The sequence below is a fragment of the Neptunomonas marina genome (assembly GCF_004005935.1).
Lineage (GTDB): Bacteria > Pseudomonadota > Gammaproteobacteria > Pseudomonadales > Balneatricaceae > Neptunomonas > Neptunomonas marina.
In genome coordinates this window covers 1-57,671 of record NZ_SACQ01000006.1, presented here as the reverse complement: position 1 = coordinate 57,671, position 57,671 = coordinate 1, and the positions used below count along the sequence as shown (strand labels likewise).

The 57,671-nt window shown below is 49.9% G+C and carries 55 protein-coding genes, 4 tRNA genes and 1 rRNA gene (1 of these 60 running past the window's edge); 31 read left to right on the top strand and 29 right to left on the bottom strand.

Annotation, left to right across the window (positions count from 1 at the left end):
* The 4 genes from EOE65_RS12960 to EOE65_RS12945 form a co-directional block, all read left to right on the top strand.
* Positions 1–25, top strand: a tRNA-Gln gene (locus EOE65_RS12960) (it extends 50 nt beyond the left edge of the window).
* Between the two features lie 26 nt (positions 26–51).
* Positions 52–128: transfer RNA gene (locus EOE65_RS12955), tRNA-Met, on the top strand.
* A gap of 11 nt (positions 129–139) precedes the next feature.
* Positions 140–214, top strand: a tRNA-Gln gene (locus EOE65_RS12950).
* 128 nt (positions 215–342) lie between these two features.
* Positions 343–2,463, top strand: coding sequence for an EAL domain-containing protein (locus tag EOE65_RS12945; protein WP_127694751.1), 2,121 nt, complete (start codon positions 343–345; stop codon positions 2,461–2,463).
* A gap of 450 nt (positions 2,464–2,913) precedes the next feature.
* Here EOE65_RS12945 and EOE65_RS12940 read toward each other — a convergent pair whose 3' ends face one another.
* The 8 genes from EOE65_RS12940 to queA form a co-directional block, all read right to left on the bottom strand.
* Complete coding sequence (locus EOE65_RS12940) at positions 2,914–3,918, bottom strand: hypothetical protein (protein WP_127694750.1); 1,005 nt, start codon at positions 3,916–3,918, stop codon at positions 2,914–2,916.
* A gap of 424 nt (positions 3,919–4,342) precedes the next feature.
* Positions 4,343–5,563, bottom strand: coding sequence for a phosphoserine phosphatase SerB (serB, locus tag EOE65_RS12935; protein WP_127694749.1), 1,221 nt, complete (start codon positions 5,561–5,563; stop codon positions 4,343–4,345).
* Positions 5,564–5,655: 92 nt separating this feature from the next.
* A complete protein-coding gene (rnr, locus tag EOE65_RS12930; RefSeq protein WP_127694748.1) occupies positions 5,656–8,250 on the bottom strand; it encodes a ribonuclease R in 2,595 nt (864 codons plus the stop codon).
* Between the two features lie 101 nt (positions 8,251–8,351).
* The gene (gene secF, locus EOE65_RS12925) at positions 8,352–9,278 is read right to left on the bottom strand and encodes a protein translocase subunit SecF (protein WP_127694747.1); all 927 of its coding nucleotides are present in this window, start codon (positions 9,276–9,278) and stop codon (positions 8,352–8,354) included.
* Between the two features lie 12 nt (positions 9,279–9,290).
* Positions 9,291–11,144, bottom strand: coding sequence for a protein translocase subunit SecD (gene secD / locus EOE65_RS12920; RefSeq protein ID WP_127694746.1), 1,854 nt, complete (start codon positions 11,142–11,144; stop codon positions 9,291–9,293).
* Between the two features lie 63 nt (positions 11,145–11,207).
* Positions 11,208–11,543, bottom strand: a complete 336-nt coding sequence (gene yajC, locus EOE65_RS12915) for a preprotein translocase subunit YajC (protein ID WP_127694745.1) — start codon at positions 11,541–11,543, stop codon at positions 11,208–11,210.
* Between the two features lie 31 nt (positions 11,544–11,574).
* Positions 11,575–12,696 carry a tRNA guanosine(34) transglycosylase Tgt gene (tgt, locus tag EOE65_RS12910; RefSeq protein ID WP_127694937.1) on the bottom strand — a complete coding sequence of 374 codons (1,122 nt, stop codon included), beginning with the start codon at positions 12,694–12,696 and terminating at the stop codon, positions 11,575–11,577.
* Between the two features lie 14 nt (positions 12,697–12,710).
* Positions 12,711–13,757, bottom strand: coding sequence for a tRNA preQ1(34) S-adenosylmethionine ribosyltransferase-isomerase QueA (queA, locus tag EOE65_RS12905; protein ID WP_127694744.1), 1,047 nt, complete (start codon positions 13,755–13,757; stop codon positions 12,711–12,713).
* Positions 13,758–13,880: 123 nt separating this feature from the next.
* Between queA and EOE65_RS12900 the strand changes: the two genes are divergently transcribed.
* Positions 13,881–13,967, top strand: a tRNA-Leu gene (locus EOE65_RS12900).
* Positions 13,968–14,046: 79 nt separating this feature from the next.
* Here EOE65_RS12900 and EOE65_RS12895 read toward each other — a convergent pair.
* Positions 14,047–14,223 carry a tyrosine-type recombinase/integrase gene (locus EOE65_RS12895; protein WP_206052682.1) on the bottom strand — a complete coding sequence of 59 codons (177 nt, stop codon included), beginning with the start codon at positions 14,221–14,223 and terminating at the stop codon, positions 14,047–14,049.
* A 249-nt stretch (positions 14,224–14,472) separates the two neighbouring features.
* On the opposite strand from EOE65_RS12895, the gene EOE65_RS12890 reads away from it, so the two are divergent.
* The 11 genes from EOE65_RS12890 to EOE65_RS12840 all read left to right on the top strand — a co-directional run bounded on the left by EOE65_RS12890 (position 14,473) and on the right by EOE65_RS12840 (position 24,734).
* Positions 14,473–14,928, top strand: a complete 456-nt coding sequence (locus EOE65_RS12890) for a Panacea domain-containing protein (RefSeq protein WP_127694743.1) — start codon at positions 14,473–14,475, stop codon at positions 14,926–14,928.
* Positions 14,925–15,866 (top strand): hypothetical protein, encoded by a 942-nt coding sequence (locus tag EOE65_RS12885; RefSeq protein ID WP_127694742.1) that lies wholly within the window; start codon positions 14,925–14,927, stop codon positions 15,864–15,866. Before EOE65_RS12890 ends, EOE65_RS12885 begins: the two co-directional genes overlap by 4 nt.
* A 31-nt stretch (positions 15,867–15,897) precedes the next feature.
* Complete coding sequence (locus EOE65_RS12880; RefSeq protein ID WP_127694741.1) at positions 15,898–16,674, top strand: hypothetical protein; 777 nt, start codon at positions 15,898–15,900, stop codon at positions 16,672–16,674.
* Positions 16,675–17,225: 551 nt separating this feature from the next.
* Positions 17,226–19,475 carry an EAL domain-containing protein gene (locus tag EOE65_RS12875; RefSeq protein WP_127694740.1) on the top strand — a complete coding sequence of 750 codons (2,250 nt, stop codon included), beginning with the start codon at positions 17,226–17,228 and terminating at the stop codon, positions 19,473–19,475.
* Positions 19,472–21,379, top strand: a complete 1,908-nt coding sequence (locus tag EOE65_RS12870; protein ID WP_127694739.1) for a sensor histidine kinase — start codon at positions 19,472–19,474, stop codon at positions 21,377–21,379. The genes EOE65_RS12875 and EOE65_RS12870 overlap by 4 nt, the downstream gene beginning before the upstream one ends.
* A 210-nt stretch (positions 21,380–21,589) precedes the next feature.
* Positions 21,590–21,766 (top strand): DUF1328 domain-containing protein, encoded by a 177-nt coding sequence (locus tag EOE65_RS12865; RefSeq protein ID WP_127694738.1) that lies wholly within the window; start codon positions 21,590–21,592, stop codon positions 21,764–21,766.
* 42 nt (positions 21,767–21,808) lie between these two features.
* Positions 21,809–22,003, top strand: a complete 195-nt coding sequence (locus tag EOE65_RS12860) for a hypothetical protein (protein ID WP_127694737.1) — start codon at positions 21,809–21,811, stop codon at positions 22,001–22,003.
* 96 nt (positions 22,004–22,099) lie between these two features.
* Entirely contained in the window at positions 22,100–22,894 is a 795-nt protein-coding gene (locus tag EOE65_RS12855; RefSeq protein ID WP_127694736.1) for a substrate-binding periplasmic protein, read from the top strand.
* 296 nt (positions 22,895–23,190) lie between these two features.
* Positions 23,191–23,775, top strand: a complete 585-nt coding sequence (locus EOE65_RS12850) for a hypothetical protein (protein ID WP_127694735.1) — start codon at positions 23,191–23,193, stop codon at positions 23,773–23,775.
* A 245-nt stretch (positions 23,776–24,020) separates the two neighbouring features.
* Complete coding sequence (locus tag EOE65_RS12845; protein ID WP_127694734.1) at positions 24,021–24,224, top strand: hypothetical protein; 204 nt, start codon at positions 24,021–24,023, stop codon at positions 24,222–24,224.
* Positions 24,225–24,428: 204 nt separating this feature from the next.
* Positions 24,429–24,734 (top strand): c-type cytochrome, encoded by a 306-nt coding sequence (locus EOE65_RS12840; RefSeq protein ID WP_127694733.1) that lies wholly within the window; start codon positions 24,429–24,431, stop codon positions 24,732–24,734.
* 60 nt (positions 24,735–24,794) lie between these two features.
* Here the strand turns inward: EOE65_RS12840 and EOE65_RS12835 are convergent, their stop codons facing one another.
* Both EOE65_RS12835 and pomA read right to left on the bottom strand, forming a co-directional pair.
* On the bottom strand, positions 24,795–25,739 hold the full coding sequence (locus tag EOE65_RS12835) for a flagellar motor protein MotB (protein WP_127694732.1): 945 nt from the start codon (positions 25,737–25,739) through the stop codon (positions 24,795–24,797).
* Positions 25,740–25,755: 16 nt separating this feature from the next.
* The gene (pomA, locus tag EOE65_RS12830; RefSeq protein WP_127694731.1) at positions 25,756–26,514 is read right to left on the bottom strand and encodes a flagellar motor protein PomA; all 759 of its coding nucleotides are present in this window, start codon (positions 26,512–26,514) and stop codon (positions 25,756–25,758) included.
* Positions 26,515–26,692: 178 nt separating this feature from the next.
* Here pomA and EOE65_RS12825 point away from each other — a divergent pair, with 178 nt between their 5' ends.
* From EOE65_RS12825 to EOE65_RS12785, 9 genes are all read left to right on the top strand, one after another.
* Complete coding sequence (locus tag EOE65_RS12825) at positions 26,693–26,932, top strand: exodeoxyribonuclease VII small subunit (RefSeq protein ID WP_127694730.1); 240 nt, start codon at positions 26,693–26,695, stop codon at positions 26,930–26,932.
* Positions 26,933–26,936: 4 nt separating this feature from the next.
* On the top strand, positions 26,937–27,815 hold the full coding sequence (locus tag EOE65_RS12820) for a polyprenyl synthetase family protein (protein WP_127694729.1): 879 nt from the start codon (positions 26,937–26,939) through the stop codon (positions 27,813–27,815).
* Entirely contained in the window at positions 27,815–29,566 is a 1,752-nt protein-coding gene (gene dxs, locus EOE65_RS12815) for a 1-deoxy-D-xylulose-5-phosphate synthase (protein ID WP_127694728.1), read from the top strand. The genes EOE65_RS12820 and dxs overlap by 1 nt, the downstream gene beginning before the upstream one ends.
* A 258-nt stretch (positions 29,567–29,824) precedes the next feature.
* Positions 29,825–30,727, top strand: a complete 903-nt coding sequence (locus EOE65_RS12810) for a FlgT C-terminal domain-containing protein (RefSeq protein ID WP_164847107.1) — start codon at positions 29,825–29,827, stop codon at positions 30,725–30,727.
* A 27-nt stretch (positions 30,728–30,754) separates the two neighbouring features.
* Positions 30,755–33,439, top strand: coding sequence for a CsgG/HfaB family protein (locus EOE65_RS12805; RefSeq protein WP_127694726.1), 2,685 nt, complete (start codon positions 30,755–30,757; stop codon positions 33,437–33,439).
* Positions 33,440–33,497: 58 nt separating this feature from the next.
* Positions 33,498–35,042 carry a COG3014 family protein gene (locus tag EOE65_RS12800; protein ID WP_127694725.1) on the top strand — a complete coding sequence of 515 codons (1,545 nt, stop codon included), beginning with the start codon at positions 33,498–33,500 and terminating at the stop codon, positions 35,040–35,042.
* Positions 35,043–35,052: 10 nt separating this feature from the next.
* Positions 35,053–35,511, top strand: coding sequence for a DUF1425 domain-containing protein (locus EOE65_RS12795; protein WP_127694724.1), 459 nt, complete (start codon positions 35,053–35,055; stop codon positions 35,509–35,511).
* 21 nt (positions 35,512–35,532) lie between these two features.
* Entirely contained in the window at positions 35,533–36,063 is a 531-nt protein-coding gene (locus EOE65_RS12790) for a hypothetical protein (RefSeq protein WP_127694723.1), read from the top strand.
* 245 nt (positions 36,064–36,308) lie between these two features.
* Complete coding sequence (locus tag EOE65_RS12785) at positions 36,309–37,403, top strand: hypothetical protein (RefSeq protein WP_127694722.1); 1,095 nt, start codon at positions 36,309–36,311, stop codon at positions 37,401–37,403.
* 65 nt (positions 37,404–37,468) lie between these two features.
* On the opposite strand, the gene ribA is transcribed toward EOE65_RS12785, so the two are convergent.
* From ribA to glyA, 14 genes are all read right to left on the bottom strand, one after another.
* Positions 37,469–38,086 (bottom strand): GTP cyclohydrolase II, encoded by a 618-nt coding sequence (ribA, locus tag EOE65_RS12780; RefSeq protein ID WP_127694721.1) that lies wholly within the window; start codon positions 38,084–38,086, stop codon positions 37,469–37,471.
* 67 nt (positions 38,087–38,153) lie between these two features.
* The gene (locus tag EOE65_RS12775) at positions 38,154–39,497 is read right to left on the bottom strand and encodes an ATP-binding protein (RefSeq protein ID WP_127694720.1); all 1,344 of its coding nucleotides are present in this window, start codon (positions 39,495–39,497) and stop codon (positions 38,154–38,156) included.
* Positions 39,494–40,162 (bottom strand): response regulator transcription factor, encoded by a 669-nt coding sequence (locus EOE65_RS12770; protein WP_127694719.1) that lies wholly within the window; start codon positions 40,160–40,162, stop codon positions 39,494–39,496. Before EOE65_RS12770 ends, EOE65_RS12775 begins: the two co-directional genes overlap by 4 nt.
* A gap of 13 nt (positions 40,163–40,175) precedes the next feature.
* The gene (locus tag EOE65_RS12765; protein WP_127694718.1) at positions 40,176–40,511 is read right to left on the bottom strand and encodes a PepSY domain-containing protein; all 336 of its coding nucleotides are present in this window, start codon (positions 40,509–40,511) and stop codon (positions 40,176–40,178) included.
* A gap of 77 nt (positions 40,512–40,588) precedes the next feature.
* Positions 40,589–40,888, bottom strand: coding sequence for a hypothetical protein (locus EOE65_RS12760; protein WP_127694717.1), 300 nt, complete (start codon positions 40,886–40,888; stop codon positions 40,589–40,591).
* Between the two features lie 96 nt (positions 40,889–40,984).
* Positions 40,985–41,461, bottom strand: a complete 477-nt coding sequence (locus EOE65_RS12755) for a phosphatidylglycerophosphatase A family protein (RefSeq protein WP_127694716.1) — start codon at positions 41,459–41,461, stop codon at positions 40,985–40,987.
* Positions 41,458–42,441 carry a thiamine-phosphate kinase gene (thiL, locus tag EOE65_RS12750; RefSeq protein ID WP_127694715.1) on the bottom strand — a complete coding sequence of 328 codons (984 nt, stop codon included), beginning with the start codon at positions 42,439–42,441 and terminating at the stop codon, positions 41,458–41,460. Before thiL ends, EOE65_RS12755 begins: the two co-directional genes overlap by 4 nt.
* 8 nt (positions 42,442–42,449) lie before the next feature.
* Positions 42,450–42,929, bottom strand: coding sequence for a transcription antitermination factor NusB (nusB, locus tag EOE65_RS12745; RefSeq protein WP_127694714.1), 480 nt, complete (start codon positions 42,927–42,929; stop codon positions 42,450–42,452).
* Positions 42,926–43,408, bottom strand: coding sequence for a 6,7-dimethyl-8-ribityllumazine synthase (gene ribH, locus EOE65_RS12740; protein ID WP_127694713.1), 483 nt, complete (start codon positions 43,406–43,408; stop codon positions 42,926–42,928). Before ribH ends, nusB begins: the two co-directional genes overlap by 4 nt.
* Positions 43,409–43,422: 14 nt before the next feature.
* Complete coding sequence (ribBA, locus tag EOE65_RS12735; protein WP_127694712.1) at positions 43,423–44,544, bottom strand: bifunctional 3,4-dihydroxy-2-butanone-4-phosphate synthase/GTP cyclohydrolase II; 1,122 nt, start codon at positions 44,542–44,544, stop codon at positions 43,423–43,425.
* Between the two features lie 23 nt (positions 44,545–44,567).
* Positions 44,568–45,239, bottom strand: a complete 672-nt coding sequence (locus EOE65_RS12730; protein WP_127694711.1) for a riboflavin synthase — start codon at positions 45,237–45,239, stop codon at positions 44,568–44,570.
* 5 nt (positions 45,240–45,244) lie between these two features.
* Positions 45,245–46,348 (bottom strand): bifunctional diaminohydroxyphosphoribosylaminopyrimidine deaminase/5-amino-6-(5-phosphoribosylamino)uracil reductase RibD, encoded by a 1,104-nt coding sequence (ribD, locus tag EOE65_RS12725; protein ID WP_127694710.1) that lies wholly within the window; start codon positions 46,346–46,348, stop codon positions 45,245–45,247.
* Positions 46,349–46,828 (bottom strand): transcriptional regulator NrdR, encoded by a 480-nt coding sequence (gene nrdR / locus EOE65_RS12720; protein WP_127694709.1) that lies wholly within the window; start codon positions 46,826–46,828, stop codon positions 46,349–46,351.
* A 111-nt stretch (positions 46,829–46,939) separates the two neighbouring features.
* Positions 46,940–48,196: a serine hydroxymethyltransferase gene (glyA, locus tag EOE65_RS12715; protein ID WP_127694708.1), complete on the bottom strand. Its 1,257-nt coding sequence runs from the start codon at positions 48,194–48,196 to the stop codon at positions 46,940–46,942.
* Between the two features lie 210 nt (positions 48,197–48,406).
* On the opposite strand from glyA, the gene EOE65_RS12710 reads away from it, so the two are divergent.
* The 3 genes from EOE65_RS12710 (at position 48,407) to EOE65_RS18255 (ending at position 51,007) form a co-directional block, all read left to right on the top strand.
* Complete coding sequence (locus tag EOE65_RS12710; RefSeq protein WP_127694707.1) at positions 48,407–48,769, top strand: glutaredoxin domain-containing protein; 363 nt, start codon at positions 48,407–48,409, stop codon at positions 48,767–48,769.
* 86 nt (positions 48,770–48,855) lie between these two features.
* Positions 48,856–50,514, top strand: a complete 1,659-nt coding sequence (gene ettA, locus EOE65_RS12705; protein ID WP_127694706.1) for an energy-dependent translational throttle protein EttA — start codon at positions 48,856–48,858, stop codon at positions 50,512–50,514.
* A 118-nt stretch (positions 50,515–50,632) separates the two neighbouring features.
* Positions 50,633–51,007 (top strand): PilZ domain-containing protein, encoded by a 375-nt coding sequence (locus EOE65_RS18255; protein ID WP_240656991.1) that lies wholly within the window; start codon positions 50,633–50,635, stop codon positions 51,005–51,007.
* Between the two features lie 139 nt (positions 51,008–51,146).
* Here EOE65_RS18255 and radA read toward each other — a convergent pair whose 3' ends face one another.
* Positions 51,147–52,514: a DNA repair protein RadA gene (gene radA / locus EOE65_RS12695; RefSeq protein ID WP_127694704.1), complete on the bottom strand. Its 1,368-nt coding sequence runs from the start codon at positions 52,512–52,514 to the stop codon at positions 51,147–51,149.
* 140 nt (positions 52,515–52,654) lie between these two features.
* Between radA and EOE65_RS12690 the strand changes: the two genes are divergently transcribed.
* Positions 52,655–53,929, top strand: coding sequence for an O-acetylhomoserine aminocarboxypropyltransferase/cysteine synthase family protein (locus EOE65_RS12690; protein ID WP_127694703.1), 1,275 nt, complete (start codon positions 52,655–52,657; stop codon positions 53,927–53,929).
* 82 nt (positions 53,930–54,011) lie between these two features.
* On the opposite strand, the gene EOE65_RS12685 is transcribed toward EOE65_RS12690, so the two are convergent.
* Positions 54,012–54,461 (bottom strand): acyl-CoA thioesterase, encoded by a 450-nt coding sequence (locus EOE65_RS12685; protein WP_127694702.1) that lies wholly within the window; start codon positions 54,459–54,461, stop codon positions 54,012–54,014.
* A gap of 104 nt (positions 54,462–54,565) precedes the next feature.
* Here EOE65_RS12685 and EOE65_RS12680 point away from each other — a divergent pair, with 104 nt between their 5' ends.
* Positions 54,566–55,444, top strand: coding sequence for a LysR family transcriptional regulator (locus EOE65_RS12680; RefSeq protein WP_127694701.1), 879 nt, complete (start codon positions 54,566–54,568; stop codon positions 55,442–55,444).
* Between the two features lie 53 nt (positions 55,445–55,497).
* On the opposite strand, the gene hemE is transcribed toward EOE65_RS12680, so the two are convergent.
* Entirely contained in the window at positions 55,498–56,565 is a 1,068-nt protein-coding gene (hemE, locus tag EOE65_RS12675; RefSeq protein ID WP_127694700.1) for a uroporphyrinogen decarboxylase, read from the bottom strand.
* Between the two features lie 176 nt (positions 56,566–56,741).
* On the opposite strand from hemE, the gene EOE65_RS12670 reads away from it, so the two are divergent.
* Positions 56,742–57,470: a helix-turn-helix transcriptional regulator gene (locus EOE65_RS12670; protein ID WP_127694699.1), complete on the top strand. Its 729-nt coding sequence runs from the start codon at positions 56,742–56,744 to the stop codon at positions 57,468–57,470.
* A 106-nt stretch (positions 57,471–57,576) separates the two neighbouring features.
* On the opposite strand, the gene rrf is transcribed toward EOE65_RS12670, so the two are convergent.
* Positions 57,577–57,671, bottom strand: a 5S ribosomal RNA gene (gene rrf, locus EOE65_RS12665); the annotation flags it as partial.

Below are 57,671 nucleotides of genomic sequence, written 5' to 3'. Positions count from 1 at the left end.
GGTTCGAATCCAGCTACCCCTGCCATCTCTCAAACGCTTGCACACTATGTTGGCAATGTAGCTCAGTTGGTTAGAGCAACGCATTCATAATGCGTGGGTCGCAGGTTCGAGTCCCGCCATTGCCACCATTTACAGATACAGGGGTATAGCCAAGCGGTAAGGCAACGGGTTTTGATCCCGTCATGCGTTGGTTCGAATCCAGCTACCCCTGCCATCTTTGTGCTTACCATTGTCGCCTAAAACGACCGTTTATTTTCCCTGTAACTTTTCCCTAAACCCGTTACACTTATAGTGTTTTACTGACGTTCGTTTGAGCGGTGGATTGGCTTAAGGGGAAGCTTGATGGAAGAAGCAATAACGACATCTGACGCGCTACTACAGCGCTTATCAAATCGCAGAAAACAACGTCTCCGTAAAAATGTCCACCTTCTGTTCTTAGGGCTAAATCCTGAAGAAACAGACCCGATTATCTCACTGCTTCGCGGTGCTTTACTGGCACCTAGAGGACGCCAGATAAACTCTGAAGCTGAGTTTATCAACGCCCTTACCGAACGCTCGTGGGACCTGATCGTTTGCTCGTCCGAGCGCCAAACATTTACCGCTAAGCAAGCGATGCACCAGCTCAAACGTCTGGATAAAGACATTCCTGTTATTCAGCTAGTACCGCATGCCGATAGCCTATCTCTTCTTCAAGGACTTAAAGGGCAAATGCAGGCCGTTGTGCCTTTAGAAGAAAAGGAACTGCTGTTAATTACGATTCGTCGCGAGCTAGAGCACTTAGAAAATCGCCGCCGAATGCGTCAAGCAGAGTCACTTCTCGTTGAAATGGAAAAACGAGTCCAGCTGTTGATGGAACGCTCCACGCTCGCGATAGCTTACTTTGACTCCAAACAGCTGCTACTTGCCAATACGGCATTTGCAAACCTCTACGGCTACGATAATGCCGAGCGTATACAAGGGCGCGGTCTGGAGCACTTTTTTGTTCAAGAAGATAAGGAGGAGCTGCGCGAACAGGTACAAACTTTCGCGACGGAAAACCTCAAAGATCTAATGTTTCAACTGACCGGTCGCCGTGCTGATAACTCAAACTTCACTGCCAATATCGAGATCCAAGAGAGTGTCTACCAAGGCAACCCTTGTATCCAATTTACAGTGCGGGCGGAGAGTTCACAGGCGAGCTTGAAAGGCTTTACAGAGCACGACCCCATTACCGGTCTATATAACACTGCATTTTTAACACGCCGTTTAGATGAAACAACACAGCTCGCTCTTAGCGGCGGGAACGATTGTAACTTCTTCCTTATTAGTATCGATAATTACGATGCTATTCGCGCAACACATGGTGCAGATACCTGTGACCACATGGCTCGCGACATCGCTGATATCCTCAAGGCGAAGCTCAACCCAGTACACATCAAAGGCCGTATCAGCGACTCAACCTTTGGCGTCATTTTCCATGACCCAAGCCCTGATAAAGCGGTCGCCTTTGCCGAAACACTGCGCGCGGCGATTGAAAGTACAGAGTTTGCCGACAATGCCATTAAAACCACCTGCTCTATTGGTGTCGCTAGCATTAACGACGCTACGCCAGGCTCATCGGAATTAATTGAACGAGCACAGTCCGCGGCAGAAAATGCAGGCTCGAAGCAGGGCCCTGGCAACGCGGTTTTACTCTTCGTGCCAGAGAAAGAGCCTAGCGACGAAGATCACGCCAAAGCGGTAGAAGCTCTGCGCTTAGCCGTTGAGAACGACCAGCTTAAGCTGCTCTTCCAGCCCATTGTACCGCTGTCATATAACAGTAAAGTCTGCCACTACGAAGCCCTCGTACGAATGCTGGATGATGATCAGAAAGAGATCACCCCAGATACCTTCATGAGTACCATGGAGATTGGCGACCTCACCTCAACACTCGACCGCTGGGTGATTAAGAAGAGTATTCGCAATCTGCGCAATGAAATTAAGAAAGGCGCGAAGCACCGCTTGTTCTTAAATATCTCCAGCCAAACATGGCGCGATGAAAGCATATTGCCTTGGTTGTCTGATACGTTGCGAGAGTACCGTATTCCAGCCGATCACTTAGTCTTCCAAATGAGTGAAAGCGAATGCTCAAGTAACATGCTTAATGCCCAAGCCTTCGCTGACGGCTTAAAAGAGCTGCATTGCTTGGTTTGCGTCAAACACCATGGCGCCTCCAGCAATGCCCGCCAAGTGCTGCGCCAGATCCCAACAGACTACGTAAAAATAGACGGCTCTTATGTACAAGACCTGGCCAACCATACCAGCGACGAGAGCTTCATTGAGATGGTAGAAGACCTAAAGGCACAGGGCAAAATCACCATCGCTCCACATGTTGAGAGCCCTAAAGTGATGAGCAGTTTGTGGAAAACAGGGGTCGGCCTCATTCAAGGCTACTACTTACAGCCCCCTGCTGAAGAGATGAACTACGACTTCTTCGACCAATAAAAGTGCGCCAGAGCAAATGAACTTACGCTTTTAATTTTAATCCTGTGCATTAGTAGTAGCTAAAGATGCTCACGCAAATAGCTCTACTAACCTGCACACTACTAGAGTTGTGCTCCCAAGACATCAGCAACACCTCACTACAGCCGTGAAGCACGGGTTAATCCAAGCCTATTACTTTTAAATAAACACGTTTTTAGTCAAATCGCCGTTCTTTAATCTGACAAGAGCCTATTTGCATGGTAAATAGGCTCCAGAGAGAGATCCTTTAGTTGACAACTATTATCAAAACATGACGGTCACTAAGCTTGACTTTGCCTCTACGATAAAAAATCTGCAGGATACTTTTCTTACACTAAGAGCTTCGATTTTTTACGAAACTCGCCTGTAGCTATATACAACCATTATAAATAGTAGTGTTTTTAAAAACATTGCTGAGACTAACACTATTTATCAATAGTTATGAGTCCATTTGCAAGTATATGACTGGTCACTTTCTACATTTAAGAGCAACCCTCGACTGCTAGCTTGATCTCTAAACTTCCACCTATTGTTTTCATATACAGTTTCTATCAAGCTCCAATCATTATATTCCGCGACAGGGAGCCAACCCGTGCCATTTATTTGAATGAAATCTTTATCGTCAATATGGCGAAGCATAATCGAATACCCTGATTTACATGTATAGTTCTCGATAAAGTTAACTCTGGACTCTCCGTTACCTCTATCACCCTCTTTAACTAACTGCTTCGCTTCCTTTTCAGCTCGCTTACTACGATAAAAATCTCTCTTTTTTAGAAAAAAAGTATTATCTGGAAAGAGGTTCACCAACTCATTGTACTTTTTCTCATTCTGAGCATACTGCGAAGCAGGAATGCCTCTAAGCTCAAGTAGAAGCTGATTTTTTCTCTTTTCTATTTCTTCAGCTTCGGTAGCTTCGGTAGCGGGATAGTCTTTCATTTCAGGTGATGGAGAGTTATTTTCACTAGTTAATAGCTCAGGATCCTCAGGATTAGCATACTCTGTTGGTGTACCCTGCCCGATCATGAAAAAAATAACACCAATAAAAAGAAACAATATAGCCGAAAGCCTTAGAACAGGCTTTATCGTAATATTAGTTCGGTTGTAAAACTTATTCCTAATTGGGGGCAACAACAACGCTGCTGCGAGAAAGCTTAATAGCGCGCCCTGTAAAGATACCACAAGACAAAGCAAACCAAGTAAGAAAAAAAGTACCCCAAAAATCCAGCAAAAAACAGTCGAAGCTACTTCAAACCAGCTTGCTCTTTGCTTTCTTGTAAGATTAGATTGAGTACTTTCAAAACTTTCACTATCTGGACGTCCTTGAATACGTACATCCTCAGTGTTAATACTAGGCTCGGACACTCCACAATGAGAGCAAAACTTTGCTTTCGTATCTACACTTCCATGACACTCTTTACACTTTACATCCATCATCCACTAATCGTCCTTCTAGTAAACATTAAATATTTTCAATACCTCGCTCGGTATAAGTGAGCGCAATAACACTGCAAACAGACTGATCGAAGTTGAAGAGGTATTTTCATAACCATGCTCCACGTAGGCAGGAAGCTAAAGCTCTTAAATGGCATCGGATGCCAGAGTAAAATTACTATTCAAGCTATTATCTGCCAACGCTCAAAGCACTCTCCCTACCGCACCCAAATATAAATATTTGAAAACGAAAATAGATTCTGAGCTTTATGTCCGAACTCTACTTAGATAAAGCAAATGCACCTTATTCAAAAAACCTTGGAGCACACAGAGCCTTCACTCTATGTTAATAAAAAAGCTTGCCTGAAGCAGACATTCTTTATGCTACACAACTAAAGCACAGCTTCTTTAGTTTCCTAATCTCCAATTAATTGAGCGCATCGCGATCTCTAAAACCGATAAGGTACAAGATGCCGTCTAAGCCTAGCGTTGATATCGCTTGCTTTGCGCTCTGGCGTACCAGCGGCTTCGCACGGAACGCGATGCCTAAACCTGCAATAGAAAGCATAGGGAGATCGTTCGCACCATCCCCGACCGCAATCGTTTGTTCCAATGCGATCCCCTCTTTCGCTGCAATCTCGCGTAGCAATTCAGCTTTACGTTCGCCATTCACGACGGTGCCTTTAACTTCGCCAGTGACACGCCCCTCTGCATCGATATCTAACTCGTTCGCGTACACGTAGTCAAAGCCGAGCTTATTCTGTAGGTGCGAGGCAAAATAGTTGAAACCACCCGAGAGTATGGCGGTTTTAAAGCCCAATGCCTTGAGGTTAGACACCAGCTCTTCACACCCCTCAGTCATCGGCAGGCGTTCAGCGATTTGATCAAGCACTTTAACATCCAAGCCTTTCAGCAACGCCATACGGCGTTTAAAGCTCTCGTTGAAGTCGATTTCACCACGCATCGCCGCTTCTGTGATCTCTGCTACCTGATCGCCGACACCTGCTTCTTTCGCAAGCTCGTCAATCACTTCGGCTTCGATCAATGTTGAGTCCATATCAAACACAACCAAACGGCGGTTGCGGCGGAAGATATTATCCTCTTGGAAAGCAATATCTACATCTAAGTCACTCGCCGCACGCAAGAACTCTTCACGCAACGGACCAGTGTCAGCATCAGCGCCACGCACCGAAAACTCGACACACGCGCGCGTTTTTTCCTGCGGGCTCGTATCAAGTGACAAACGCCCGGATAAACGCGTGATTTTATCGATATTGATACCGTGGCGCGCGGCGATATCCGTAACCTTGGCAATATGCTCCGCGGTGATACGGCGCGCCAACAGCGTAATAATGTGGCGCGATTTACCCTGCTCACCAACCCAATCCGTGTATTCCTGCACATCCACTGGCTGAAAACGGATCTTCATGTTCAGCTCATGTGCCTTGAAGAGCAGATCACGCAATAGTGGAGATGATTCCGCCTCGCGAGACACCTCAATCAAGATGCCTAACGATAAGGTGTTGTGAATAACCGCTTGGCCAATATCCAGAATGTTGATCTGGTAGCTCGCCAATATAGATGACATGCTGGAGGTCACGCCGGGTTTATCTTCTCCGGAGATAGTCAGCAGGATAATCTCTTTCATCGCCTCATTCGCTCAGCAGAGTGAGCCCTTTATTCATTAATGGTGCGCGGATTATAGCAGACAGCTAAGACTATCCACGCACTCACCACGGCTTATCCGCGTTTTTTTACCTTACTCTTCTTCGGCTTACGTGCAGCTACCGACTTCCCCTTTTTCGCTGCGGCACGCTTCTTCGCTTTCTTACTCTTCCCTTTACCGGCATAAGAGTAATCGGCCACCTCTTTTTCCGCAGCCGACAAGCTAGGCGCAGAATCAGAAGTCGCTGCACTGTTGCGCTTGCGAGGAGGTTTCTTAGCCTCCTCCACTTGAGCACCACCTTTGCCTTTACGAGCCTGCTTTGCTGAGTACTCAGCCTTCTGAGCCTTCCTAGGCGCACCTTTTACTGGATCACCTAACTTGCCTTCAGCTAATAATTGGCGCTTTGAAACCGCTTTTACCGCATCACGCTTTTTCAAGTGCTCAACTAAATCAAAGTCGATTTTCCGCTCATCCAGATCCACACGGGCAACGCGCACACGCAGGTTATCGCCAAGGCGGAATGACTGCCGGGTCCGCTCACCCACCAAACGCTGCTTGCCTGCATCAAAGTGGTAGTAGTCGTTTGGCAAGCCGGTGATATGGACTAACCCTTCAACAAAGACCGATTTAAGCTCCACAAAGAGGCCAAAGCCCGTCACAGCAGAAACCACACCATCAAAGGACTCACCCACCTGATCTTGCATATATTCGCATTTCAGCCACGCGACTACGTCGCGTGTTGCGTCATCTGCACGGCGCTCTGTCATGGAGCAGTGCTCACCCAACTGCAAGATTTGCTCGGTTGAATAGGGATAAGAGAATTGCGGGTTTGCAGTAAACGGCTCGGGGCGTTTAACGGTCCTTGCTGCTTTGCCAGCGTGAATTTGGGCACGAATGGCACGATGCACCAACAGGTCAGGGTAGCGGCGAATAGGCGATGTGAAGTGCGTATATGCCGTATAAGCAAGGCCAAAATGGCCGTTGTTTTCCGGTGTATAAACCGCCTGTGCCATGGAGCGCAGCATCATGGTTTGTATCACATGCCGATCAGGGCGCTCTGCGATCAACTCGGCCAGTGCCTGATAATCACTCGGCTCTGGCGTTTCCCCACCCGGCAAGTTAAGCCCTAACTCGCCAAGATAAGCACGCAGTGTTTCTAAGCGCGCGGTTTTTGGGCCATCATGCACACGGTAAAGCGCAGGCATACCCGACTTACTAAGAAAACGAGCCGTCGCGACATTTGCGCACAACATACATTCTTCAATCAGTTTATGGGCATCGTTACGAGTGACCGGCACAATCTTATCGATCTTGCGCTCGTTGCTGAAAACAATTCGGCTCTCTGTGGTTTCAAAGTCGATGGCACCACGCACCTCGCGGGCTTCACGAAGCGCAAAATAGAGCTCATGCAGTGTTTCAAGATGCGGCACGACATCGCGATAAGATGCGCGCAAGGCCTGACCAGATTCACTCTCAGGGGCCATCAACATATCGCCCACCTTGGTGTAGGTCAGGCGTGCATTTGACTCAATGACCGCTTCATAGAACTGATAGCCTGATAGGTTACCCGCTGCACTGATCGTCATTTCACAGACCATCGCTAACCGGTCAACTTTAGGATTTAACGAACACAATCCGTTGGAGAGTAGCTCCGGCAGCATAGGGACCACATACTCAGGGAAGTAGACCGAGTTACCGCGTTTATGTGCTTCAATATCCAACGGGGTTTCAGGGCGAACATACCAAGACACATCCGCAATCGCGACCCAAAGCCGCCAACCGCCGCTGCGCTTACGCTCGGCATAAACAGCATCATCAAAGTCCCGTGCATCTTCACCATCGATGGTCACCAGCGGCAGATGCCGCAGGTCAATACGATTCGTTTTAGCTGACTCCTCTACCTCGGGTGAAAGCTCAGCAATCTGTTGGGTAACTTCAGTAGGCCACTCATTGGGAATATCGTAGTTGTGGATCGCAACCTGTATCTCCATGCCGGCAGCAAGGTGATCGCCCAGCACCTCGATAACTTTGCCCTGTGCCATATTGCGCTTACCCGGCTGCTGTGTGATCTCGATCACCACCAACTGCTCGTTCTCATAAGACAGGCCAGATTCTGGATCGGCCAAAACCATCACTTGATTAGCGATTCGCTGGTTTTCAGGGCGCAGTTGACCAAAGCCCGCTTCACCTTGAAAACGCCCCACAAGCTTATGAGTATTGCGCTCGAGTACCTCAACGATCTTACCTTCACGACGGCCACGGTGGTCTTTACCCATCTCTTGTACGACCACGCGATCACCATCGAACACCTGACGCATCTGGCGCGATGAGAGAAATAGATCATCTCCCCCTTGATCAGGCACAACAAAACCAAACCCATCTCGGTGGCCGATCACACGCCCCGGAATCAAATCCATCTTCCGCAACAGGCCAAACTCGTTGCGGCGATTACTCATGAGCTGGCCATCCCGGCACATCGCCTTCAAGCGAAACATCAGCGCATCTATTGATTCTTCATCGGTCACGCCCAGTTCTCGGCATAATTGCGGGTGGCTTATTGGAGAACCCCACTGCTCAAGAAACGACAACACCAGCTCGCGGCTGGGCACAGGGTTGGTATATTTCTGCGCTTCGCGTGAAGCGTGGGGGTCGATCCAATCTTTACTCATCTAAACGGTCCGTTTTGTAGGCTATATTCACAGTATGAGGCACAAACGAACAGGCCGACAAGAAGTCGGCCCGTTTTTTACGTTTTATGGATTCAAGCGCCTTATGGCATCTCATCCAGCACTTCATCTTCCTCTTTTGGTGGTGGCATAAGATCCTCTTTACAGATCCCCATCATCACCAGCGCATTCGCTGCCACATAGATAGATGAATACGTACCGATCAACACACCCACCAGCAACGCAAGCGCGAAGCCGTGGATCATCTCACCACCAAACACCGCCAATGCTATCAACACCAACAAAGTCGTAACCGAGGTAATCACTGTACGGCTGAGCGTTTGGCTCAATGACGCATTGAGAACCTCAGTAGGAGAACCTTTACGCATCATACGGAAGTTCTCGCGGATTCGGTCAGATACAACGATCGTATCGTTGAGCGAGTAACCAATAACCGCCAGCACTGCAGCCAATACGGTAAGGTCAAACTCCACTTGGAACAGCGCGAAAAAGCCAACTACGATCAGAACATCGTGCGCGAGTGCAGCAACCGCACCAATAGAGAACTTCAGCTGGAAGCGGAACGCCACGTAAACCATGATCATAAAGAGTGCCAATAGCATTCCCAGACCACCCTGCTCACGCAGTTCCTCACCCACTTGTGCACCAACAAACTCATTACGGCGCAGCTCAATGCTGGTATCACCACCAGCTTGCAACGCCGCTAGCACCTTGTCACCCAACTTCGGATCATGATCAGCGCCAAGGCGAATCAAAATATCGGTCGGGGCACCAAAGGTTTGTACGACCGCATCCTGAAAGCCCGCCGCCTCTAGCTGATCACGAATCTCCGTCAAATTAGCGTCTTGCTGATAACCCACTTCAACCAAGCTGCCGCCGGTGAAATCCAGGCCGAGCTTCAACCCCTGAACGGCAATGGCACCAATAGAGATAACCAACAGAATCGCCGAAAACATCGTTGCGATCTTGCGGTAGCCCATGAAGTCATAAATTTTTGTATTCTCAGACATCGTTTATGCACCTCAAATGGACAGTTTCTTGAGCTGACGGCCGCCGTAGGTCAAGTTGACCAGTGCACGCGTCACCCAAATTGCGGTAAAGACAGACGTTACAATACCCACCGATAGCGTTACCGCGAACCCTTTCACAGGGCCAGTACCCATCGCGAATAGGATAACCGCCGCTAGCAATGTAGTGATGTTGGCATCGAAGATCGTTGTAAATGCACGATCAAAGCCCGCATTGATCGCAGACTGAGGAGGCAAACCATTTTTCAGCTCCTCTTTAATCCGCGCAAATATCAACACATTGGCATCAACCGCCATACCTACTGTTAAGACGATACCAGCAATACCGGGCAACGTAAGTGTTGCCGACAGCATAGACATTACCGCCACCAGCAAAACCAAGTTAAGGCACAAAGCGACGTTCGCCAACAAACCAAAGACCCGGTAGGTGATGGCCATAAAGATCAATACTAAGGCAAAACCGATCTGAACCGAGGTCACCCCAAGTTCGATGTTTTCAGCACCCAAGCTTGGACCCACCGTACGCTCTTCGACAAAGTAGATTGGCGCAGCTAGAGCACCCGCACGCAGCAGCAGTGCTAGCTCAGATGACTCACCCGCACCATCCAAGCCCGTGATACGGAATTGGGAACCCAGCACTGATTGAATCGTTGCCAATGAGATGATCTTTTTCTCAACGTATGGCACGCGTTTTTCAACTTTCTCGCCATCAACCGTTTCGGTCACCATGCGCGATTTGTGCTCAACAAACAGCACAGCCATGCGGCGTTTCACCGCATTACGCGTGGTACGGTTCATCAGTTGCCCGCCTTTGCTGTCAAGGCTGATATTCACCTGCGGCTGGCCATTCTCATCGAACGACGCTTGTGCATTTGAAACGCTGGAACCTGTGATGATGATATCTTTCTCAAGGCGTGCTTTACGACCAGGCTCACTGCGGAAATCATAGGTTTCGGTGAGTGCGCTGTTCGCGTCTGTTTTCGCTTCTAAACGGAATTCAAGGTTCGCCGTTTTACCGATAATACGCTTCGCCGCGGCAGCATCTTGAACACCCGGTAACTGCACCACAATACGGTTACGCCCTTGGCGCTGTACCAGCGGTTCAGCCACACCCAGCTCGTTCACACGGTTACGCAACGTCGTTAAGTTCTGCTTGATCGCATAATCTTCGATCGAGCGAACAGTTGCTTCAGTGAGCATAATAGTGAGGAAGTTTGCACCATCAGCATCTTCAGCCGAGATCAGAAACTCTGGGTAGTCCTTACGCAGCAAAGATAGCGCTTGGTCACGTGTTTCTGGGCTGGAGAATTTCACCGACAAGCTACCATCGTCTAAGTGCTCCACAGCACGGTAACGCAGCTTGTCTTGACGCAGCTTGGTTTTGATCTCAGAGACATAAACATCCAAACGCTGCCCCACAGCTTGCGCCATATCCACCTCAAGCAAGAAGTGAACACCGCCACGCAGGTCAAGACCGAGCTTCATCGGGCCTGCGCCGATGTCTGTAAGCCAGTCAGGCGTCGTTGGTGCGAGATTCAGTGCAACCACATAATTCTCGCCAACAGCTTGGCTAACAATTTGCTTAGCTTTCAGCTGTGTTTCGCTGTCGGTAAAACGAATCAAGCCACTCTTATCGAGTAACTCCGACTCTTTAATCTCTAACCCGCCGTTCTCGATTGCAGCCGTTACTTTATCCATTAACGCCTGATCAACCTGATGTATATCTCGGGTTCCTGAGAGCTGAATGGCGTAATCCTCAGGATAGAGGTTAGGTGCCGCGTAGAGCGCGCCAAGCAACAAAACAAAAACGATTAGTAAATTTTTCCAGAGAGGATAACGGTTGAGCATCGTGCCCGTTCCTTTAACGAAATGAAAACGCCACTTATTAAGTGGCGTTTTTTAACAAAGCGCTTAGATACTTTTCAGCGTGCCTTTCGGTAGGGCTGCTGCCACGTGAGCTTTTTGGAAGGTCAGTTCAACGCCTTCGCTCACTTCAAGTACCACGTAGTCGTCGTTTAGCTTAACAACTTTACCCAGCACACCACCTGCTGTTAGCACCTCATCACCTTTTGACAGGTTGCCTAGCAACTCACGGTGCTCTTTGGCACGCTTAGATTGTGGACGCCACATGAAGAAGTAGAAGATCAGACCAAAACCCACCAGGAAAATCACATTGAATAAACCTGGATCCATTTGGCCAGCTGCCGCAGCGCCTTCAGCGTATGCAGGAGAGATAAAAAAGCTCATTTCTATTCCTAACCTTTTGAAATTAAAGTAATCAGTTGTTGCTCAACGGCGGCACTTCCATACCGCGTTTAGCATAAAATTCGGCTACAAAGTCGTCCAATTTACCTTGATCAAGTGCCTCGCGCAAACCTGCCATCACCTTCTGGTAGAAGTGCAAATTGTGGATCGTATTGAGTTGCGAACCCAGAATTTCATGGCACTTGTCTAAGTGATGCAGATAAGCACGGCTGAAGTTCTGACATGTGTAGCAGTCACACGTTTCATCAACAGGACGAGTATCTGTTTTATTGGAGGCATTTCGTAGTTTTACAACCCCTGTATCAACAAACAGATGCGCGTTTCGTGCATTACGCGTTGGCATCACGCAGTCGAACATATCAACACCTCGGCGCACACCCTCGACCAGATCTTCTGGCTTACCAACCCCCATTAGGTAGCGTGGCTTATCTTCGGGCAGCTTATAGGCGACATGATCGAGTACTTTCATCATCTCATCTTTTGGCTCACCCACCGACAGCCCGCCAATGGCGTAACCATCAAAGCCAATGTCCACGAGCCCCTCTAGAGACTCATCACGCAAGTGCTCGTACATTCCGCCTTGCACAATGCCAAATAGGGCAGACGGCGAGTCACCATGCGCCTTTTTAGAGCGTTCAGCCCAGCGCAACGAGAGACGCATTGAATCGGCAGCTTCCTGTTCTGTCGCAGGATACGGCGTGCACTCATCAAAAATCATCACAATATCTGAACCTAAGTCACGCTGAACCTGCATCGACTTTTCTGGATCAAGAAAAACTTGCGAGCCATTCACAGGTGATTGGAAGGTCACGCCCTTTTCGGTGATCTTGCGCATTTTACCAAGGCTGAAGACCTGAAAACCGCCAGAGTCCGTTAAGATAGGCCCCTGCCATTGCATGAAGTCGTGCAGATCGCCATGCAACTTAACGATCTCAGTGCCAGGGCGCAGCATGAGGTGGAACGTGTTCCCCAAAATAATCTGCGCGCCAGTCTCTTTAATATCTTTAGGCAGCATCCCTTTGACGGTGCCATAGGTACCTACCGGCATAAATGCAGGTGTCTCCACCTCGCCACGCGGGAACGTTAAGCGGCCGCGGCGCGCTTTGCCCTGCTCAGCGAGCTTCTCAAACTTCATAAAACACGTTCGGCTCACGCAGCCTCTCCTTGATCGGTCTTGCGGCGAATACACATAGCATCGCCATAACTAAAGAAACGGTACTTTTCGGCTACCGCATCACGGTATGCCGCCATCGTATGCTCATAACCTGCAAACGCGCTCACAAGCATCATCAATGTTGACTCAGGCAGATGAAAGTTGGTGATGAGCAAATCAACGCTTTTGAACTCATACCCGGGGAAGATGAAGATATCGCTATCACCTTGATAAGGCGCGATCTCACCTGACTTACTCGCGCTCTCTAGTGAGCGCACGCTCGTCGTTCCCACGGCAACAACCTTATTTCCGCGCGCACGCGCGGCTTTCACAGCATCGCAGACCGACTGATCCACCTCGATATATTCCGAGTGCATCACGTGATCTTCAATCTTATCCACTTTAACCGGCTGGAACGTACCCGCACCTACATGTAAGGTCACAAACGCCTTGTGAACGCCCTTCTCATCGAGTGCAGCCAACAACTCTTCATCAAAGTGCAGGCCAGCAGTTGGAGCCGCGACAGCGCCCGGTTGCGTACCATAGACAGTTTGGTAACGCTCGCGATCTGATAGCTGATCCTCACGCTTCATATAGGGCGGCAATGGCATATGCCCATGCGCCTCTAGAAGCGAGAACACAGATGCTTCGCCCGCAAACTCCAACTCAAACAGGTTTTCATGGCGGCCAAGCATGGTGGCTTGAATTTCCCCCTCAAGCAGCAACACCGCTCCCTCTTTGGGAGAACGACTGGAGCGCACATGAGCCAAGACACGATGAGAGTCGAGCACCCGCTCCACCAACACTTCAACCTTGCCGCCAGACGCTTTGGTACCAAACAAGCGCGCGGGGATAACACGCGTATTGTTAAACACCACAACATCACCCGGATCCAAATATTCCAGAATATCGCTAAACTGGCGGTGTTCTACTGCACCACTATTGCCGTCGAGGCAAAGCAAACGGCTGGCTGAGCGCTTATCTAACGGATAACTCGCAATCAGCTCTTCAGGCAGCTCAAAATGGAAATCTTTTACCTGCATATTACCCTTCAACATGCGTTAAAAAAGGCGAACGATTGTACAACAAAATGTATTTTTTATCAGTGTTATTACAAAACCGTTGACGCGGGAGAAAAGCGCTCTATAATACGCCCCACGTTTTGAGCCAGAGTGGTGAAATTGGTAGACACAGGGGATTCAAAATCCCCCGCCCTTAAAAGCGTGCCGGTTCGAGTCCGGCCTCTGGTACCATGCCTTTCAATGACCTACGGAAATCTTCACCAAGGTCATCCAAGAAAAACTTATCTCGATGTCCACTTTATGACCACCCTCAACGGTCGCCTTTACATTCCAGTGGATTGAACTGTACAGCTTCATTCAAATGCTCAGGTGCTAAGTGCGCGTATCTCATCGTCATAGCAATGCCTTGATGGCCTAAGATCTTTTGCAACGTAAGCAAGCTCCCTCCATTCATAATGAAGTGGCTCACAAACGTGTGAACTAACATTTGCCCGTGCTTACAAAGTCAGGACGGCTTTTACCCTCATTCGCATCAAGCCCCCTTAACAAATGCCGATAACCCTAGATGTGCAATTAGCTTGTTGGCTATATGAGAAATCACACACACTTCAAAATGCGAGGATATAGGCGCCTATTGGCGTTATTTTTACTGTTTTTTAAGGTTACGGGTGCTAATATCCACTCGCTAGCATCAACGACTGTACTAAGCTTACAGTGAACAAAGACAGGAGGGCTTATGACTGCTACTGCACTACAAATTGCTAACGCTTTAATTCAGAAAGCTCACCAAGAGAACAATCCAATATCTAATATGAAGCTGCAAAAGCTCGTATATTTTGCTTACGGTTGGTACTACGCAATCAAAGAAGAACGACTATTTGAAGAGCCTATTCAGGCTTGGAAATATGGACCGGTTCTACCAGATCTTTACCATAAGTTTAAGCTGTATTTCTCCAACCCTATCCCTGTAAACCATTTTTTTGTGCCTGACGGACAGATCAGCGAAGAGCATCAAGAACTGGTAGATAAAATCTGGGAAGTTTATGGTCGGTTTACTGCTGGACAGCTATCTGATCGGACCCATATGCATGACACCCCGTGGGATAGGGCTTATCACCAAGGATTGAGTAACGTTCAGATCAAAGATGACGACATCAAAGAGCATTTTAAAGGACTGATGCAACCAGCATGACCAAGGGACACTCGTTTGATAACATCACGGACCAGATAGCTAACACCCCTAGTAAAAGCCAAGATAGCGATATTTCGTCACAGGATACTCCACTCCAGTCGGTATACGAGGAGCGAATTGTCGCCTTCATCGATATTCTGGGCTTTCGAAATATCGTTATTAACTCATCTGAACATATAACAGCCGCTGGTCGAGCAATCATCCCAGAAGCTCAAGAGACTGGGCTTGCTGCTAGGATTTACTCTGCTCTACAAATCAACCCAGAGTCGTACCGAGAAGCCTTTCAAGCGATTCACCGTTTGGATGAGGAAGATTTTCAAAGCTTAGATCTTCGTATCTCGACCTTCTCTGACAGTGTGATTTTATCCTCAGCAAACACAGAGCAAGACTTTGCTTATTTGATCCATTGCGTTTCTTTTATGGTCAGGGAACTGATACGTAACGGTTTTCTGACTAGAGGCGGTATAGCGCTTGGAGAGGTCTACCATGTAGACCGCTCCAAACAACAAGAAATTCAGGGTATTGAAAGGGTATTCGGACCTGCCTTCATTAAAGCTTACGATCTCGAAAGCAGGCATGCCGGGCACGCAAGGATCATCTTATGTAATGCAATGTGGCAACGAGTTAAGGGCTGGACCCAAGATGAAAAATTAACCAGTTGTCGTTACTGCGATTATATCAACCAACTCATCAAACGAGATAGCGACGGTCCTGCCAAGATCCATACCCTGTATCCTTACATTTCTGCATTGGAAAGTAAGGAAGACATTACAGAAGAGCTTACAGAAATCAAAAACCGAATGGAAAGCGTCCTTTCTTACTACACCGAAAGCCCAAAGGTATTCAGCAAGTTGGCTCGCTTTGCAAAAGAATACAATAAAATGATCAAAGATTTTGGTGAAGCTAATTTAGCGATTAGTGACTATCACCTGCCCTGATCCAAGGTAGATTCAGTAAGGAATAGGTTAAATGGATTGGACTTGGAAGAACATTGCTGACAAAACCCTCAACGCCATTACTTTTTCAGCTGAGAAGCTAACTCAACTATTGTGTTTGATATTGCAAAAGTTGAGACCTTTCCTTTCTGCCATGTCCGGCCCAATACGTCAGCGTATCGTAAATGCAGCCCTGCTAATCAAAAGCAGTCAACGAATCTTCAATGTAATCGCCACCGCTTTTTTTCTGATGACCCTTATTAGCGGTGTCATATGGGCTATGGGGAAGGACATTGAACCTATAGCTTTTACATTAAGCATGTTGGCATCCGCATTCTTTGGTATGCCTCACCTCGCTGAGTTTATCGTTCCTTCCCGAAAGGCAGTTAAGGATATGACTCACAATGAGCTTTTAGAATTGGTTAAAACATCTGATCCGAAAAATGAGTGGCAAGGGATCAGTAATGATTGGGTCAGTGAAGTTTTTCTGAAAGAAGATCCTCGTCTTCGCTTTAGGGCTAAGTATTCTGATGAGGGTGTACAGAACGAAGACTATAAGGATCCTTGGGCTAACAACCATCCAGACCCAAGAGCTACAGGTTATTGGTACGACCTGTTCTATGACGGCAACCTAATTCAACGTTTCGTATTGGTTGCAGTGGATGGTGCTAGAGCTGAAATACCAGCTCCCGATTGGCAGACCGGCAAGATAACCAAGATGCATTATCAAGTGGCTTTGATTAACGACTCACTAGGTACTGTTGATGAATACATCCGTCGCTCAAGCTTAGAAGTTGATCTCGATAGCTGAACCCAATTGTAGGAAGTACATTTCTGGTACATATCAAATATCAATGAAAGGCAACAGAAGTCATCTGCCGGCCTTATCTACAGCTGTAAAAATCAGAAAAACTCAACGCCTTGCAATGTAATTCATTAGGTCGCAAGCGATTCAAAATCCCCCGCCCTTAAAAGCGTGCCGGTTCGAGTCCGGCCTCTGGTACCATACCTTTATCAAGTTGATAAAGAAGCGCTGAAAAGCGAACAGAAAGCGGCACGATGAGTGGCCGCTTTTTTTGTGCCTGTCAGTTGGTCTTAAGCTTCTCAAGCCAAGCACTTCGGTGCTGTTACAAGCTTTCCTCTTTTTGTTGCAACAACCACCTTCGTGCTGCTCGTGGAGCACGCAATTACTACTCACTTCCCAAAATCACACTACCGCTAATTTTCGAGCTTACAAAACTGAAAAATCTGGACTAGATTTATTAAAGAATTCACGAACAGGCGCTTCTTTCGCGTTTGAGTTAGAGAGAAGCAAGCAGTGCCTAAAGTTACGAGCCCATAAAGGACAAGGCACGCACAACAATGACTGACCATAAAGACAGCTTGTTTGAATTTTCAACGGATGAAAGCAGCCTAGAGCATAGCAGTAGCTCATCAACCATCTATAAAATCCTCAGTGTCGAGGATGACCACACCTACCAAGCCGCTCTGCTACACGGTTTAAGAGGACTTCGTTTCGAGGGTGCCACGCTGCACATCTTAACGGCTAGCTCAGCGGCCCAAGCCGCCGATATTTTAGCGAGCAATCGCGACATCAGCGTTATTCTGCTTGACGTTGTTATGGAGGACGATGACGCAGGCCTTCGTCTCGTTAGCACAATACGTGATGACCTTAGTAATAATGAAACCCGTATCGTGCTGCTAACCGGACAACCGGGCTTTGCTCCAAGGCAAAGCGTTATGCAGGAGTATGACATTAATGAATATTGGCAAAAGTCAGACCTGACGGCTGAGAAGCTCCGTACGGTTGTCATTAGCAACCTAAGAGCTTGGCGCGCCGTTCACGAGCTAGAGGTAGCGCGCCAAGGTTTACAAATGTTGGTATCTGCATCGCGTAGCCTGGCAGCTAAAACAGATTTAAACCTCTTTTGCGATACCGTTTTGTCTGAAATTAGCCGCATCATTGATGCTACCCGTGGTGGGATTGTTTGTGCCCGCCACCATCTAGATGACACACCGCAGAATAACCGTGTGATTGCGCGCTCTGGCTCTTTCGGCCAGCATGAGCAAGCCAAAGAGTTTGCCAGTGCGAACCTGTCTAAGCGTTTGCAGGCGTTATGGCAGAAGGCTTTAGCATCACGCAGCCACCAGTTCGACTCTCCCTACAGCGTGCTCTATTTCGACACCAGTGAGATTGACGGCTACTGCTATATGATGGCGGTTGAGTCCTCACACCCGTTATCAACCCAGCATATTAAACTGTTGCAGGTGTTCAGCGAAAACGTGAGCAGCGGTTTCAACAATGTTGCATTGATTAATCGGGTTTCCAAACTAGCCTACCAAGACACCAGCACCGAACTACCAAACCGCACATGGTTACTGCGGGAGCTAAATAGCATGAGTAAAGCAGAGTTCAAAGACCATGCTCTGCTCTCAATTGAGGTGCTAAATTTCAGTGATGTAGCGCTGATGGGCGGCAGCGAGCTATCAATTCAGCTAATTGAAGCACTTTGCCGGACCGTTCGCCGATCATTGCCGCACATTAGACTGGTGGCACGCACTCGGGATGATCTTCTATGTGTGCTCCTCAAACGTAGCGAGATGCCTGACGCCCCCAGCGCGATTTCACTGACTGATCTGCATCTCGCCCTTGGCAAGCTCGAACTACATGTGCAGACGCGCATCGTGGCGATGGACCTAGCGATGATACGCCGCGAACAAGTCGATGACGCATTGCCTCTTATCGATGCAAGTCTCATCGTTACTCGGCAGCGCCAACTGTCTTATCTTGTCTTGGAGCCACGCCTTCGTGATGAGATCGTGCAGCGTTACAAATTATTGCAAGATTTGAATGCAGCGCTCGAAAACGACGCGCTATTTCTGATGTTGCAGCCGAAAGTGCATTTGAAAAGCGGCCGAGTTGTCGGATTTGAGGCCCTTATACGCTGGCAGGATAACAGCGGGCATTTCATCCCACCTGACCAGTTCATTCCGGTTGCGGAAGCCGTTGGGCTCATCGGAAAAATAGATCAAAAAGTGTTCGAAATGACAATTTCTGCAGCAGAGCAGCTCTATCATCTCGGGTATCAGCTCCCCGTCGCTTTCAATGTGACCTGTGCAGACCTCACTACCCCTCAGTTCGTTTCCAACTTATTAGTAGCGATCGAGCGCATGAGCATACCCACCGATATGTTGGCACTTGAAATCACGGAGTCGCAGACAGTAGCAGACTACGAGCAAGTGAATCCGATCTTAAGCAAACTCATCAAGTTGGGTTTATCGGTCAGTATTGATGACTTTGGTACGGGCTACTCGTCACTGGCCCACCTGACGAACTTGGCGGCCACCGACCTAAAAATCGATCGTAGCTTTGTGGATGCCATGCAAAACGGGAGTAACGGAGAGCATGTTGTGGAGATGATTATTAAGTTAGGTAAGCGCTTTGGCTTCGATATCATCGCCGAAGGTATCGAAACAGAGCAGCAACGCAACATGCTAATTGAAAAAGGCTGTATGTTTGGCCAAGGCTACCTTCTCGCTCGCCCGATGCCTCTACAGCAGGTCATGTCCTGGTTGGCGCTGCAACCGCAAATAGAGCAGGCCACGGTATGATGCTGACGTTAACGCTACGCACATTACGATTTCAGATGTTCTTAATTTGGTTGATGATAGCCAGTGCGGCCTTGTTAGCCGGTTGGCTGGTGTATGATCAACAAGTTAGCCAAAAAGAGCGCGCCGCGCTGGCGACCCAAGAAGACAAAATACACCATATCTCTGCCCTACTAAATCGTGAGTTAGGGGAGCTTCGAGACATCCTTCATTTGCTGCGTATTGATACACAGGTTGCCACCGGGTTAAGAGCAGCCCACGCGCTTCAGCCGCAAGACGTTGCTCAAGGCTTTGTGCGCTTTGGCAAAGCGATAGAGCATTTAATGCAGATCCGCTGGCTTGATGCTTCTGGGGTGGAACAAGTGAGGGTCGATATCGATTCCGACCACGGCCCCAAAGTCATTGCTAGCGATCTACTCCAGCCCAAAGGCCACCGCTACTATTTTATGGAAGCGATGAAGCTGCCTAGCGATACAATTTACCTGTCGCAAATAGATCTCAACGAAGAGCGCGGCCAGGTGGTTTTGCCACACCAACCGACAATCCGAGCGGCGCTACAAACAGGCAATGGCGACCAGTTAAGGCCGGGGCTTCTTATTGTAAATTATTCGCTCGGCAAGCTTCTTCGGACCGCAGAGCAGTTCAGTGATACAACAACAGAGGTGCAACTCGTCGACGAAAGCGGCTTCTGGTTGCTGCATTCGCGCCCAGAGATGCGCTGGGGCCAACAACTAAATCCAGAAAATAATATTAGAATTCAACAAACGATGCTTTGGCGGGCAATGCAGAGCACGCCAACAGCTGCCGCGAAACGGTTTAATGGTGAGCTCATCAGTTACCGTAAAACCACGCTCCTTACCGATGAGTCACAAGCGCAAAACCGACACTTTTACATCATTACCAAAACACCGGCTTCGGTGGTCAGCGCCTACAAAAAAACGGCTGCCGTACGCGCGCTAATATTAGGTGCAGTGCTTCTGCTTATCGGCACGTATCTGCTTGCTCGAGAGTACCGGTCACGGTTATCGCTGATCGATATGACATCCCAGCTGCACCACGAAAACGAGCGGCTTGGGCATGCAAATCGCAAGCTCGACAATGCTCTGAGAACCCAGCGACGCCTGCAGGATGATCTTGTCGAATCGCGTAAGCTCTCGGCTCTTGGGATGATGGTTGCCGGCATTGCCCATGAATTGAATACACCTATTGGCAGCGCACTTTTAACCGTAACAGATCAGCAGCAAGGCCGAGACGAGTTAGCGCGTGCGGTTCATAGCGGCTTAACACGCCAAGCGTTGCTGGATTATCTACATCATAGTGAGGGCCTGACTCTCGCTAAAACAAGCCTAGAACGGGCTGCAGAGCTAATCCAGAGCTTTAAGCGTATGGCGTTTGAGCGTATGCAAGACGATCCTGCTGCTATGCAGATTGCTCAAGTTGTGGATGATCTCGCGCGCACCTTGCACCCGCATCTCAAGCATACGAAGATCACGCTACACAACACCGTGCCAACCGAGCTAACAATCGTAAGCTTACCCGGCATTCTATCGCAGGTGCTACAGAACTTAATAATCAATGCCGTCAGTCACGGATTCGAAGCACACCAGGTGGGAGAGGTTACCGTGAGTGCTTCGGTAGACGCTGAAGGCAGCTATGTCGAAATCATGGTAACGGATAATGGCAAAGGTATTTCGGAAGAACATATATCAACCTTGTTTGACCCCTTTGTCACGACAGGGCGCGACCGAGGTCATACAGGGCTAGGACTACACTTAGTTCACCTCTGGGTACGCCAGAAGCTAAAAGGCACGGTCGATTTCACCCCGTCATCGACAGGGGGTGCCGCGTTTATTATTAAAATTCCAACCGATATCAATAACGCAGCCCAAAATACGCCCCATAGTTAAGCTCAACACTCACACAGGGCACACACGCTCTGTGTGAAGTTCCTGCCGCACAGCATGTAAAAATTGCAGTACTTATGAGTTCACAGCTGATCTCTAACCAATATAAATCAAAAAAAACAATAAATATCAACGAATTAAATAAAGTGGCACGGCTCTCGCTATATGTTACTCGAGTTCACGGTTTAATCATGACATTCGGGAGATAGAGCTATGTTAGGTTGGGTTATTACATTTCTACTTATCGCTTTGGTTGCTGCTGCTTTGGGCTTCGGTGGAATCGCAGGTACGGCTGCAGGAATTGCAAAGGTGATCTTTTTTATCTTCATCGCGCTGTTCATCATTTCGTTGGTCGCTAATGCACTACGTGGCCGCGGTCCTAAGGTTTAAACCCGAGACCTGCAGCAAACTTTAATAGATAGGAGACTTGAGATGAGTATTTTAAAGAACGTAACGCACTATATGTTGATTGGCATTACAGCGTTGAGCTTGGCAGCTTGTAATGATGGTAAGGCGGAGCGCGCGGGCGAAAAAATCGACGAGGCTGTTCAAGATGCAGGCAACGCGGTTGAAGATGCTTGTGAAGAGGTTAAAGAGAAAGCAAACGCAGAGGATACTGACTGCTAGGCCATATTTTGGGGGCGATGCCCCCTCCCCTATCGCTCACTTTTGGGTCCCCTAGTCTATACTTTTTTAAGGCGATTCATTCACTCAGGGGGATTCATGATGATGCGCCATCAGCTCGCCAGCCTAGCTATTGGGATCACAATATATTCAACAGGGATCGATGCTCGAGTATTGCGAGTTTGCCATGAAAACCAGAACTACCCGCCCTACCTCAGCGCAACATTATCCACAGACTCAGATTCTCAGCATAAACAAGGCCTGCTTGCAGACTTACTCAACGCATCAGCTCAACAGCTGGATATCGAAATCGAATATATCTCTGCACCGTGGAAGCGCTGCATCCTGTTTATGAAAACGGGCTCGGTCGATGCGCTGCTTTCAGCCGTGCATGACCCTAGCCGAGAAGCCTGGGGGGTTTATCCCAGACAGGGCGGCCAAATCGACCACTCTCGACGCCTCTGGACTGTTCATTATCGCTTATATCATCATCAAACATCTCCGCTAACATGGAACGGTGAACGGCTAAGCCATAACAGTCTGGGTGTAGATGCTCCGCCGGGCTATAAAATCCATAAGCGTCTCAAAGAGATGGGAGCACTGCCGGAACTTAGTCATTTGCCAGAACATGGCTTTCGAATGCTGCAACATAAGCGGCTAGATGGATATGTACTCGAAGAGGAAACCGCAAAGCAGCTGATAAAACGCGAGGGCATGGATAAGATCGTGCCCGCTCAGAAGGTGTTTTTAGAAGAAGATATATTCCTACCCTTCTCACATCACTGGTTTTCAGAGCATCCGCAACTAGCAGATCAGCTTTGGAATACCCTCGCCGCACAGCGAAGCGCTCAAAAAAACCAGCTATCAAAAACTTACCAAATTTCAGATCAATAAATAGACGTTTATCAGTGCCGCCCAGTACATCGAAGACGAGCCTCTTTCTACAGTCGTTTTCACACACTTATCCACAAAAATTGGGGATAGTTTTAGCCGACCCCTTCCCAGCCACCAAGCCATAGCGTTTGAAACAAAACGCAGCCTAGATCACCAAACGCCCCCCGAGCCGCTCAATAAAATTCGTACAAGCGTTTGAATTTAAATCCGGCTTTTTATTTATTTGTTAAGGATTTATTTGGCTAGAGGCCAATAATATGGCGCCCCAATGCGAATCAAGCCCTCAGGAGTCCAATATGTCTATTTTCAAAGGTCGTTTGAAAAACCTTAATGAAGAGCAAGGCTATGGTGTTATTTCAACACCCGATGCGGCAGGCGAGGTGCGTTTTGATTTGAAAGATTTAGAGCACTACGGCACGCCATGGATTGGAGAGAAACTCGTCTTCTCACTCAAACCCGGTGTTGACGGGCACTTTCGCGCTGTTCGAGTTAAACCCACCGCCACGGCGGTAGGGAACGTGCGAATCAACCGTATCAAAAGTAGCGAATACGCATATGTGCTTATCCCCTTTATCGGTGCACTCATCGCTTGTACGTTCAGCGTTATCCCCTTGCTGCTGTATATCAGCATGTCTTTACTCGCAGGATATGTGGTAACTCTGAACCAACACCACCAAAAGCGCCGTGTTAATAAGCACTCTGTTGCGCTGGCTGCGATTGAAGCACTGGGTGGCTGGCCAGGCAGTGTACTATCCAAGCGAGCCCTGAACATCGGTTACCAGAATCGTAAGTTCGCAATCTTCTCGTTAATCAATCAGCGCCTACACATCTTGTTATGGGCTGGCGTAGCAATCATGACTATTGTTTCGATTGTCAGTTAATTTCGGTCCCCGCATGGCTTGGTCTGATGGCTCCTTTCAGGCCGAGCCAACTTTTTATCGAATTTAACTTTCCATGGAACTTTTCCCGCCTAAACAACCTCTTATAGTTACCCGCAACATCCCACAGGGACGGCAGAAGTCAGCAACTCGCGCCAGCTCGAAACTGAGTTTGCAACGCCGAGATGCCATAAAACTGTCATATTCATTGGGCAATATGTGAGAGTAAATTAACAGAGGATATAAAGATGGATCACCATCAATTAAGCGCACAGCTGAAGCAGTTGCTGAAGCGCGGCTACTCGATCGATGATGCCAAGCAAATGATAACTGCACCAACAACGATGCTAGAGCAAGTTGTTAGCGAGTATTTAGCAGAACAGGCTATCGCACAACGCAATATGGTTAGCCAACAAAACCAAGCTAACTATGCAATGGGGTTACGCTACTAGCGTGTAAGCCCCTCCTTTCACCGAAAAAAGCCTGCCCGTGCAGGCTTTTTTAATGCTTGTTGATTTCTATCAATCCATTCATGTGGGCCTTCATTCAGACTGCAAATGATAGCCTGCTAAGGTCGTTTGTATTTACATCATCCCAACGCACGACCTAAACTGTTACCAGTTGACACTGTGAGCATATATTAAGGAACAAGAACCATGAAAAAAATTATTTTAGCGGCAGCTGCCGCAGCAATGCTTCTTCCAGCAGCAGCGAATGCAGAACGTACTGGCGCTGAAGTGTATCAGTCTAAGTGCTTTGTTTGTCACGCATCTGGCGTTGCAGGCGCACCTAAACTAGGTGATAAGGCAGCATGGGCACCGCGTATCGCTAAAGGTGAAGACGCTCTACTTGCAACAGCGATCTCCGGTGTCGGCGCTATGCCTCCAAAAGGCACATGCATGGACTGCTCTGACGCTGAACTTAAAGCATCCATCACATACATGATTGAACAGTCAAAATAAGGCTGTCATGTGAATAAAAAAGCCGTCGTAAGACGGCTTTTTTGTTGGTTTCAATCCCTATTAAAAGATCTCATTCGGCGCCAGCCGCTCACCTTCAGAATCGTTTAGGCCTCGTGCTTGGATCTTCTCCAGTAGCTCTTTATCTTTGCCTCGCTGGATAACGATCTCGACACGGCGGTTAGTGGCACGGTTCGCTGACGTATTGTTTGGTACTAGCGGCTTCGTATCAGCATGCCCAATGATCTGATAGCGCGCTTGGTCGATACGAGGGTCGTCAAATAGCTCTTCAGCTACGGCGAGCGCTCGAGCCATCGATAGATCCCAGTTAGAGTTAAACGCACGCCCTGAGTACGGCACATTGTCCGTATGACCTTCGATGGATACGTTGCTATCTAAACCCAGCAATACGTCGCGGATCTTGGCCATAACGGGGATATAGGCAAACTTCAGCTCCGCTGAGCCAGATGCGAATGAGCCTTTCTCTTTCACTCGGATAATGACTTTTCGCTCACTCGTTTCAACTTCCACACTGCCATCACCGATTTCGGTCGCTAACGCTGTTGCAAACTTCACCGCTTGCTCTTTAGCTTCTTGCTCAGCCTCCTGCTGCAGCTTTTGCAGTGCCTCAGCTTCACCTTCCCGTTTATCTTGGTTTTCCGCTTCCCCTTCCAACGAGCGTATATCCAACGTATTCATATCGTTGTTAACGGTCATTTGGCGGACTTCATTTAGCGGAGTAGGCTCAGGGCGACCGGGGCTAAACTCCTGTGCAATGATCGATGTACCTTTGGGGACATCTTCCACCTTAATCTGGTTTTGAACACCAAACGCTTCACGCATTGAACCTGCCAACTGCTTGAACTTCAGTACATCCATCTCAGAGAAAGAGAGCAGCAGTACGAAGAAGCACATGAGCAGTGACATCAAATCTGCGAATGTCGCAAGCCAGCCGGGGAGGCCGGCGGGACAGGGAGGACAGCCTTCGTCTTCTATATCGTCACTCATTACTCGTTATCCTTGCCTAGCCTTCTGACATCACGCGTTTTTTCTCTGGGAGGTAGTTACGCAGCATCTGCTCGATAACACGTGGGTTCTGGCCAGCTTGAATCGCCAACAGGCCATCAATCGTTAGCGCCTGATTGAGTGACTCCTCATCTTTACGTGCGGCCAGCTTATCGGCCATCGGCAATACAATCATGGTAGCGATCATCGCACCATACAGCGTTGTCAGCAGGGCGACCGCCATCGCAGGACCGATCGATTTCGGGTCACTCATGTTGGAAAGCATCTGCACCAGACCGACCAGCGTCCCGATCATCCCCATCGCAGGAGCAACATCACCCATCGCAGCAAATATTTTGGCGCCAAACTCATGTCGGTCGGTAGTGAGTTTCATCTCTTTATTCAGCAGCATTCTGACGATATCTGGATCGTGGCCATCCACCAGCAATTGGATGCCCCGCTGCATAAAATCGGTGCTTACTGTTTTATCCTCAAGAGAGAGCAACCCACCTTTACGCGCAGCATCTGCTAACTCAACGGTTTCACTGATAATGTCTTCTGGGCTTACCGACTTAAACATGAACGCTTTACCCGCGATCTTTCCGGCCCCTAAAAACTGCGCCAACGTGAACTTCATCAGCACGACCAAAATGGTACCGCCGACCACGATCAATAACGAGGGAGGGTTAATGAAGACACCGATATCACCACCGGTAACCATCGCTGCGATGACAATACCAAAACCACCGAGCAGTCCAACGAGTGTGGCTATATCCACTTAAATCTCCTTTCTCACAACCAATGAATGCCTGTTGCTGAACGCGTTTTTCAAAGATAATACCAAAATAATCAGTAGGTTCACGCCAATAACTTTAGAGGTTATCGGCCGCGACTCCGATCAATTGACCCTATAAAGCTGATTCGTTAATTTACAGATCAGCTTTCAGGAAAACACTATGCCACGTAAAAAAAAATCCCCCGAACTCGAGCAATCGCTTGCTGATCTTGAAGCGCTCGTCACTCGTATGGAACAAGGTGACTTATCGCTAGAAGAGTCGTTAAGTGCCTTTGAAGAGGGTATAAAGCTCACGCGTGAGTGCCAAACAATTTTGGATCAAGCTGAGCAAAAAGTACAAATTCTGACCGAGCAAAACGGCCAACTTACCAGCGAAACGTTTCACGAAACACAGGATTAAATCGGTGTCTATCCAGCAACTCATCCGAACTTATCAAAAACGCGTGGACCAGCAGCTGCAGGCAAAGCTCAGCCACAGCAGTATTGAACCGACCCTGCAAGAGGCGATGCGGTACGGTCTCTTCAATGGTGGTAAGCGCGTTCGCCCCGTATTGGTTTACCTCGTAAATCAGCTGCTAGATGGCCGTTTGGAGGATGCGGATGATGCCGCCTGCGCGATTGAGTGCATCCACAGCTACTCTCTGGTTCACGATGATCTACCCGCGATGGACGACGACGATTTGCGCCGCGGCAAACCCACATGTCATATCGCCTTCGATGAAGCCACCGCCATTCTTGCTGGAGATGGCTTACAGAGCTACGCGTTTGAGCTATTGAGCCAAAGCGCTTTAGCACCTCAAACACGTCTTGACCTGATTCGCACCCTTGCCCAAGCCGCCGGCGATCGCGGCATGGTGGCCGGTCAAGCGTTTGATCTGCGCCATGTGGGCCAAAGCCTCACCCTTGAGCAATTAGAAGCGATGCACAACCGCAAAACTGGCGCGTTGATCAATGCAGCCATCGAAATGGGCTACTACTCAGCCCCCGCTGCAAGCCCCGACTCGCTTGCAGCTCTACGACGTTTCGGCGATGCCATAGGCTTGGCGTTTCAGGTAAAAGATGACATCCTCGATATCGAAGGCGATACCGAAACCCTCGGTAAACCTCAAGGCTCCGACCTTGAGCAAAATAAGCCGACATATCCCGCGCTACTCGGACTCACTGGCGCCAAAGAGAAACTTGCTGAGCTACACCAAGAAGCACGCAGCATCGCCCAAAGCTTTGGTCCTAAAGGATCAGACCTTGCTTTGCTGGCTGACTACATCGTAAATCGAGATCATTGATGTTCACCGCCATTCCAACGCACCGCCCAGCGACACCGCTGTTAGATACCATTGACACACCTTGTGCGTTGCAGTCGCTCACAGCACAACAATTAGCACAACTGGCTACCGAGCTGCGTGCGTATCTGCTGTATAGCGTTGGACAAACAGGTGGACATTTCGGTGCAGGCTTAGGCGTTATCGAGCTAACCATCGCTTTGCATTACTTGCTCAAAACACCAGAAGACCACTTAATCTGGGATGTCGGCCATCAATGTTATCCACATAAGATCTTAACGGGCCGCCGCGAGCAGATGCTCTCCATGCGCCAACGCGACGGCTTAGCGCCTTTTCCAAAGCGCGATGAAAGCATATTTGACGACTTTGGCACGGGGCACTCGAGCACTTCGATCAGCGCTGCGCTGGGCATGGCGGTTGCTGATCAACTCTTAGGTAGAAATACACGCTCGGTAGCGGTTATTGGCGATGGGGCGATGACTGCTGGGATGGCCTTTGAAGCGCTCAACCACGCCGCTCATACCCGCGCGAACGTACTGGTCATCCTCAACGACAACGATATGTCGATCTCCAAAAACGAGGGTGGGTTGGCAACTTATCTTGCCAAAAATTTGAAGTTAAAGGGCAGCCGCAGCGAAACCTCGGCGGCGCTTTTCGAAGCACTTGCTTTTGAATACCAAGGACCCGTGGATGGCCATGATTTCGCCCAACTACTGCCAGCACTAGAAACTGCCTTGAGTAAAGAAGGGCCGCAATTTCTGCACGTTGTGACCCAAAAAGGTAAGGGATTTGAACCCGCCGAAGCAGACCCGGTCGGCTACCATGCCATCACTAAGCTAGACCCGCTAAGCCAACCGAAAAGCCCTAAAAAGCCGACCTTTGCCAACCACTTTGGCCGCTGGCTACTCACCACTGCGGAAAAAGACGCGCATCTGGTTGGTATCACCCCAGCGATGCGCGAAGGCTCCGATTTAATCGCCTTTTCTGAGCAATATCCCGAACGCTATTTTGACGTCGCTATTGCCGAGCAACACGCCCTCACTTTTGCCGCCGGTCTTGCTTGTGCGGGTACCAAGCCAGTCGTGGCGATCTATTCAACCTTTTTGCAACGCGCTTACGACCAGCTCGTGCATGACATCGCCATCCAAAAACTCGATGTTTTGCTGGCAATCGACCGGGCTGGATTGGTCGGTGAAGACGGCGCCACCCATGCGGGTGTCTTCGATATCGCCATGCTGCGTTGTATTCCTGAGATGATCATCATGACGCCCGCAGATGAGCAAGAGCAGTGGCTGATGCTCAATACCGGTTATCAACATCAAGGCCCTGCAGCTGTGCGCTACCCGCGCGGAGCAGGCTCATGCGAGACGGTGATAACCAACCATGAAACCCTTCCTGTGGGCAAAGCCCGCTTACTGCGCACAGGAACTAGCGATACAGCACTACTCAATTTCGGCCCCCTACTCCAGCAAGTACAGCAAATGGCAGAGAGCGGCGACCATACGCTTGTCGATATGCGCTTTGTTAAGCCATTAGATACTGAGCTACTAACGCACCTGCTGGCGCAGCATCAGCACATTGTGACCTTCGAAGATCATGCGATTCAGGGCGGTGCCGGTTCTGCCGTTGCCGAATGGTTAGCCCAACAGGCCTGGGCTGGAAAGCTCACCCTACGTGGCATTCCTGATCACTGGGTTGAGCATGGCAGCCGCGATGAGCAGCTTCGTGAGTGCGGTATTTTCGCGCCACTCTAAATACTTCTGCCACTTCAAGCATTATTGTCAAGAATCAAGCAGGCGTTTGAAAAAAATAGTTACTAATAGCAAACGTCTCTACAAAGATGCACTTCCTGCTGTTATTCTTAGCAGCGCTAAATAAGGTTCATTTGCAGTTAATGATTAACTGCCGCTGTTTGGTCAGCAGAACGTAACAGGGAAGTATGCATTTAGCGCGTTCGCACTGCGATGCCATCTTCTCCTGCCCGCAAACTTTTAAGACGGATATTTGCAGAGATGGTCACGTTGCTTCGCCCCATTTGGCTTATCGCCACCGCACTCACCTTACTTTTCGCTACACAAAGTTATGCTCAAGAGAGCACCCAGCCCGCCGTGGCGATCAAAGAACCAACTGTTGGAGACGGCGTTAAAGGCAATGCAAAGAAGCGCCTTAAACTCGATATTATCTGGGATGAACTAGAAGCATCCTTCCGAGCGACACGCAAATTTCGCGTACTGAGCCGCAACAAAGCCGATTTAGCCGCTGTTTTAGAAGAACAAGAGTTCGCAAGTTCAGATCTTGCAAAAGGAGATGCCGCCGCATCAGGCGTGCTTAATAACGCGAACTACCTCATTCTGCCTACCATTCAAGACTTTAAGTTCTACAGCGCGCACAAAAAGCTGCCCAATTTCGACTCCAAATATAAGCGTACCGATGTAGGGTTTCTCCAGATTAGTGCCAAGATGATCGATACGGCAACGGGCCAGGTGGTTGCTAACTTCAGCCTGTCCGACAAATTTAATATCGGTCAAGGCGTCGTGAATGGACGCGGTGCAGTCCCTAGCAGTAAGCGTTTTACCAAGATGGCGAAGACCGTGGCCGGCCAGCTCGCAGACCAATTTGTTAACGCGGTTTATCCGATGAAAGTCGTTAAGCGTGACCGCCGTGGCAACGTCTTTATCAACCGTGGTAAAGATGGCGGACTCAAGGTTGGGGATATTTTCGATGTGTTCTACGCCGGCGAAGAGATGATCGACCCGGATACCGGCGAGTCGCTAGGTGCCTCAGAAGAGTATGTTGGCCAAGTCAAAGTAAGCCGTATCAACCCGAAATTCACCGTGGCAAAGGTTGTTAAAGAACTTGATGCCACCAACGCGCCCATCGGCGTTGGCGATATTCTGCGCACACCGCAAAAATAAACAGCTTGCCTAAGGAAAGAAGACACTATGAATAGGATTTTTCAGGCAGCGCTGCGGCTGCGTGCGTTTGCAACACTGTTGGGGTTGCTCGTCAGCCTCATTACAACAAGCCTTTACGCTGCGCCAAAAGCACTTCAGGCTAGCCAGAATCGCGTTGTTGTTGCGGTGCTGGCACACAACGATTTTATCCCCGACGCCACAGGCGCGAATACGCCCAACGGCGTGCCCGAGGCGTTAGCGAGCCGTATTATAGAGAAGCTCAATGCCAGCCAACGCTTCGATGTTCTAGATCGCACAGTGCTGCGCCGCAGTGTCCTCGAACAGCGTTTCAATACTGACTCTGTTAGCCAACTCGATGCCGTGTTAGATAAAGCGGTGGCCGACATGCCTAATGTGTCAGGAGGCACGGTAGCCGCCTCAGGCACCTTTGCAGCCTACAGTGACCAACTGAAAGATTTTAAAGACCTTGGCCAGTTAGTGGGTGCTGACTACCTTATCTACCTAAAGGCCGAAGAGCTGTCTGCCAAGAGCGCTAACATGGCGCGTCCCTACAGTGATAGCGGCCAGAAAACACTGAAAAAGCAATTAAAAGCGCGCTTTTCAGTACGTATTATCGATGCGAAAACTGGCCGTATTGCGGGCGCAAAAACTCTGCGCGACGACTGGAGTGAACGTGGCAAACAAGCTAAAACCAGTGACCAGCTTGATGCGTTTGATCGCGTTGCCGGTTTAACCGCTGCAACCGTGATCGACACAGTCTTCCCGCTGCAGATTGTGAGCGCTTCGCCTTGGGTCCTCAACCGTGGCCATTTTGATGGTGCAAAAGTTGGCGACCTCTACACCATCATCCGCTTTGGCGAAGAGATCAAAAACAGCGATGGCATCGTACTGGGTCGACTGGAAGAGAGCGTTGCAGAGGTATCGCTCACGAAAGTCCAAGATAACTTCAGCCTTTTCGATGTGGTATCGGGAACCCCTGCAAACGGAGACTCGGCTCGCTTAGCACAGGCTGCTGACTCCACTCAGGCAACAGCAGGCAAAACAGCGCCACAATCTGCCTCTGCAGGCACTCCGGGACTGCCGCGCATCGCCATTGGGTTAGTAAAGGCTCACTCTACCGCGCGCACCGGCATCGATGCGAACGAGCACATCCCCGCCTTTACCGATACGCTGATGACCCGCCTCAGCCAAACACAACGCTTCACACTGATTGATCGCCAAGAGGTGGACCAGCTGCTCAACGAACAGCTCGCGCAAGCACTGGCCGATAACCAAGATCTGCCTTCCGATATGGGTACCCTCGCTGGTGCCGACTTCCTCGTCTATGGCAGCGTCTCTAGCTTTATGATCACGACCGAGCGCTCGCAGCTACCGGGGTCATCCCGCGTATTTAGCCGCCAAGTGGGCAAAGTCGAGGGCAATATGCGTATCGTCGACGCCCACAGTGGCGCCGTGCTGACCTCGGCACGCGTGAGCATTGATGAGAGCCTTGAAGCCAACGCATCGCAAGCGCGCGTCGTGACGTTATTAGCGGATGCTTACGCCAACCGCGTGACACGCGAGTTGATGGCCGCGATCTACCCCATCAAAGTTGCCGCCATTTCTGCCAACGGAGATGTGTATATCAACCGTGGTAACGATGGCCAGCTAAGAGCTGGGCAAACGTTAATCGCGCTGCGTGAAGGTGAGGAGATCAAAGACCCCGATACCGGTATCTCGCTGGGTAAAACCAACGTAACGCTCGGCTCAGTGACCCTTTCGCGCGTTGAAGCAGCTCGATCTGTTGGCCGCTTCCAAGGCCAAGCAGAACTGCGCGTCGGTGACCTACTGCGCGCCGACACACAAATAGCGGGCACCAATCAAACTGAGAACACGTCAAAAGCGAAAGGCGGCAAAATGACGTTGGCCATCGGCGATGTGCAGATCAACCGCCAAGGTCGAAACCGCCTACTGCGCGCAAACGGCGTCTCTCGTATTAGCAATGATTTCTACGTCAAACTCCAGCAGACCAACCGCTTTAATCTGTTAGAGCGCGACCAAGTTGATCAAGTGTTGGATGAAAAATCCTTTACTGCTATCGCCAAAGGCACAGATATGCCCCCGCAGCTTGCTGAGCTGTCGGGCGCTGACTACCTCATTCACGCCACAATCGATGACTTCTACATCAATACCGAGCGCAAACAGATCGCGGCGGTTAACCGGACTCAAGTTCGCCATGACGGCCGAGCCCTGGCGACGCTGCGTATTGTAGATGTCCACTCCGGCGAGGTTAAAGCAGCGCAAAAGGTGAACCAAGATATCCGCCTAGATAACACGAGTGACCCACAAGCGGTTACCAACCAGCTGATTGATCAGTTCACATCGGCGCTTGTAAACAGCGTGACCACCTACCTTTATCCCGCCAAAGTGCTCGGGGCTGCTTCAGATACCCAGATCTATATCAACCGAGGTTCTGATGCTGACTATCGCACGGGTCAACAGTTCCGTTTGATGCGTCCGGGTGAGCCGCTCATCGACCCAGATACGGGCCTTAGCTTTGGCAGTATGGAGACAGAAGTGGGAACCATCGAGATATCCAGCGTAGAGGCGAACCGCTCAGTGGGCCGTTTTCTGAATGGCAGCCAAGCCAAACGCGGAGATATCCTACGCCCACTGGTTAAACCGGCACCCCATAAACGCAAAGCACCCAAGGTGAATAAACCAACCTTTTAAGCCAGAGGGGCAGACCTCTGTCTGCCCTAACTTCTACCGATAGATGGAGCGACGCCCGATGTCTGCCAGCTTTATGAAGAAGTTAGCGCTTGCTACTGCGCTAAGTGTCAGTACCACGCAACTTGCCGCGAATCCATTCGCCGAGTTGATCAATAATGTAACCAGCGCAAACCAGCAGCCTGCACAAGCCAAGCCCGTTGACCATGCGCGCCAAGAGAAAGTTACCAACGAAGGCGGACGTCAGTTTGCAGCCGGCTACAGCAAAGCGTTTTACCCCGTTAAAAGCCTACTCAAGCAGGGGCAAACCGACCAAGCGCTGCAAGAGCATAAAACCATCTTTTTAGAGAAAGATGGCAAGAGTTTTCTTGCTCAAGTCGAGCATGGGCTTGTTGCACTCGATGCTAACCAAACCGATACCGCTATCAATGCATTTGCTGACGCCGAACATATTTTGGGACAAGAGTTCGCAGGCTCCAAATTGGGTTCCATGCTGCAAAGTTCCTCCTCCAATTTAGTATCCATGATCACCGGTGCTGGCGAGATTACTGACTATCCGGGCGAGTCTTTTGAGCGGATTTTGATGCTCAACTACAAGTCGATCGCTTATATGCTGCAGGGCGAACGGAAAGCTTATAACGTTGCCCGCCGTTCCATCGATTGGCAAAACATTGAGAAGAAGCGCTTCCGTGACGAAGTAGAACTGGCTAAAAAAGAGCTGGCCAAAAAGGAAGCTGAGCAAAAAGAGCAAGGTAACGACCTCAGTGGTTTTGGTATCACCGACACCATCAACAAATACTACGGCAAAAGCCGCAAGGAAGCCGCCCAAGTCCCCAGCGCTTACGTTAACCCCTTCGGCTTTTACATGACCGGGATGGTGCAGGAGTTCGATAGTTACGATGACCGCTCTCTGCGCGATAATGCGCGTATCGCCTACCAGAAAGCACTTGAGCTAAATCCAAAGAGCAAGGTGATCAAAGCGGCTGCCGCTGCAATGAAGAAGAAGCCTCGCCGCGGCCGCAAACTCGTACATATCATCGTTGCAGATGGCTTCTCTCCCGAAAAACGCACGGTACAGTTTGACTACAATGCCGGCGGCGTTCCCCTGCCCATCAAACTACCGATCTATGAGGCTGAAACCTCACCAATACACCGCTTCGAAATCCAAACGGTTTCAGGCAAGCGTCTTGCACGGGTGCATAGTATCGCCGATATCAACAGCATTGCACTGCGCCATCAATATGACAGCTTACCGTTTCAGCAACTCAATATGACCGTCAATGTGGTGCGTAGCTACTTCGAGAATCGCGCACTGAGTAAACTAGGATTTCTTGGCAAAGTGGTAGGTGATGCCCGTCAGGAGATGGCCAATCCCGATATGCGTTCATGGATTTCGCTGCCAGAGCGCTTCTTAGCCGCCCGCATCGAAGCGCCAAAAAACCTATCTCGTATTCGGATCAAGGGCTTTGACCGCCGAGGCCGGACGCTCGTCAATCAGGTGGTGAAACTGCGAAAAGATAGTCACAACTTCGTTTACGCCCGCAATATCGGCAAGGTGATGAAGGTTGCTACGAACCAAAACAAAATGTGGGCCCCCATTAAATAAGGACATTCCGATGAATAAAGTGCTTTCCCGTATCGCGCTCTGCGCCCTAACGGCTTCCATGATCACTGGCTGTAATACGGTACGAACCGAAGATCAAGTGCAACGTGCGCTCGTCAATGATAGCCACCCACGCGCTCAGTTGGTGCTAGGGCATAAAAGTTTGCTCGACAACCTGATCTACCGCGACGTGAAGTTTGGCAAGGTGGGTAACTTTACTCGCGCCCAGTTCCAGCTGGAAAACCGCAGCGATCAACGCTTGAGCCTTGAATACCTAATCAAATGGCAGGATGAAGCTGGCTTTGATATTAACGACAACAACGTTTGGCATCGCTTCACCTTGGGTCCCCGCCAAGTCAAAACAGTGCAAAGCGTAGGAAAGTCTGACACCGCACACCAGATTCAAGTGATGGTCCGCTACCCCGACGATCTTTTTATCGAGTCCCATAAACAATCTCAAAAATCTCAGTAAAACAGCCTAGGAGCTATAAAGATGAAACTGCTTAACTTTGTCGGCGCAAGCCTGATCGCTACAGCACTGGTTGGTTGTAACACAATGCCTGGGCCCGGCGGCCAAGCGGGTGTATCCGTACTGGACTCAAATACCCGTGCGCACCTTGATACTGAGCTTACTATGGCGGATTACACCGCGTTTGCAGAAAACGTGACCAATAAAATGCTCAGTTCCCGAATTGTGCAAAGCTGGGGCAATAAACGTCCACGTTTGATCGTAGCGCGTTTACAGAACAACACCGACAACGAAAATATCCGTATGCAGGATATTCACGACCGTATCACCGAAACGATCCTTAACTCAGGTGTTGCTCGCCTTGTGGACACTTCCGCAACACGGTTCGACTATGTTGTAAAAACAGAACTCTCCTCTACTCGCCAGTATGGCCAAGATGGCGCAGAGCTAGCGTTCTTCAAGCTCGAGTTTAAGATGTTCAAGATCGACGGCGAGATGGTTGGCCAGTGGTCAGATGTTTTGCCGCTAGGTCGCGCAAAGCAGAAGTTTCTCTGATCTACATGCGCCGAGTCATGGGATAACCGATGACTCGGCCATGCGACACTATTTTAATTTTTAAACACTGTGCTAGTCTTGCCGATATCACATTAAATGTGACAGAAAAGCTATTCCATCAAAACGTACGCATCTCCCTGGGCTGACCCGGCAGAAGCACTCTTTATGGATTACAATAACTATTCAAACCAGCAGGGAATGCTATCCCAGCTTCTTGAATCCGGTTCATTTAACAGGAGTATTAAATGAGATTTCCAGTACGGCCTCTCAGCTACCTAATTCTATGCGCGATGCTAACAGCCTGCGGTGGCGGAGGTGGTGATGACACCTTGCTGACTAACCCGCCTACAGATAACTCTGGTGACAACGGCGGCGATAACAGCGGTGGCGACAATGGTGACGATGGAGACGGCGGCACTGTTGATCCAACACCTGATGATGATGGTATTGTAAAGTCTAACGACGGCGATACCTTCAGCGTTAAAAACCAATTTATCGGTTTCTACATCGAAAGCCCTGACTATGACCGAGACGACTTTAGTGTGGGGCATATCTTTATGCAGCACCTAACGTCACCAGGCGCCCTAGAGGGTGGTGAACCGGGCGAAGCGATTGTTTCCTACAAATATAAAGATTGTCAGGACCGCAATACGATCACGCTTGCAGGGCGCTACAACGATAAAGACTCAACTTACGAAATCGGCTACGGCACAGGTGCAGTCGACCAAACTAGCCAAGTATTCTTTACTGACGTCGGCTTCAACGAAGAGCTTAGCGCATGGACAGGGCCATACGATATCAATGGCTCCGACTACGTTTCTGTAGATGGTTGCATCAACCACCAGCTTGGTGCGCGCGGTAAAGTTGAAGTATTCCCGCTCAACACCACGTTCTACACCGATGGTAGCGCAGATTATGTGGTCGAGTTTGACTCTTCAAACCCACGCTCCATCAAGTGGAACTACGCCAACTTCTCTGCAGAAGCCACAAACCTAGAACACATCACGGTTAGTATCTTTGATAAGAGCAAGGTAGACAGCCTAAACCTCTTCGGTAATATCTACTCACTACAGAATCAATTATTACTCGCTGCAGATGACGAAAAAGACGCGCTTGAGGAGCTGCTCAATACGGCTATTCTGACTTACTCGCCGCGTATGACAAACGACCTGTTTGTATGGCAAGAGATTATTCCTGGCGATGCAAACAGCTTCACCTTGCCAGACAGCGTTTCACTGGTGAAAGACAACTACTATATCCTGTCGATCACTGCATGGAGTTCAGAAGACCTAAGCAATAAGGTTTACTACTCGTCTAACCACGTATTCCGAGCTGACTAAGTTAGCCGGAAACACAAAAAAGGGCTTCATATGAAGCCCTTTTTCATTGCGGTAATGACCAGAATTTAATCTTTGTCTTCCGCATTGAAGTGATGCTCTGTCATCATATGGCCAAGCTTGCCCATTTTGGTCGCCAAGTAGCCTTCGTTATGACGGTTTTTGCCCACTTGCAACGGTACACGCCCAGCAACTTTGACGCCGTATGTTTCGAGCGCCGCCACTTTGCGCGGATTATTTGTCATTAGCTGCACCGATGTAATACCTAAATGCTCCAACATCGGCTCGCACATAGAGTAATCACGCATATCCGCAGCAAAGCCTAACTGTTCGTTCGCCTCTACCGTGTCTGCACCTTGGTCTTGTAGGTGGTACGCCTTAATCTTATTGAGCAAGCCAATTCCACGCCCCTCTTGGCGTAGGTAAAGCAAAACACCAGAGCCTGCTTCTGCGATACGTTGTAGCGCTTCCTGTAACTGGAAACCACAATCACAACGTAAGCTAAAAAGCGCGTCTCCTGTTAGGCATTCAGAGTGGATACGGGCTAGCACTGGTGTATCACCAGCTACATCACCGTAAACTAGCGCCACATGCTCTTTCCCCGTTTCGATATCTTCAAAGCCAACCATTGTGAAAACACCCCACGGCATCGGGAGCTTTGATTCCGCTACATACTTAACAGACACACATCTTTCCTCTAAAAAACAGGCACGATAGTTTACCAGCGCAGCGTTTCTAGCGTCACCTGAAATATCAGGATAACTGCGTATCCCGGTTGCGCGGCAAGCGTAAGTGCACTCGCAAACCACCTAGGTCGGAGTCAAGTAGTTCAAAGCACCCTTGATACTGCTGGACAATATCGGTCACGATACTCAAACCAAGGCCATGCCCAGAGACTGACTCGTCCAAGCGTTCACCGCGTGATAGCAGCTGTTCGCGCTTCTCGCTAGGGATACCGGGGCCATCATCTTCAATAAAGATAGTCAGGCAGGTTTCACTTAACACCCCGCTAATACGCACCGTGCTTTGCGCCCACTTACAAGCGTTGTCGATCAGGTTCCCCAAAAGCTCGATCAGATCGTCACGTTCCCCCGGGAAAAAGGTTTTGCTTTTGATATCAACCTCAAACTGCAGCCCTTTCTCTTGGTGAATCATCCGCATCGCCTTAAGTAGCTTCTCTACCTCGGCATCAATCATCACGCGTTGCCCAGGCAGTGCGGTACCGGCAATCCGGGCCCGCGTGAGCTCACGCTCCATCAAGCCGCGCAGCTCCGCTGACTGCTGTTGCAGGGCTTCTGCACAATTCGGGCTATGCTGTTTTAATACTTCGATCTGCCGATCAATAACCGTTAGCGGCGTCTTGGCGGCATGGGCTAGGTTCCCTACAGCGTTACGCGAACGATCAAGCCGCATACACATGCTATCAACCATATAGTTGATTTCATCAACCAACGGGGACACCTCTGTCGTCTCTACACACGGCAGCGTCCGGATATCACCCTGTTTTAGCCGCGCGATATCTTGTCTAACCTGAGTCAGGCTTTTAAGACCTCGCTTAATAATAAAAATCTGAGCAAGCAACAGCACGGCAATAAACACGACGCCCACAGCACCAACCCACCAGCCAAGGCGTTTAAGCTCTGCTTCTATGCTGCTAACATCTTCCGCCAACACAATGCGCACTGTACCATCCTGTTTCTGGAAGGTATGGTCATATACGAGCCAAGGCTCCGCGTTCTTCATCTGTAAAGCGATGTGCAGCTGCCCTACACCAAACCCGTCTCTAGTCGGAATATCCTCATCCCACAATGAGCGCGAATAAACCCAATCCCCCTCGTTAATCTGGTACTGATAGTAATGCCCCGACATCGGCTGATTATATACAGGAGAGATGCGGCGCGTATCTAACTGCCACTCGCCATCTGCACGCTCAATCGCTTGCAGTAGCGTGAACACATCACTACTTAAGCGCGTGCCGACAAACTCATACGCAATACCACGCAGCGTAGAGCCTTGAATGACCCAGAGAATTGCGAAAATAGTGAGGGTTAGGCCGATAAACGCAATGTTTAAGCGGCCTTGGATGGAGCGAATCATGAGGTGTGACTCGTAAAGATATAACCTTGGCCGCGCTTAGTTTGAATACGCTCTTTGCCAATCTTCTTACGGAGCATCTTGATATAGGCCTCGACGACATTGCTATCGTTCTCGGTGTTGTCGTCGTAGATGTGCTCAACAATCTGGAGTTTCGATAGCACACGGCCGGGGTTGTGCATCATATAACGCAACAGCTTGTACTCCATACCCGTGAGTTCGTGCAGCGTATCGCCGTCCACGCGCACCGATTGGTTCTTTTCGTCGAGCACTAACCCCGACTCTTCAAGCTGAGTCGTTGGCTGCTGGTTGGCACGGCGTAGCAACGCTGTCATGCGTGCTAGCAGCTCTTCAGTGTGAAATGGCTTCGCGAGATAATCATCTGCACCGGCATCGAACCCGTCTATTTTCTCTTGCCATGCAGAGCGTGCTGTCAGGATTAAGGTGGGGATATTGTTACTGCGTTGACGCCAGTTACGTAACACATCTAGCCCCGGGCGCTCTGGAAGACCAAGGTCAAGTATGCACAGGTCGTAGATATCTTCGTAACCCATCGCCTCGCCATCAATACCATCGGTGGCAAGGTCGACCGCGTAGCCTTGTTTTGCTAATTCATCTTTGAGTGATGGGCCAAGCACTGGGTCATCTTCAACCAATAAGATTCGCATGTTCGGTTTCTTCCTACGGCTTAACAGAGATACGTTCACCTGTTGTCGCATCGAGATAAAACGTGCGAACAATCCCATCAACGCCAACAGACTCTATTAGATAAATATAGTGTGTCTTGCCGCGAATGAGGAACGCATCCAAGATATGGTCCGTAGTTTTGTGATCTGCAAGCTTCATTAGCTTAGACATCGGTAGAATCGTGCCCTCTTTAACAAGTACACGACAAGCCTGAGCATCTAAACGCTCTCCGCTCATATCCATTGGCTCTTGTTGCAGCTCTTTCGCGCTCACTAATGTGCTGAGTAAGCTGAATAGAAGCGTTGCAAAAATCCTATTATTTTTACTCATTGGCGCTCCTTAGCGATAAACGTAATACGGGCTCTTAACTCTGAGCCCGTATCACATACCGACTACTACTAATTTCATTAACATTGCTTCCCAGCGAAGTGACCTTGTGTTGGGTGTTCTTCCAGTGCAACACTCAAACCTTGAACGACACAGTAATCAGACTGCGCGGCATTGATGCCATCAGTGAGGTGACGCTCGGTACCCACCAACGCGTTATCGTAGATTCCTGTAAACGCCGCTGATGAATCCGCGATGGCATGGTGATGGCCTGCCATCAGTAGTGCTTCAGTGGATTGCTCGTTTGGCTCAAAAATCGCGAATGCGCTGCTTGAAAATACCAGAGTACCTACTGCTGCGGCTTGGATTAGTGTTTTCATGATCTCTCTCCTGTTTTTATTTTCGAGTTCAGATTAATTGTTCAATCTGAAACGAAACTGAAAGAGCGATCATTTTTTAAACAAAAAAGGTATGCCTTAAGCAAAGAGCGCTATAAGCAGATGCACGCTACCTAAGGCCATCAACCCCGCCAATATATCGTCAAGCATAATACCTAAACCACCACCGACTTGCTGATCAGCCCATTTTATTGGCCATGGCTTGAGAATATCAAAAAGGCGGAAGAGCAAAAATCCCAAGCAGATCGTACCAAAAGAGACGGGTACCGCAATCATCGTAATCCAAAAGCCTACGAACTCATCCCAAACAATGCCCGGATGGTCATGAACCTTTAAATCGTCTGCAGCATATCCGCAGATAGCGATACCCAGCACACTGACCGCAATGACAAAGCCAATATAAAGATCAAACGGCAGCAGACTTAAGAGTAAAAACAGCGGCACAGCGGCTAAGGTGCCGAACGTACCTGGGGCTTTAGGTGCCAATCCACTTCCCAAACCAAATGCCAAAAAGTTGACAGGCTGAGTTAGCACTCGTTTCGTTGTTACATTCATGAATTGCGTGTCTCACTCGCAAAATGATTAAAGCCAGCAGCGGCCGCTGAAACGGTTCCCTCTGCGGTTTGTAGCCGCAGCCCGGGTTCTGTATCCACAACGCCGATTACGGTCAATTGTGCCGCTAAACTCGGTGCTTTCTCGCACAAAACTTGCCAACACTCCGGTGCTACGGTCAAGCAGAGCTCAAAATCCTCACCGCCGCTAAGCGCCCAGCGCTTGGCTGTCTCGTTATCAAAATGAGCAGCTAACTGCGTAGATATCGGCAGCAGATCTGGGTTAACGGTGGCACCGACGCCGGACGCCGTCAGGATATGTTGTAGGTCGGCAAGCAAACCATCAGAGATATCAGCCGCAGCGGTTGCGTAACGACGCATATGCTGACCTAAGGAAACGCGTGCTGTTGGCCGGTAGAAGCGGTCGAGCAAATAATCGTTAGCGGCTATGTCCGCGTTAAGAATACACTCCAACCCACCGCGGCTATCACCCAATGTACCGGAGACACAGACAAGGTCTCCCGCGCGAGCACCTGAGCGCAGTAAGGCGGCACCATGGGGCACAAACCCATGTACCTGTGCAGAGAGTGATAACGGGCCGCGCGTGGTATCCCCGCCGACGAGGTTAATACCGTAATACGCTAACCCCTCGCCTAACGCCGCTGAAAACGGTTTAAGCCAGCTCTCATCAGCCGCTGGCAAGGTTAGCGCTAACGTGACCCAAGCAGGCTCAGCACCCATTGCAGCTAAGTCACTGACGCTGGCGCCCAGTAGCCGCCACGCCAACTGAGCAGGGTCGGTACCTGCTACAAAGTGCGTTCCCTCCACGAGGGTATCGATAGACACCACGAGCGATTGCCCACTGGGTACCGATAGAACCGCACAGTCATCACCGATACCCTGAATCACCGTATCGGCTTGACTGCCATGAGAGTGGCGCCCTAACGAAGTAAAAAACCTATTAATTAGGGCGAACTCATCCATAGCCGACCCTACTTGTTGCGTTTTGCTTGGATCTCAGCCATACGTACACGTTGCGCTAGCTTGTCTAGCACGCCGTTAACGTAGCGGTGGCTGTCTGTTGCGCCAAACTTTTTGGCCAGATCAACGCTTTCATTGATCGCTACACGGTAAGGAACCTCTAAGCGATGGATCAACTCATAGCTACCGATACGTAGCACCGCTAACTCGATCGGGTCTAACTCACTCAAGTTACGGTCGAGGAAAGGCTGAAACGCTTCGTCCAGCTGTGACTTGGTGCCTGCCACGCCTTGGAGTAACTCACCAAACAAGCGGACATCCGTTCCCGACATATCGTTATCAACACGGAACTGTGCTTCAACCTCATGGACCGGATGGCTAGCAAGTTGCCACTGATACAGCGCTTGCAGTGCAAAGCTGCGAGCTGAGCGGCGCTGCTCTGTTAACGATGGCTTCTTTGGCTTGCGCGCTGGTGTGTTCTCTTCGCTCATTCCGGGGATGCCTCAAGATTTTTCAGCAGGCTAACCATCTCCAGTGCAGACAATGCAGCTTCTGCACCTTTGTTACCCGCTTTGGTACCGGAACGCTCAATCGCCTGTTCGATGCTATTTACCGTCAGGATGCCATTCGCCACCGGAATACCATACTCCATTGATACCTGCGCCACGCCCTTAGAGCTCTCAGCAGATACATACTCAAAATGAGGCGTACCGCCACGAATAACAGCACCCAAAGCGATAATGGCATCATCACGCTGCTGAGCCGCTACCTTTTGTACGGCCAACGGGATCTCAAACGCACCCGGAACACGCACTACACGGATGCTGTCTTCAGATACGCCATGGCGTTTCAGTGCATCTAGCGCGCCTTCCAGCAGGCTTTCAACAACAAATGCATTAAAACGGCCCACTACGATGGTGTATCGACCACCAGCGGAAACGAAATCACCTTCAATAATTTCAACTGACATACTAATTTTCCTGTTTATGACTCATCGCAGGGGATGTATTCAACGATCTCCAGATCAAAACCAGAGATCGCGTTAAATTTGATTGGGGAGCTCAGCAGGCGCATTTTACCGACGCCTAAATCACGCAGGATTTGCGAGCCAGTACCAACGGTTAAGTAAGCGCCGCTGGAACTGAAATTTGCCGCTCGCGTTGCCGGATGCTTACCCAGCACTCGGTGCAACGCACTCTCAAGATCTTCACGCTGGCCGTTATCAAGCAGCAAGACAACGCCTCGGCCCTCTTCAGCTACTTTCTTCAGGGCTCGGCGCATGGTCCACTTCGTTTCGCCGCCCGTATCAGCGCCCACTAAATCACGCATGATATCGCCACGTACGTGAACGCGTACATAGGTCGGGTCGTCGGCAGAGAATTCACCTTTCGTGAACGCCATGTGGGTCACGTTCTGAATAGTGTCGCGGTATGTTCGGTAGTTGAACTCACCAAATTCAGTGTCTAGTGTACCCTCGTCGGATTTCTCCACCGTATGCTCGTTGGTCGTGCGGTAGTGGATCAGGTCGGCGATCGTACCGATTTTAAGACCGTGCTTCTCGGCAAATTTCTCAAGATCGGGACGGCGCGCCATAGTGCCATCATCATTCATAATCTCGACGATCACAGACGCTGGCGTTAAACCAGCCAGCCGCGCTAGATCGCAGCCCGCTTCGGTGTGGCCCGCTCGGCTTAACACACCACCAGGCTGCGCCATCAGCGGGAAGATGTGCCCCGGCTGAACAATATCTTCCGCTTTCGCATCGGCTTTAACCGCTGTGCGTACGGTGTGCGCACGATCGGCTGCTGAGATACCGGTTGTTACGCCCTCGGCCGCTTCGATCGATAGCGTAAAGTTGGTTGAAAACTGCGCACCGTTGCTCTGCACCATTAAAGGTAGCTTGAGTTGCTCACAACGCTCACGGGTGAGGGTCAGACAGATCAAGCCACGCGCGTGGGTCGCCATGAAGTTGATATCCTCAGCGCGCACCATATCCGCGGCAATGACGATATCACCCTCGTTTTCACGATCTTCATCATCCATCAGGATAACCATCTTGCCCTGACGAATATCTTCGATTAACTCTTTTGGGCTATTTAGCTCCATTATGATTCCTGCCTTGCGCGCGTTTAGCGCTTCATAAAACCATGTTCTGCAAGCTTGCTCAGCGTTAAGCCCGATGACTGCTCAGATTCAGCATGATCATCTTGCCCTGCCAGCAATAAACGCTCCATGTAGCGTGCAATAATATCCACTTCAAGGTGCACTTGCGTGCCCACTTGGTACTGTTCGATCAATGTTTCCTGTGCGGTGTGCGGCACAATATTAAGCGCAAACGTGCGGCCTGAAACACTATTGACCGTCAGGCTTACACCATCCACCGTAATCGAGCCTTTGGCCGCAATATATTTTGCAATCGCCGCGGGGGCCTCAACGGAGAAATAGATAGAGCGCGCATCTGCTCTTCTCTCAACGATCGTGCCGATGCCATCTACGTGTCCTGTCACAATATGTCCACCTAGGCGGCTCGTTGGCATCAACGCCTTCTCTAGATTCACGCTATCGCCGATTGCAAGTGCTTCAAGACGTGTATGAGCCAGTGACTCACGCGATACGTCCGCCCAAAAGCCATCGCCGGGCAGTTCAGTGGCGGTTAGGCACACTCCGTTTGTCGCGATACTATCACCGAGTTGCACATCGGTCAGATCTAGCGCTCCGGTACGGATATACAAGCGCATATCCCCCTGAACGTCTTCACGTGCAGCAACGGTACCTACCGCCTCAATAATCCCCGTAAACACCCTGTCTAGCCCCTCTGTGCCAAGCGATATGTCAGCCGTAAGTCATCACCAAATTGGCGGACATCTGTTAATTCTAGTCGTTGTTGCTGCGCCATTGCTTCTAGTGGCAACTCCACTAGCGGACGCGCATGAGAACCCAGCAGCGTTGGCGCCATAAAGACCACCAGTTCATCAACTAAACCTGCGGCAACAAAGCCACCGGCTAATACGGCACCCGCTTCGATAAGGATCTCATTGCACTGTTCCTGTTGACCTAAGTAGTCCAACACCCAGGCCAGATCAATCGACGCCTCCGATAGCTGCGCCGCGACACGCTCTGCGCCGCTACGTTCAGCATCGCTAGTAGTCATCCACAAGGTGCGTCCGGATTGCTGTAAAATGCGTGCATTCGGGCTTAATTGGCCTTGGCGATCTAACACCACACGCAAAGGTTGACGCTCAGCAACCTGCTCCGCGTTGGCTAAGCCAAGCTCGGCAGCGCGTACCGTTAACGCAGAGTCATCATGTAAAATGGAGCCAATGCCCGTTACCACCGCACAGCTGCGCGCCCGCAAACGCTGCACTGCTTGGCGCGCCGGCGCACCAGTAATCCATTGCGATTCACCACTGCGCATCGCCGTACGGCCATCTGCGCTCATCGCAAGCTTCACGCGCACCCAAGGGCGTCCCGTGGTCATACGTTTAATGAACCCAGGGTTCAGTGCTCTTGCTTCATTCTCGAGCAAGCCCACCTCGGTAGCGATACCCGCCTCGTTGAGCATCGCGATGCCGCGACCATTGACCTGTGGGTTTGGATCACCCATCGCGGATACCACACGGGCGACTCCAGCTTGGATCAGTGCTGCTGCACATGGCGGTGTGCGTCCAAAGTGGCTGCATGGTTCTAACGTTACGTAGGCGGTTGCGCCCTTTGCCGCAGCACCCGCTTGGCGCAACGCATTGACCTCTGCGTGACCTTCACCCGCACGAACATGGTAGCCCTCGCCAACGATTGTCTCGCCATGCGCAATCACACAGCCAACCCGTGGATTCGGCGATGTCGTATAAATACCTTGGCGCGCGAGCTGGATTGCTCTTGCCATTAGCTGTCGATCAAGATATGGATTCATTTAGCGCTCTAGCTCCTTAGCGGCAGACTCATCACCGGCGAGGCGGTCAATCTCCGCTTTGAACTCATTAATATCTTGAAAGCTACGGTATACGGAGGCAAAGCGAACATAAGCCACCTGATCGAGTTTGCGGAGCTCTTCCATCACCGCCTCTCCCACTTGCCGTGAGGGCAACTCCCGCTCACCGGTTGCGCGCAACGAGTGTTTGATACGATTGATGCAGGCTTCTATGGATTCAATGCTGACAGGACGCTTTTCCAGCGCTCGTTGGATACCACCGCGCAGCTTATCCTCATCAAAGGGCTGGCGAGAGCCATCGGCCTTAATCAGGCGCGGCATCAGAAGTTCGGCAATTTCGAAGGTCGTAAAGCGCTCATGACAGGCACTGCATTCGCGGCGACGCCTGATCTGCTGGCCTTCAGCGACTAAGCGGGAATCAACGACTTTCGTTTCCGTTTTTCCGCAAAAAGGACAATGCATATCAATTTCCTGCCATAAAAGAGCGTTAGCGCCGTGCGCTGCAAATAAAGAGCGAGATACGAAAAAAGGCGACACCTAAGTGTCGCCTTATTATTCTAACCGATTCAGTGGTTATTTATAAACGGGGAAACGCGCACAGATATCGAGTACCTGGCCTTTCACACGCTCAATCACTGACTCATCATTGATGTTATCAAGTACATCACAGATCCAGTTAGTCAGCTCAGTTACTTCAGCTTCTTTGAAGCCACGACGCGTCACTGCCGGTGTACCGATACGTAAGCCAGAGGTGACAAACGGAGAGCGTGGATCGTTAGGCACTGAGTTTTTGTTTACCGTAATGTTGGCACGACCAAGGGCAGCGTCGGCATCTTTACCTGTGTACTCTTTATCGATGAGATCAACCAAGAACAGGTGGTCTTCTGTACCTTCTGAAACGATTTTGATGCCACGCGACATGAAAGTCTCCGCCATCGCTTGAGCATTCTTAACCACTTGCGCTTGGTAAACTTGCCACTCTGGCTCAAGTGCTTCTTTGAAACATACTGCTTTCGCCGCGATGATGTGCATCAACGGGCCGCCTTGAGATTCTGGGAAGACAGCAAAGTTAAGCTTCTTCTGCAGGTCTTCATCAGCACGAGCAGAAACGATCAAGCCACCACGTGGGCCACCCAACGTTTTGTGCGTTGTTGTCGTTACAACATCAGCAAACGGTACCGGTGATGGGTAAACGCCTGCAGCAACCAAACCTGCAATGTGTGCCATATCAACAAACAGATATGCACCAACTTTGTCTGCGATATCGCGGAAACGCTGCCAATCAACGATACGTGAGTAAGCAGAGAAGCCTGCAACGATCATTTTTGGCTTATGCTCAACTGCCAAACGCTCTACTTCATCGTAATCGATCTCACCCGTTTCTGGGTGCAGACCGTATTGAACTGCATTGTAGATACGGCCAGAGAAGGATACCGCAGCACCGTGAGTCAAGTGGCCACCGTGCGCCAAGCTCATACCTAGAACTGTATCACCCGGCTTGCAAAGCGCCATGTAAACCGCTGCGTTTGCTTGTGAGCCAGAGTGCGGCTGAACATTGGCGTAGGTTGTACCGAACAGCTCATTAGCACGCTCAATGGCAAGCTCTTCTACCTTATCAACGTACTCGCAACCACCGTAGTAGCGCTTGTTGGGATAGCCCTCAGCGTATTTGTTTGTCAGTGCGGAGCCTTGAGCCTCCATTACACGTGGGCTCGTGTAGTTCTCTGACGCGATCAGTTCGATGTGCTCTTCCTGACGCGTGGCTTCAGCTTCCATCGCTGACCATAGATCAGCGTCAAAGTCGGCAATTGACATATCTTTGCTAAACATAGCTATCCCCTAAAATGACAGGCCCGACCGATAAAAAGTGAGCGTTACCGGCCTTTGGAAAGGGGCGCATTATACTCTCTTTTGGAGGCAAAACGCACTTGAAACTCGGTCAATTTATCACGAATCCCATTCATAAATTCGCATCGGCTTAGCTCGCCCCGTGAAGAGTGCTAGAATATGCGCCTTTCTAACTAACCGAGATGGTAAAGCATGGCTGTTATTCGTTGGATTTTAGGCAAAATCATCTTATTGATCGACTTCATTACAACTCCTAAAGGGATCAAGCGCAGCGCCGAAGCTCAGCAAGCGGTTGACGCAGCGACCCAAGACTTAGCGCTCTATCAGTTTCAAGCATGTCCTTTTTGCGTCAAAGTGCGCCGCCAAATGAAGCGTTTGTCACTCAATATCGCCCTACGCGACGCGAAGAACGATACCAAGTACCGCGAAGAGCTGCTTCAACAAGGCGGCAAAGTGAAAGTGCCGTGCCTGAAGATAACTGAGACAGATGGCAGTGTGCGCTGGCTTTACGAATCGAATGATATCAATGCGTACCTCACCGAGCGCTTTGGCTAAACCGAGGCTTGAAAGTCGCATTCACAGGCGTGGACAGGTAAAATCCGCACTATCTTTTTAACCGATTTTCTATTTGCTGAGGGCTTATGGCACAGTACGTTTACTCGATGAACCGCGTGGGCAAGATCGTCCCACCAAAACGCGAGATTTTAAAAGACATCTCCCTCTCCTTTTTTCCGGGCGCCAAAATCGGCGTATTGGGTTTAAATGGCGCGGGTAAATCTACCCTTCTCAAAATCATGGCAGGTATCGATACCGATATTATCGGTGAAGCACGCCCAATGCCCGGCATCAACGTGGGCTACCTGCCCCAAGAGCCAGAGCTGGACGATAACAAAACCGTTCGTGAGATTGTTGAAGAGTCAGTTGCTGATGTAAAAGCGGCGCTGGATGGCCTTGAGCAAGTCTACGCAGCCTATGCAGAGCCCGATGCAGACTTTGACGAGCTAGCAAAAAAGCAAGCCGAGTTTGAGAACCTGATCCAAGCGAAAGATGGCCACAACCTAGAAACCGCGCTCGAACGCGCCGCTGATGCGATGCGCCTACCGGCGTGGGATGCCAAAGTTGAGCACCTATCAGGCGGTGAGCGCCGCCGCGTTGCGCTATGCCGTTTGCTGCTTGATAAGCCAGATATGCTGCTGTTGGACGAGCCAACCAACCACTTGGATGCAGAATCTGTCGCGTGGATCGAACGTTTCCTACAAGAGTACCCGGGCACTGTGGTTGCGATCACCCACGACCGTTATTTCTTGGACAATGCAGCAGGCTGGATTTTGGAGCTGGACCGTGGCCGCGGCATCCCTTACGAGGGTAACTACTCCTCATGGCTAGAGCAGAAAGAGAAGCGTCTAGAACTAGAAGCGAAACAGGAAGCGGCGCACCGTAAATCAGTTGCCTCCGAGCTAGAGTGGGTTCGCCAAGGCTCGAAAGGCCGCCAGTCCAAATCCAAGGCGCGTTTGAAGCAGTTCGAAGAGATGAACTCGAAAGAGTTCCAAACACGCAACGAGACGCAAGAGATCTATATTCCACCTGGCCCTCGCCTAGGCGATAAAGTGATCGATGCAAACAACATCTCTAAAGCGTACGGCGATAAAGTCCTCTTTGAAGACCTGAGCTTCTCAATTCCGCAAGGGGCCATTGTCGGCATCATCGGTGGTAACGGTGCGGGTAAATCCACACTCTTCCGCATGATCGCAGGTGAAGAGCAACCGGATTCTGGCACTATCGAGATCGGCTCTACCGTCGAATTGGCCTACGTAAATCAGTCACGCGACCTCAGCGGCGATAAGACTGTCTTTGAAGAGCTTTCTGATGGTCAGGACATTATCACTGTGGGCAATTATCAAACACCTGCTCGCGCATACTGTGGTCGTTTCAACTTCAAAGGTGGCGATCAACAGAAGCAAGTCAGCGAACTTTCCGGTGGTGAGCGCAACCGCTTACACATGGCTAAACTGCTGAAAGCGGGCGGCAACGTACTGCTGCTTGATGAGCCTACCAACGATCTTGATATCGAAACACTGCGTGCACTAGAGGAAGCACTGTTAGCCTTCCCGGGCTGTGCCGTTGTGATCTCGCACGACCGTTGGTTCCTTGACCGTATCTGTACACACATGCTGGCCTACGAAGGTAACTCACATGTCGAGTTCTTCGAGGGTAACTACACCGAGTATCAAGCGGATTACAAACGCCGTTACGGTAAAGAGCACCAGCCAGAGCGCATCAAATACAAGCGCATCAGCTAATTCGCTGATCTTGGCGGCAGCACGCATCGCTGCCGCCTCTCTCCCCTCTTTATATCGCCATTTTCCAATCTGCCTTCTATACTCAGTTGATAGAAACGCTATAGGTAGGAGAAGGAAAGTGACGGAACAGATTCCAGAACGCCGCCGTTTTACCCGTATTCACTTTGATGCACGCTGCATACTGCGCCGCGGTGCCGACGAGTGGGATGTACGGCTTGCTGATATTTGCTTCAAAGGCGCCCTGACCGAAATACCAGAGGAAGGGATCGACTTGGCCGTCGGAGATGCCGCTGAGTTAATGATTCAGCTTGATCCAGAGGAGGCGGTGATCGATATGCCGGTGGTACTTAACCATAAGATTGGTAACTACCTAGGGTTTCAGCTCCAACGTATCGATATCTCGAGCATGACACATCTACGCCGCTTGGTTGAACTCAATCTTGGCGATCCAGACTTACTGGAGCGCGAGTTAGACCATTTATATCACGACTAAAACACAAAGCGGGGTATGGAAGATGGCGTCAGATAAACTGACGCCAGAAGGACTGAGAGTTGCTTAATTTAGCGCTCTGTTATCATCATCTTATCTAAGGCTTGCATATCACCGATATCACTGAGGGTCATGCGGGGCGTTAGAGCGCGTCCAATGCGTCTGCTAAGCGGCTAACGCCAACGATCTCAATGCCATCAATACCCTCTTTCGGGACGTTGCCTTTGGGCACAATGGCGCGCTTGAAGCCATGTTTAGCCGCTTCTCGGATCCGCTCTTGGCCGTTAGGTACTGGCCGAATCTCACCCGATAGACCCACTTCACCAAACACCATCAACGACTGGGATAGTGCGCGATCACGGAAGCTCGACACAACGGCTAAGAGCAAGGCGAGATCGGCGCTTGTCTCCAGCACTTTGACGCCCCCCACCACATTGACAAACACGTCTTGATCACCAGTATGCAGACCGCCATGACGGTGCAATACGGCAAGCAACATCGCTAAGCGGTTAGACTCAAGCCCGACGGCGACTCGGCGTGGGTTGTTCATATGTGACTCGTCCACTAGAGCTTGTATCTCAACCAGCAGCGGGCGCGTCCCTTCCCATACCACCATGACTACACTGCCAGGGCTCGGTTGCTCGCCGCGGTTCAAGAAGATGGAGCTTGGGTTTTTGACCTCTTTCAAGCCGTTTTCAAGCATTGCAAATACGCCCAACTCGTTCACGGCACCAAAGCGATTTTTGTGTGAACGAAGGGTACGAAAGCGGCTATCTGATGAGCCTTCAAGCTGCAAAGAGCAATCGATCATATGCTCAAGCACCTTCGGCCCTGCCAAACTGCCATCTTTTGTGACATGGCCTACCAGAAATAGTACGGTTCCGGTTTGCTTAGCGTAGCGGGTTAGGTCTGCGGCGGATTCACGTACTTGTGCAACGGAACCCGGTGCTGACTGTATCTCAGCCATATGCATCACTTGAATGGAGTCAATAACCATGATCTTTGGCTGCAGCTGCGTTGCTGTTTGGCAGATCGCCTCAACGCTGGTTTCAGATAGCATCTGTAGCGCATCGGCTGCTAACCCTAAGCGATGGGCGCGCATGGCAACTTGCTGCAGTGACTCTTCACCCGTGACATAAAGTGCCGGCTGCGTTTGCGCCAGATAGCACATAATCTGCAGCAGCAGCGTACTTTTACCAGCACCTGGGTGACCACCAATTAAAATCGCAGAGCCGGGTACTAACCCTCCTCCGAGTACGCGATCGAGTTCTTGGGTACCGGTACCGATACGAGGCATATCTTTGAGATCAACATCGGCAAGTTTGACAACACGCTGGCTGGTCTCGCCAGCATAACCATCAAAGCGCGGTTTGGCCGCTGCGGCTTTCGCGGGTGCCACGCGCATCTCAGTGAGCGTATTCCACTCTTTGCATGCACTACATTGACCTTGCCATTTGGTGTAGTCCGCTCCGCATTCGGTGCAAACATAGGCAGTTTTGGCCTTTGCCATGAGGATCTCCTGATAACTATTATGAATAGCATTCTACCTAACCTGTATAGAAGTCATCTAGTTAAGCGTTTTTTTGATGCGGGATTACCATTACAATCGAAAGCATCAATAAAAAAGACAGCCCCACCAAGGAGAGTTTAATGAAGCTGGAAACCATTGCCGTTCATGGCGGTTACTCACCAGACCCAACAACAAAGTCTGTTGCAGTGCCTGTTTATCAGACCACTTCTTACGCGTTTGACGACGCCCAGCACGGCGCAGATCTATTTGATCTAAAGGTGCCTGGTAACATCTACACGCGCATCATGAACCCAACCACCGATGTGCTAGAACAGCGCGTCGCACAGCTCGAAGGTGGGGTTGCTGCATTGGCGGTTGCATCGGGTATGTCAGCCATCACTTATGCGATCCAAACATTGGTCGAAGTGGGCGATAACATCGTTTCTACGAGCGAGCTTTATGGCGGCACCTACAACCTGTTCGCACACACGCTACCTCGCCAAGGGATTACCGTGCGCTTCGCCAACAAAGATGACTTCGATGCGATCGAAGCTCAAATCGATGAAAAAACGAAAGCCCTTTACTGCGAATCGGTGGGCAATCCATCCGGCGGTATTGCTGACATAGAACGCCTTGCAGAGATCGCTCATCGTCACGGTGTACCACTGATTGTTGATAACACGGTACCAAGCCCACTCATGTGGCGCCCTATCGAGCACGGTGCAGATATCGTTGTACACGCTGCAACCAAATATATGGGCGGCCACGGAAACTCCATTGGTGGCGTTATCGTCGACTCAGGAAAGTTCCCTTGGGCTGATAACGCGGAGCGTTTCCCGCTGCTCAACACACCTGATGTGTCTTACCACGGTGTGGTATATACCGAGGCCTTTGGCCCTGCTGCGTTTATTGGTCGTTGCCGTGTCGTTCCTTTGCGTAACATGGGTGCTGCTCTTTCACCCATGAACGCATTCTTGCTACTACAAGGCTTAGAAACTCTGGCGCTGCGTATGGAACGCATCAACGAAAACACGCAAAAAGTTGCTGAGTTCCTAGCACAACACGATAAGGTCAGTTGGGTTAACTACGCCGGCCTTGAGAGCCATAAAGATCACGCATTGGCTCAAAAATACATGCAGGGTAAGGCGTCTGGCATCTTGAGTTTTGGTTTGAAGTCAGGCCGTGAGGGTACACGCCAGTTTTACGATAAGCTGGAGGTATTCCTGCGCCTAGTAAATATCGGTGATTGCAAATCGTTAGCTTCAATCCCTGCAGAGACAACGCACCGCCAGTTGAATGATGAAGAGTTGAAGTCGGCAGGCGTGGCGCCTGAGATGGTTCGCCTATCAGTGGGTATCGAGCACATCGATGATCTGCTGGCAGACCTTGAACAAGCGCTTGCAGCAGCAGGCTAAAAAAGGCTGGATTCGCAGGTGGCGATGCCTGCGAATCCAGACAAGCTTGGTAAGACAGCTATCTCACCAGGTAGAGATCTCGTTAATCAAATAGTTCTGGCGTCATCGGCTCATTGTTCAACATGAACTGTCGATACCTTTCGGGAATCTCGGCTTTCCCTCCCGCCTTATAGTTCACGCACACAACAACAGCTTCCCCTTCTGCAGCAACCGCTTGGTGCTCCACGCTGTAAACAATATGCTCCATCACAAATCGGTCCTGTTCAATGCGCGTAACACGCGTAGCGCTTATCACATTGCCGGGAAACGTTAGTGGAATCCGATAACGGATACGGGAGTCCCTTAAAATTGGGCCTACGCCTTCCTCATCCTTGATCGCGACATAATCACATGCTTCGAAATACGCCATGCGAGCACTTTCAAACCAGCGTAGGTAAACCAAGTTGTTCACATGCTGGAATGCATCCATTTCGCCCCAGGCGATAGGTATCTCTAACCGGACAGGAAAGCGTTCTAGAATTTCTTGGCCCATACTCACCTCGAGCAACTGATTGCATGAGCTCTTATTAAGACGTAACCTTTAAAATAAAGGAAATCTTTTAATCTTATCCAAAGAATAAAAATAATTTATACACTATGGAAATCAGACAGATCCGCTATTTTTTAGCCGTTCAAGAAACGGGCAGCTTTACTGGCGCTGCAGAGAAACTCTTTGTTACCCAGCCAGCACTTTCGGCGGCCATTAAATCGCTTGAAGAGGAGCTAGGTGCTCAGTTGCTGCGCCGTGGCCACAAGAAAGTGACCTTAACCCCTGAAGGTCTGCGCTTTCGCGATAGAGCGTTCGCTATTATTGCCGAGTGCAATGCGGCCAAGAGCGAGCTGTCTAGCGAGTCCGCGCAGCGCATGTTACGTATGGGTGTCCTCAATACACTTAATACTAAGCCGATCAACCAGTTGATCTATCATTTCACGACAACCTATCCTGACATCGAGCTGCACCTAGAAACAGGCACTAAAGACATCCTCGCGCACAAACTCGGCCAAGGAAAAGTCGATGTACTGCTTACCTCACTCTCAGGGGAGGAAGCATCAGAAACGATCATGCCAATCTATCAAGAACGCTTCCAACTGCTGCTATCTCGCCAACACCCTTTGGCCAACCGCTCTAGCGTCCGGCTCGCCGACTTACATAAATTACCTTTTGTATTGCGTAAAAACTGCGAGGTACTCAATGAAGGGAAGCGGGTGTTTTTAGCAGAGCAAGCGCAGCCGCATATAACATGCCGTACCGATGACGATGCGTGGACCCTCATGATGGTTAGAAATAACCTTGCTGCGGCGATTATGGCAGAGACCGTTTTACAAGATGGTTTAGTATCCATCCCAATCATCGATTTTGGCTTAGTACGCAATGTGGGATGTCTGTGGCGTATGCACAGTGATCACGAGACTGTTCGCTGCTTCACACAATTCGCGGCGCAATCTCTAGCACAACTGGATCTTCAGGCTAGCTAAAATAGAAAGGATTGCAGCAGCTATCATGGGCAGCCGCTGCAATGAGGTGCCTATCAGTTCTGGTGGTACTTCGCACTCAGTTCATGCACAGCATCTACGAAAACCTTTGCATGTTCTGGGTCGACAAATTGGTGGATACCATGGCCGAGGTTAAATACATGACCATTTCCTGTACCGAAGCGGCTCAGGATATCTTCAACTTCCGAGCGAATACGGCTCGCTGGTGCGTACAGTACCGAAGGATCCATATTACCTTGCAACGCTACTTGGCTACCGACGCGCTCACGTGCATTACCAATATCAGTGGTCCAATCAAGACCTAACGCATCAGCGCCGGCATTAGCCATTGTTTCCAGCCATTGGCCACCGTTTTTCGTGAACATGATCACGGGTACTTTACGACCATCGTACTCACGAATAAGGCCTGAAATAATTTTTTGCATGTAGGCCAGCGAAAACTCCTTATACATTTCGCCGCTCAATACGCCACCCCACGTATCGAAAATCTGTACAGCTTGCGCACCGCTGCGAATCTGCTCATTCAAGTAATCCGTCACAGAGATCGCAAGCTTATCAAGCAAGGCGTGCATCACGTCTGGCGTAGCAAACATCATCTTCTTGATATGGCGGAAATCTTTAGAAGAGCCACCTTCTACCATATAGGTTGCCAGAGTCCACGGACTACCGGAGAAGCCAATCAATGGTACACGCCCCGACAAAGCACCGCGGATCTCTTTAACCGCATTCATTACATAATCAAGATCGGTACTCGCATTCGGAATCGGCAACGCCGCCACATCTTCCTCTGTACGAATGATCTTTTTGAATTTGGGACCTTCACCTTGTTCAAAGTAAAGCCCGAGATCCATTGCATCTGGAATAGTCAAAATATCAGAGAAGAGAATCGCGGCATCCAGTTCATAACGCTCTAAAGGCTGAATCGTGACTTCGCACGCCAACTCTCTGTTCTTACACAGGCTCAGAAAATCTCCGGCTTGCGCACGTGTCTCGCGGTACTCTGGTAAATAGCGTCCTGCTTGGCGCATCATCCATACAGGCGTTACGTCAACCGGCTCGCGCATCAATGCACGTAAGAAACGATCATTCTTCAGTTCTGACATCAATCAAACCCAACATCTAATTAGCGTAAATAACGGATGATTCTACCGATTTTTGCGTAGAAAAGCCCCCAAATTCCTTGCAGAAGATCAAGCAAGGGACGCAAAATTCACCCTTAAAAGCTGATGAGTAACACTTTTTTCTGTACAATTCGCGATCAATTCAAAATAGTTGAACTATGCAAACAGATACATCACTGATCTCATTACCCGAAACAGCAAACCAGCATGATCACCGCTATCACCAGCTCGTGTTTGGTTTCGAGGGAAATACAGAGTTTGATATCCAAGGACAAGGCCGCAAGGTCAGCCTAGGTCAAGGCTGCTTAGTGCCCTCGACAACGGGTCATGCATTTTGTGGTGTGGGCAATAATCGTATCGTTGTGATTAACGTGCCAGAAGCTCTAGCTGAAACTCAGCAATTATTCGATAAGGCTAGCTACTTCACGCTAGATAGCCAACGCACCATTCTTTTACAAGCAGTAGCACAAGAGATGCAGCAAGCACACGCCATGTTGCAAAATGTATGTGGGCAAATGCTCTTGTGCGCCACACACAACTTACTGAGCAATCGAACTCATATACGTGCAACGCAAGCATTAAATCTCGATATCATCGATCAACATATTGCTCTGAATTTACATCGCAAAATCAGTGTTGAGGAGTTAGCAGCTTTGGTTTTTTTAAGCAGCAGCCACTTTCATCACCGCTTTAAGCAGCTGACACACGTGACTCCTCTCCACTACATTACGACAAAGCGAATAGAAAGAGCCCAAGCCTTATTGAAAGAAGGCATGCCTGTAGCCAATGCTGCGGCAGCGACCGGCTTCCCTAATCAGAGCGCCTTTACTCATACCTTCAAGCAACACGTTGGCATCACACCTGCTCGTTACCGCCTATCAGCCTAAAGCTTTAAGACGCCACTTATACATTAAGCGTTTTGACACCCACTTTATTTTTTCTAGACAATATAAAAAGCCCTGACCGTTACCGATCAGGGCTTCCTAATTAAAAGCTTGGCGATGTCCTACTCTCACATGGGGAAACCCCACACTACCATCGGCGCTAAATCGTTTCACTTCTGAGTTCGGGATGGGATCAGGTGGGTC

Excerpts from the sequence above, each read along its gene's own strand:
- EOE65_RS12945 (WP_127694751.1), top strand. The coding sequence starts at position 343 with ATGGAAGAAGCAATAACGACATCTGACGCGCTACTACAGCGCTTATCA.
- EOE65_RS12940 (WP_127694750.1), bottom strand. The coding sequence starts at position 3,918 with ATGATGGATGTAAAGTGTAAAGAGTGTCATGGAAGTGTAGATACGAAA.
- serB (WP_127694749.1), bottom strand. The coding sequence starts at position 5,563 with ATGAAAGAGATTATCCTGCTGACTATCTCCGGAGAAGATAAACCCGGC.
- rnr (WP_127694748.1), bottom strand. The coding sequence starts at position 8,250 with ATGAGTAAAGATTGGATCGACCCCCACGCTTCACGCGAAGCGCAGAAA.
- secF (WP_127694747.1), bottom strand. The coding sequence starts at position 9,278 with ATGTCTGAGAATACAAAAATTTATGACTTCATGGGCTACCGCAAGATC.
- secD (WP_127694746.1), bottom strand. The coding sequence starts at position 11,144 with ATGCTCAACCGTTATCCTCTCTGGAAAAATTTACTAATCGTTTTTGTT.
- yajC (WP_127694745.1), bottom strand. The coding sequence starts at position 11,543 with ATGAGCTTTTTTATCTCTCCTGCATACGCTGAAGGCGCTGCGGCAGCT.
- tgt (WP_127694937.1), bottom strand. The coding sequence starts at position 12,696 with ATGAAGTTTGAGAAGCTCGCTGAGCAGGGCAAAGCGCGCCGCGGCCGC.
- queA (WP_127694744.1), bottom strand. The coding sequence starts at position 13,757 with ATGCAGGTAAAAGATTTCCATTTTGAGCTGCCTGAAGAGCTGATTGCG.
- EOE65_RS12895 (WP_206052682.1), bottom strand. The coding sequence starts at position 14,223 with ATGTTAGTTCACACGTTTGTGAGCCACTTCATTATGAATGGAGGGAGC.
- EOE65_RS12890 (WP_127694743.1), top strand. The coding sequence starts at position 14,473 with ATGACTGCTACTGCACTACAAATTGCTAACGCTTTAATTCAGAAAGCT.
- EOE65_RS12885 (WP_127694742.1), top strand. The coding sequence starts at position 14,925 with ATGACCAAGGGACACTCGTTTGATAACATCACGGACCAGATAGCTAAC.
- EOE65_RS12880 (WP_127694741.1), top strand. The coding sequence starts at position 15,898 with ATGGATTGGACTTGGAAGAACATTGCTGACAAAACCCTCAACGCCATT.
- EOE65_RS12875 (WP_127694740.1), top strand. The coding sequence starts at position 17,226 with ATGACTGACCATAAAGACAGCTTGTTTGAATTTTCAACGGATGAAAGC.
- EOE65_RS12870 (WP_127694739.1), top strand. The coding sequence starts at position 19,472 with ATGATGCTGACGTTAACGCTACGCACATTACGATTTCAGATGTTCTTA.
- EOE65_RS12865 (WP_127694738.1), top strand. The coding sequence starts at position 21,590 with ATGTTAGGTTGGGTTATTACATTTCTACTTATCGCTTTGGTTGCTGCT.
- EOE65_RS12860 (WP_127694737.1), top strand. The coding sequence starts at position 21,809 with ATGAGTATTTTAAAGAACGTAACGCACTATATGTTGATTGGCATTACA.
- EOE65_RS12855 (WP_127694736.1), top strand. The coding sequence starts at position 22,100 with ATGATGATGCGCCATCAGCTCGCCAGCCTAGCTATTGGGATCACAATA.
- EOE65_RS12850 (WP_127694735.1), top strand. The coding sequence starts at position 23,191 with ATGTCTATTTTCAAAGGTCGTTTGAAAAACCTTAATGAAGAGCAAGGC.
- EOE65_RS12845 (WP_127694734.1), top strand. The coding sequence starts at position 24,021 with ATGGATCACCATCAATTAAGCGCACAGCTGAAGCAGTTGCTGAAGCGC.
- EOE65_RS12840 (WP_127694733.1), top strand. The coding sequence starts at position 24,429 with ATGAAAAAAATTATTTTAGCGGCAGCTGCCGCAGCAATGCTTCTTCCA.
- EOE65_RS12835 (WP_127694732.1), bottom strand. The coding sequence starts at position 25,739 with ATGAGTGACGATATAGAAGACGAAGGCTGTCCTCCCTGTCCCGCCGGC.
- EOE65_RS12825 (WP_127694730.1), top strand. The coding sequence starts at position 26,693 with ATGCCACGTAAAAAAAAATCCCCCGAACTCGAGCAATCGCTTGCTGAT.
- dxs (WP_127694728.1), top strand. The coding sequence starts at position 27,815 with ATGTTCACCGCCATTCCAACGCACCGCCCAGCGACACCGCTGTTAGAT.
- EOE65_RS12810 (WP_164847107.1), top strand. The coding sequence starts at position 29,825 with ATGGTCACGTTGCTTCGCCCCATTTGGCTTATCGCCACCGCACTCACC.
- EOE65_RS12805 (WP_127694726.1), top strand. The coding sequence starts at position 30,755 with ATGAATAGGATTTTTCAGGCAGCGCTGCGGCTGCGTGCGTTTGCAACA.
- EOE65_RS12800 (WP_127694725.1), top strand. The coding sequence starts at position 33,498 with ATGTCTGCCAGCTTTATGAAGAAGTTAGCGCTTGCTACTGCGCTAAGT.
- EOE65_RS12795 (WP_127694724.1), top strand. The coding sequence starts at position 35,053 with ATGAATAAAGTGCTTTCCCGTATCGCGCTCTGCGCCCTAACGGCTTCC.
- EOE65_RS12790 (WP_127694723.1), top strand. The coding sequence starts at position 35,533 with ATGAAACTGCTTAACTTTGTCGGCGCAAGCCTGATCGCTACAGCACTG.
- EOE65_RS12785 (WP_127694722.1), top strand. The coding sequence starts at position 36,309 with ATGAGATTTCCAGTACGGCCTCTCAGCTACCTAATTCTATGCGCGATG.
- EOE65_RS12775 (WP_127694720.1), bottom strand. The coding sequence starts at position 39,497 with ATGATTCGCTCCATCCAAGGCCGCTTAAACATTGCGTTTATCGGCCTA.
- EOE65_RS12770 (WP_127694719.1), bottom strand. The coding sequence starts at position 40,162 with ATGCGAATCTTATTGGTTGAAGATGACCCAGTGCTTGGCCCATCACTC.
- EOE65_RS12765 (WP_127694718.1), bottom strand. The coding sequence starts at position 40,511 with ATGAGTAAAAATAATAGGATTTTTGCAACGCTTCTATTCAGCTTACTC.
- EOE65_RS12760 (WP_127694717.1), bottom strand. The coding sequence starts at position 40,888 with ATGAAAACACTAATCCAAGCCGCAGCAGTAGGTACTCTGGTATTTTCA.
- EOE65_RS12755 (WP_127694716.1), bottom strand. The coding sequence starts at position 41,461 with ATGAATGTAACAACGAAACGAGTGCTAACTCAGCCTGTCAACTTTTTG.
- thiL (WP_127694715.1), bottom strand. The coding sequence starts at position 42,441 with ATGGATGAGTTCGCCCTAATTAATAGGTTTTTTACTTCGTTAGGGCGC.
- nusB (WP_127694714.1), bottom strand. The coding sequence starts at position 42,929 with ATGAGCGAAGAGAACACACCAGCGCGCAAGCCAAAGAAGCCATCGTTA.
- ribH (WP_127694713.1), bottom strand. The coding sequence starts at position 43,408 with ATGTCAGTTGAAATTATTGAAGGTGATTTCGTTTCCGCTGGTGGTCGA.
- ribBA (WP_127694712.1), bottom strand. The coding sequence starts at position 44,544 with ATGGAGCTAAATAGCCCAAAAGAGTTAATCGAAGATATTCGTCAGGGC.
- ribD (WP_127694710.1), bottom strand. The coding sequence starts at position 46,348 with ATGAATCCATATCTTGATCGACAGCTAATGGCAAGAGCAATCCAGCTC.
- nrdR (WP_127694709.1), bottom strand. The coding sequence starts at position 46,828 with ATGCATTGTCCTTTTTGCGGAAAAACGGAAACGAAAGTCGTTGATTCC.
- glyA (WP_127694708.1), bottom strand. The coding sequence starts at position 48,196 with ATGTTTAGCAAAGATATGTCAATTGCCGACTTTGACGCTGATCTATGG.
- EOE65_RS12710 (WP_127694707.1), top strand. The coding sequence starts at position 48,407 with ATGGCTGTTATTCGTTGGATTTTAGGCAAAATCATCTTATTGATCGAC.
- ettA (WP_127694706.1), top strand. The coding sequence starts at position 48,856 with ATGGCACAGTACGTTTACTCGATGAACCGCGTGGGCAAGATCGTCCCA.
- radA (WP_127694704.1), bottom strand. The coding sequence starts at position 52,514 with ATGGCAAAGGCCAAAACTGCCTATGTTTGCACCGAATGCGGAGCGGAC.
- EOE65_RS12690 (WP_127694703.1), top strand. The coding sequence starts at position 52,655 with ATGAAGCTGGAAACCATTGCCGTTCATGGCGGTTACTCACCAGACCCA.
- EOE65_RS12685 (WP_127694702.1), bottom strand. The coding sequence starts at position 54,461 with ATGGGCCAAGAAATTCTAGAACGCTTTCCTGTCCGGTTAGAGATACCT.
- EOE65_RS12680 (WP_127694701.1), top strand. The coding sequence starts at position 54,566 with ATGGAAATCAGACAGATCCGCTATTTTTTAGCCGTTCAAGAAACGGGC.
- hemE (WP_127694700.1), bottom strand. The coding sequence starts at position 56,565 with ATGTCAGAACTGAAGAATGATCGTTTCTTACGTGCATTGATGCGCGAG.
- EOE65_RS12670 (WP_127694699.1), top strand. The coding sequence starts at position 56,742 with ATGCAAACAGATACATCACTGATCTCATTACCCGAAACAGCAAACCAG.